Here is a 54,220-nt window from a genome sequence, read left to right as displayed (position 1 = left end):
AATTTTAGTATTATGTATGTACGGTAATGAGAGGATTTGAGAGAAATGAATCTACAAAAGCTGCTTAAGAATTTGCATCTTCTAGTTCCTTATCAAGGTGAAGACCCAGAAATAACTTCAATCGAAAATGATAATCGGAAGGTGCAAAAGGGGAGCTTATTTATTTGTATTAAGGGATATACAGTAGACGGTCATGATTTTGCTGAATCCGCTGTAAAAAACGGGGCAGCAGCAGTATTAGCTGAGCGTCCGTTATCACTTGATGTACCTGTTATTCTTGTTAAGGATACAACGAGAGCAATGGCTGTCCTTGCTGATGTTTTTTATGAGCAGCCAACTAAAAACCTGCACTTAATAGGAATCACTGGTACAAACGGAAAAACGACGACGAGTCATTTAATTGAAAAAATATTTTCCGATGCAGGTCAAAAAACAGGTCTAATTGGGACTATGTATACCAAAATCGCGGAAAAGACGATTGAAACAAAAAACACAACTCCTGAAAGCTTAACACTTCAAAAAACCTTTAATCAAATGGTTGAAGCAGGTGTTGATATAGCGGTAATGGAAGTATCTTCTCATGCATTAGACCTTGGCAGGGTCCATGGCTGTGATTATGATGTGGCTGTGTTTACCAATTTAACCCAGGACCACTTGGATTATCACAAAACAATGGAAGAATATAAACGTGCCAAGAGTTTATTATTTGCCCAACTTGGTAATACATTTGATCATCAAAAACCAAAATTTTCTATTTTAAACGCAGACGATCCTGCATCAGAGATGTATAACAGGTCAACTGCTGCACACGTCATTACATATGGAATCGACAATAATGCTGATATTCAAGCGAAGAATATCCACATGACTTCTTCAGGTACTAAGTTTGATTTACATGTCCAAACCGAAAAGTTTCCAATCCAAATGCAATTAATTGGTAAATTCAGTGTTTATAATGTTTTAGCAAGTATTGCAGCAGCTGTTGTGTCTGGAATTTCTATAGAAGCAGTAATCCAGTCGATCGAAGACGTGAAAGGTGTATCAGGGAGATTTGAACTGGTAAATGCAGGTCAGGATTTCACGGTGATTGTTGATTACGCTCATACACCAGATAGCCTTGAAAATGTATTAAAAACAGTGCAGCATTTTGCGAAGAAAAAGGTTTTTGTCATTGTTGGCTGTGGTGGAGACCGCGATCGCACAAAGCGGCCATTGATGGCTAAGATAGCCTGTGAATGGTCAACAAATCCCATCTTAACTTCGGATAATCCTAGAAGTGAAGACCCATTAGCGATCTTGAAGGATATGGAAGCAGGTGTCCAAGGTGAAGCCTTCCGAGTGATTCCTGACCGGAAAGAAGCGATTCAAACTGCAATTCGAGAGGCATCTGAAGGTGATGTGATATTAATCGCCGGTAAAGGCCATGAAACCTATCAAATTATTGGGAATGTTGTTCACGACTTTGATGACCGGCTTGTGGCTCGGGAAGCGATTGAGGGGAGATAGCTATGTATTTAGCTTTAAAAGACTTGGCAGGTCTATTTGAAAATAGACGTGGGATCCAGGATAACCTATTTTTTGTTACAGTTTGCGACCAAGCTAACGCAGCCCAGCCAAAAGGATTATTTGTATATGAAAGTGGAAAGTCTGGTGATCTTTCTGAAGCAATTGCTAATGGAGCAATCGCTGCCATTTGGGAAGAAGGAATTGAAATTCCGAGCTATACCCCGAATCATTTCCCAATATTCATTACACAAGNNTGAGGCAATTATAACGATAATAAGTCATTATATTGAAAAAATAGATGGAGAAACAGATGAAATTATGGAGATAACTAACTTTAAATTTTCAAATAAAAAACTTCTTAATAAAAATAAAGAAACATATGATATAGCTGTGATGTTAAACAAAATTAATACTAATAATAAACCTGAAAGGAGGGAATAAAATGCTCGAGCAAGTTATTTTTTTCACAATCATTATGGGCTTTCTTATCTCAGTATTGCTTTCTCCTGTGTTTATTCCCTTCTTAAGAAGGTTGAAATTTGGACAAAGCATTCGTGAAGAGGGACCCAAATCACATCAAAAAAAATCAGGCACACCTACAATGGGCGGTGTAATGATCCTGTTTTCGATTGTCATTACGACATTCGTCATGACAGGGAAATTTTCTGAACCGACTGTCAAAACCTATTTGCTGCTACTCGTTACACTTGGTTTTGGATTGCTTGGGTTTTTAGACGATTTTATCAAAGTAGTCTTAAAAAGGAATTTGGGGTTAACATCCAAACAAAAGCTGGCAGGCCAAATCATTATTTCAGCTATCTTTTATCTTATTTATAGACAACAAGGTTTTTCTACAGAAATAAGCATTCCATTTTCGGATACGACCTTCGATTTAGGTTGGTTTTTCATTTTCTTCATCATATTCTGGCTGGTTGGCTTTTCCAATGCTGTTAATCTAACAGATGGACTTGATGGATTGGTGTCAGGCACCGCAGCAATTGCGTTTGGTGCTTTAGCTGTCCTTGCTTGGAATCAATCACAGATGGAGATTGCTATATTTTCTGTAGCCGTTGTAGGCTCTGTGTTAGGATTCTTGGTATTTAATGCCCATCCAGCTAAGGTTTTTATGGGAGATACAGGTTCGCTTGCTCTCGGTGGTGCCATTGCGACAATCGCAATTCTTACAAAGCTTGAAATTTTGCTTATCATCATTGGCGGAGTATTTGTTATAGAAACATTATCAGTTATATTACAGGTTATTTCCTTTAAAACGACTGGTAAACGGATTTTTCGTATGAGTCCTTTACATCATCATTATGAATTAGTAGGCTGGTCGGAATGGCGCGTAGTTGTTACTTTTTGGAGTGTAGGATTAATTCTTGCAATACTAGGAATCTATATTGAGGTGTGGTTATAAATTGAAACAGATTAAATCTTTCAGTCATAAAAAAATTCTTGTCCTCGGTTTGGCGAAAAGCGGGGTAACCGCTGCCGCACTATTACATAAGCTTGGTGCATTTGTAACCGTTAATGATAAAAAGCCATTTTCGGAAAATCCAGAGGCGCAAGGTCTTTTAGAACAAGGGATTAAAGTTATTTGTGGTGATCACCCTATCGAGCTTCTTGATGAAGGATTCGAGTTGATTGTCAAAAATCCGGGTATTCCATATAACAACCCAATGATTGCAGGCGCGATAGAAAAAGGGATTCCTGTTATCACTGAAGTGGAGCTTGCATATCAAATCTCTGAAGCACCATTTATTGGGATCACAGGGACAAATGGAAAAACAACCACAACAACATTAGTTTATGAAATGTTAAATGAGGGTGAGAAGCACCCGTTAATTGCAGGGAATATTGGTACGGTTGCATCAGGAGTTGCCGAGGAAGCAACTGCGGAAAATACGATTGTTATTGAATTATCCTCTTTTCAATTAATGGGGATTGACACTTTTAAACCTAAAATCGCCATTCTTACGAATCTTTATGATGCCCATTTGGATTATCATGGCACAAAAAAGGAGTACATTGCTGCAAAGGCAAACATCACAAAAAAACAAACTGAACTGGACTATCTAATCGTTAATGCCGATCAAGAAGAAACATTAGAAGTCGCTCGTCACTCTAAGGCCAGTATTATTCCTTTTACAACAAAAAAAGAACTAACTGAAGGAGCGTATCTTTCTGACGGCTGGATTATGTTTAATCGCGAAAAAGTGATGGAAATCGAAAAAATAGCTTTACCAGGCAACCACAACCTTGAAAATATATTATCTGCAATGGCTGCAGCAAAGCTTTCCGGAGTAGAAAACAGCGCAATTCAGCGGGTTCTCCGAACATTTACTGGAGTCAGGCACCGTCTGCAATACGTAACAGAAGTAAATGGCAGAAAATTTTATAATGATTCGAAAGCGACGAATATATTGGCGACTATTAATGCCTTAGCTGCTTTTAGTGCTCCGGTTATTTTACTTGCGGGCGGATTGGATCGTGGAAATGAGTTTGATGAACTTCTTCCTTATTTAAGAAATGTTAAAGCAATGATAACCTTTGGGCAGACTGCACCAAAGATGGAACGCATTGGGAAAGAAGCAGGAATAAAACTAATTAAGCGTGTCGATAATGTTGACAAGGCAGTGCCTGAGGCTTATCGATACTCTGAACCAGGTGACGTTGTATTATTATCTCCAGCGTGTGCGAGCTGGGATCAATATAAAACTTTTGAGGTCAGGGGAGACATTTTTATCGAAGCGGTGCATAAGCTTAAGTAAGGGCTTGTCTTAGCGGAAAAGCGGGAAGCGGTCGGCTAGCGAAGTACACTAGTCGCTAAGATTTGAAGCTAGACAGTATTATATGTTCTGCTAAGCCCTAAAACTAGCAGTTGAGGTGTATTGTTGTGCCGACAAAGAGAACAACTCCTGATTTTATTTTAATGATTGTAACCTTCACTCTCCTGGCAATAGGGCTTATCATGGTTTACAGCGCAAGTGCTATTTGGGCTGAATATAAATTTAATGATTCCTTTTTCTTTGCTAAAAGACAGACCCTTTTTGCCGGAGTGGGAATTGCAGCCATGTTTTTCATTATGAACATCAATTATTGGACGTGGCGGACGTGGTCCAAAACATTTCTACTTGTTTGTTTTGTGTTACTTGTCCTAGTGTTAATTCCGGGGATTGGAAATGAAAGAAATGGTTCTCGAAGTTGGATTGGTGTAGGAGCTTTTTCAATACAACCTTCCGAATTTATGAAACTGGCAATGATTGCTTTTTTGGCAAAGTATCTTTCTGAACGTCAAAAATTGATCACTTCGTTTAAGAAAGGTCTTGTTCCTTCCTTAGGTCTTGCCTTTTTAGCCTTCTCGATGATTATGCTTCAGCCTGATTTAGGTACAGGAACGGTCATGATGGGAACCTGTGTTGTCATGATATTTATTGCTGGTGCCCGGGTAAGTCATTTTGCCTTTCTGGGATTGTTGGGAGTAGCTGGATTTATTGGCTTAATTGCCTCGGCTCCGTACCGTATAAAACGGATTACATCTTTTTTAGATCCATGGTCGGACCCATTGGTAAGTGGGTTTCAAATTATACAATCACTCTATGCGATTGGTCCTGGCGGGTTGTTTGGACTAGGGCTTGGCGAGAGCAGGCAGAAGTTTTTTTACTTACCTGAACCACAGACCGATTTTATCTTTGCCATTTTATCTGAAGAACTAGGGTTTATTGGCGGTTCATTTATTTTACTTCTATTTGCACTGTTATTATGGAGAGGTATTCGAATCGCATTAGGGGCACCGGATTTATATGGCAGCTTTTTAGCTGTTGGGATCATCGCCATGGTGGCGATTCAGGTAATGATTAATATTGGTGTTGTTACAGGTCTAATGCCTGTTACAGGCATTACCTTGCCATTTTTAAGCTATGGAGGCTCTAGTTTAACCTTGATGTTAATGGCGATCGGTGTTCTCCTTAATATCAGCAGGTATTCAAGATTATGATCCTTCACCCTGTTTACTAGCAGGGTTCTTTTTATTTTAGACTATGTTAAAGAATATTGTTTAACATAGCATTATTTTAAAATAATCAATTCATATCATTACAATTAGATAACATTCTTTTTTCATTTGCTTTATTTTGATTGTTTTTATAGTAAGATAGGGTATGCAATTAGGTGTTAAATAGTTAATGGGGTGGAAACATGAAAATTGTTGTTAGCGGTGGAGGAACTGGCGGGCATATCTATCCTGCTCTTGCACTCATTCGTGAAATACAAAAACAGAATAAAGATGCTAAATTTTTATACATAGGGACTAGTAATGGTTTAGAAAGCAAAATTGTTCCAAGGGAAAATATTGATTTTAAATCCATTCACATTACTGGTTTTAAAAGAAAGCTCTCCTTTGAAAATATAAAAACAGTTCTTCGTTTCCTAAAAGGAGTAAAAGACAGTAAAAAAATGTTAAAAGATTTCCAGCCGGATATTGTCATCGGGACTGGCGGATATGTTTGTGGACCAGTTGTGTATGCTGCTTCCAAACTTGGGATTCCAACGATCATTCATGAACAAAATAGTGTACCTGGTTTAACAAATAAATTTTTAAGCCGTTATGTTAATAAGATAGCGATCTGTTTTGACGAGGCAAAGGATTATTTTCCAGAACAGAAGACGGTTTTTACAGGAAATCCCCGTGCATCAGAAGTAATTGGCAAGGACGGGATTAAAGGGCGTCTTGCAGCTGGACTTAGTGCAACAATGCCAGTGGTCTTAATATTTGGTGGCAGTCGCGGTGCGAGACCAATCAATGAGGCAGTTGTGAAGGCATTTGCCGATTTGGCTGAAAAGCCCTATCAAGTTCTTTATATTACCGGTGACGTACATTATGATGATGTTAAAAAGGAAGTTGAATTAATTGGAAACCCTAAAAATGTCGTCATTAAACCGTTTATTCATAATATGCCTGAGGTTTTGGCTGGGGTTGATTTAGTGGTTTCAAGGGCAGGAGCAACAACGCTTGCTGAAATAACCTCACTCGGTATTCCAAGTATCCTAGTCCCAAGTCCATATGTTACAAATAATCATCAAGAGAAAAACGCAAGGTCGTTAAGTGATCATGGTGCTGCCGAATTGTTATTAGAGAAGGACTTAAATAATAATAGTCTTGTGAATCATATCGATCGTATTCTTTTAAATAAAGATAAATTAATTGAAATGAGGATAAAGGCTAAAAAAATGGGTGTGCCCTATTCAGCTTCTAGACTTTATTCCTTAATGCAAGAACTTGTAAAAACAAATCGAAAGTAGCCCAAAAAGGTTTTTAGCATAAACTGAAATAAATGCATCAAGGAAAGTTAGGGTGGTAAAAATGGACGGAATCTTAAACGAGTTATTAGCTTTAAATATCGGAAAGGTTAAGGAAAATGAACCTTTAGCCAATCATACAACGATGAAAATAGGCGGACCTGCCGACCTCTTTATTGAACCGTCATCGGTTGATAATTTAAAGACCATCATGAATATTATTGAGAAACATGGATTAAAATGGCGTGCAATTGGCCGTGGATCAAATTTGTTAGTTTCTGATAAAGGAATTGAAGGAGCGGTTATCAAGCTGAGTTCTGGTATAGATCACCTTGAGATTGATGAGACAAGTATAACCGTTGGCGGAGGTCATTCACTTGTTAGCTTATCAACACTTATAAGCAAAAAAGGCCTATCCGGTTTGGAATTTGCCAGTGGTATTCCTGGCTCCGTTGGTGGGGCTGTTTATATGAATGCAGGTGCACATGGTTCGGATATAAGTAAAATTTTAACCAAAGCACATATTCTATTTGATGATGGAAAGATGGAATGGCTTTCAAATCAAGAGATGGAATTCTCGTACAGAACGTCAGTCCTTCAGAAAACTCGTCCAGGAATTGTAGTCGAAGCCGTTTTCGACCTTGAAAAAGGTGATCGTGCTGCGATTGTTGCTCAAATGCAAAAAAATAAAGATTATCGCAAAGAAACCCAGCCATGGAATTTTCCTTGTGCTGGCAGTATTTTTAGAAACCCACTGCCGAATTACGCAGGGAAATTAATTGAAACTGCTGGATTAAAGGGATTTAATATTGGCGGTGCAAAAATTTCCGAAATGCATGGGAATTTTATTGTAAATGCTGGAAATGCTACAGCAGAAGATGTGCTGGCGTTAATTCAACATGTCAAAGATACCATCTTTAGCTTATATGAAGTTAAAATGGAAACTGAGGTAGAAATAATCGGAAAAAAATAAGAAAAGCGAAATCGCCTGTTCAGCGCACGACAGGAATGTAGCCCTCCTGACTTATCGAAAGGAGGAGGGTGAAGTACACTAATCGCTAGGCGCCGCAGCAAGAAAGTTATCAATTTCCAAAGAAATAATCCTTACTTTTCTTGTAAGAAATGTCGTACGAATGACAAATATTGTGTTATAATTACTGATAATATTATAGGTGCAACCTTGACAAAGTTAAAGACGGCATGGTTTTTCGTGCCGTTGTTTCTCTTTTCGAGGGAACACTATCGAATGTTGGACAGGCTTAGTCTACTTATTTTGGAGCAGCTGCTTTTTATGTGGAGGAATCTTATATGGAAAAAGGTAAAATCGTTGCTCTCGAGGACCGTATTCCAAAGCTAAAGGAGCAAAGACGGCGCAAAGCAAACAGACGCCTTGTGCTCCTGTTAATTCTGTTCTTTACAATGATAGTAGTGATCGCCTATTCACAATCACCATTAAGTCATGTAAAGACGATAACAATAAAAGGAAATGGTGTGTACTCCGAAGCAGAATTGGTTAGTCAGAGCGGCCTTTCGAATAATACGAATATTTGGAAAATAAAAAAGGATGAAACTGCATCAAGATTAAAGCGTTTATCTGAAATAAACAAGGTTGAAATCAAGGTGCAATGGCCGAATACAGTTATCATCAAAGTTAAAGAACATAAAAGAATTGCTTATCTTAAACAAGCGAATAAATTTTTACCTATTATGGAAAATGGGAAAATATTAAAAAAGCGAGCTGCAAAGAAAATTCCTATAAATTCTCCAATTTTATTTGATTTTAAAGAAGGGGCAGCCCTCGATCAAATGGTGAAGGAGTTAGAAAAACTACCAAGTGAGATATCAAATTCTATCTCTGAAATCCATTATTCTCCGAAAAAAACTGATCATTATCATATTTCCTTATTTATGAATGATGGATTTGAAGTTAGTGCCACATTAAGAAGTTTTTCGGAAAAAATGGTGCATTATCCTTCGATTATCTCTCAAATAGATCCCAACAAAAAGGGGATTATTGACTTAGAAGTAGGTTCGTATTTTAAGTCCTTTGAAACCGAAGTGGAGGAAAAAGACGTTGAGTAAGATTAGGGTGAAGGGTAAGCATGTCATATTGTCCCTGGTCTTCCTTGTTTTAGGATTTATGATTGCCTTTTCTTATCATTTAACACAAATGGATATGAATAAAGAGAAACCTAAAGTTTCTGGTAAACAGTGGGAAGAGACTCTCGCTCTCAGAAACCAATTAATTGCAGAAGAAAAGAGCAATCGCGCATTGCAAAAGGAATTAAATCAAAAACAAGAGCTGGTTCTTAAAAATGAAAAAGACCTATCCAAGGAAGCACAGGTTTATGAGAATCTTGCAGAGGATGCTGAAAAATATCGGATGTTCTTGGGGAAAGTGAAGGTTAAAGGTAAAGGGGTTAAGATTACGTTAACCGACGGTGCCTATGATCCAAAGGAAGATAATATTAATAATTATCTTGTTCATGAACACCATGTCTTCAAAGTGGTAAATGAACTCTATATATCAGGGGCAGCAGCAGTTGCCATCAATGGGCAGAGACTGACAAGTCATTCTTATATTATTTGCAATGGACCCGTTATAACGGTTGATGGAATTGAGCATCCAGCTCCTTTTATTATTTCTGCAATCGGAGATCCCGCTGTCCTCTCTTCAGCCATAAACCTAATTGGAGGGGTGAAAGATCAGTTAGTCAATGATAATATTGTTTTTTCATTGGAAAAAGATGATGAAATTGTCCTTAATCCAATCTTAGGAAGTTAGTCATTTGAGATGTCCACGGAATGATAATTTAAAAGGTTAGGTGAAAAAAAGTGGACAACAAAAAAATAAATACAAGTTTTACATTGATTGCAGTCTTAGTCGGTTTCATGATTGCAATACAGTTTCAAACAGTAAAAAAACCTGCTGAGCGTGATACTCGGGATATATGGCAGCTTCGTGAAGCATTACTAAAAGAAAAAGAACTTCAATCCAACTTATTGAGTGAAATACGCTCCAATGAAGAAAAACTGGCTGCCTATGATTCGACGCGAAAGCAAAGCAAAGAACAAGCTTTAATAGATACATTAAAAGAATTAAAGCTTGAGGCGGGACTGTCTGAAATAACCGTTCCTGGGATTAAAATGAAGATTGAGCCTGTAATCGAAGAAATAAAGCCAGGGACACCAGTTAATCAGGTTGTTCCACCAGACCTTCTAATTAGATTACTAAACGAATTAAATATGTATGAAGCAAAATATGTAGCAATTGATGGTAAAAGAATTATTAATACCACTGTGATCCGTGACATCAATCAGGAAACAAAAATCGATGGTCATACCGTTAAAAGCCTGCCAATAGAGGTTATCGTCGGCGTAGATGATTATTCTACAGCTGAAAAATTATATAATCGGATGAAAGTATCCAAGTCTACTGAAGAATTTTTTATTGAAAATCTAAGACTTACTATTTCTAAACCAAATCCGAACGTAACGGTACCAGCCTATGATGATTCCATACGAATTCGCTACATGGAACCGACAAAAGAAGGAGGCGATTCTTAATGTGGCTTCCAATCATAGGATTAATAATTGGGATCATTCTGGGCTTATTAACAGAAATACGCATTCCTGAAGAATATTCCAATTATTTGTCGATTGCTGTCTTAGCGGCATTCGACACTCTTTTCGGTGGGATCAGGGCATACCTGCAAAATATATATGATGAAAAAGTGTTTGTATCAGGATTCTTCTTTAATATTATACTTGCTGCAAGTTTAGCTTTTCTCGGTGTTAATCTTGGTGTAGACTTGTATTTAGCGGCAGTTTTCGCGTTTGGTGTCAGATTGTTCCAGAATATTGCCGTAATTAGGCGGATTTTATTGACAAAATGGTCAACCAACAAAGAAAAAGTAGAAAAAAATTGAAATTTTTTAAAGGGAATCATTTAGTTGTGACGAATAATTTAAATGATATTACTATTGAACATGTAGTGGACAAAAAAAATATAGTTGTTGTTCAACTTAAGGAAATCTAAAGGAGGTGCCAAAGAATGAACAGCAATGAAATATATGTTAGTCTTGACATCGGTACATCCAGTGTAAAAGTTATCATTGGTGAAATGGTCAATGACTCGGGTAAAGACTCGTTAAATATAATTGGTGTTGGAAATGTAAAATCTGAAGGATTACGCAAAGGTTCAATTGTTGACATGGACGACACCGTTCATTCGATTAGAAGGGCGATAGAGCAAGCAGAAAGAATGATTGGGATGGAAATTAGGGATGTGGTGGTTGGCATCTCAGCTAACAATGTCATGCTTCAACACTGTCATGGTATTGTAGCAGTATCAAGCCAAAATAGAGAGATCACGAATGAAGACGTCAATCGTGTCATTGAAGCCTCACATGTTGGTTCAATCCCGCCAGAAAGAGAAAACATTGGTGTAATTCGAAAACAATTTATCCTCGATGGTAAAGATGAAATTAATGATCCCCGCGGTATGATTGGTGTTCGCTTGGAAATGGACGGCACCCTAATTACTGGCTCCAAATCGATTATTATAAATACCCTTCGATGTGTTGAACGGGCCGGTCTTGAGATTGTTGATATTGTCCTTCAGCCGTTGGCAGCAGGAGATTACGCACTTTCTAAGGATGAGAAAAACCTCGGCGTAGCACTTATTGACCTAGGTGGAGGTTCAACGACTATCGCCGTTTTCGAAGAAGGATTTATCACTCAGACAAGCGTTATTCCTGTTGGCGGAGATTATATCACAAAAGATATATCTGTTGGGTTACGGACCTCAACAGAAGATGCTGAAAAAATAAAAGTAAAACATGGACATGCATTCTACGATGAAGCATCAGAAGATGAAGTGTTCAGTGTACCGATAATCGGCAGTGATCAGCATCAACAATTTAACCAACTTGAAATCTCTGACATTATTGAAGCAAGAATGGAAGAGATTTTTGAACTAGTATTACATGAAATGAAACGCTTAGGATATAGTGACCTTCCAGGAGGTTATGTATTAACTGGCGGAATTGCAAATATGCAAGGTGTGATAGAACTTGCTCAAGTGATTTTACAAAATAGAGTCCGCGTAGCTGTACCTGATTATATTGGTGTTAGAGAACCTCAATATACCACTGCGGTTGGTTTAATTAAATATGCTTACAAGAATGCTAGATTACCAGGTGGAACAATTGGTTCATCAACCATTGCTGAACCCGTCGAAAAAAGAGCGCCAAAACAACAACAACAACAACCTAAAACAAAAGTAGAAAAACATCCGGAAGAAAAGATGTCATCAAAAGTAAAAAAATTCCTTGGTTACTTTTTCGAATAGGCAAATCGAAAAGGAAGCGACGAATTAGGAGGATTGTCATGTTAGAATTTGATACAAATTTAGATTCTCTTGCAACAATAAAAGTAATCGGTGTTGGCGGCGGTGGTAATAACGCGGTAAACCGAATGATTGAACATGGCGTTCAAGGAGTAGAATTTATCGCAGTTAACACTGATGCTCAAGCCCTAAATCTGTCCAAAGCAGAAGTTAAGATGCAGATAGGTGCAAAATTGACTCGTGGACTAGGAGCAGGAGCTAATCCAGATGTTGGGAAGAAAGCTGCTGAAGAGAGTAAAGAGCAGCTTGAGTCAGCATTAAGCGGTGCCGATATGGTATTTGTTACTGCAGGTATGGGTGGTGGTACAGGTACAGGTGCAGCACCAGTTATTGCACAAATTGCTCGAGACTTAGGTGCATTAACTGTTGGTGTAGTTACTCGTCCGTTCACATTTGAAGGTAAAAAACGGTCAGGACAAGCATCAGGTGGAATTAGTGCGATGAAAGACGCCGTAGATACACTTATCGTGATTCCTAATGATCGTCTCCTTGAAATCGTTGATAAAAGCACACCAATGCTAGAAGCATTCCGAGAAGCAGACAATGTTCTTCGTCAGGGTGTACAAGGTATCTCCGATTTAATTGCTGTACCTGGGCTTATTAACTTGGACTTTGCTGATGTTAAAACAATTATGTCAAACAAGGGTTCAGCATTAATGGGTATTGGTGTATCTGCAGGTGAAAACCGTGCTGCAGAAGCCGCTAAGAAAGCCATTAGTTCTCCATTATTAGAAACATCTATTGATGGAGCCCAAGGTGTATTAATGAACATTACCGGCGGTACCAACCTGAGCCTTTATGAAGTTCAAGAAGCTGCAGATATCGTGGCAACCGCTTCTGATCAAGAAGTAAATATGATTTTTGGTTCTGTTATCAATGAATCGCTTAAAGATGAAATTATCGTAACTGTCATTGCAACAGGATTTAAAGAAGAAACTATCCAGCCAAAAGCTACCCGTCCTACTTTTGGACAGGCTAAGCCACAAATGGGTACTGTAAAGAGAGAGCAGCCAAAACGTGAAGAGGTTCAGCAAGAACCTGTGCGACATACTCAAGTTTCTCAAGAGGAAGCATTAGATATTCCAACCTTCTTACGCAACCGTAATCGTAGAAGATAAAAATAAATGATTTCTTTAAAGACACGCCCTTTTATAGGTCGTGTCTTTTTTATTATTGGCTATGTAAAGCCTATTGTTGATTTTGGCACCCTGTTGACTGGAACGGAAGGCGCGAAGACTCCTGCGGGAGGCTCCCCGGACCGCCCGCGGAAAGCGAAGCGCCTGGAGTGGAAGTCAACAAGGAATTTTTTAACAAACCCTTATTAATTGCAACAATAACCATCTGACAAAATCCGTTGTGAATAGTGGAAATTTCTGTTTTTTTGATTACAGAAAGTGACACACTTCAGCCATGAAAGTACGTTATACTTTTTCGTAAACAGAAAGGAAAAGCTGACCAATAAAAGAGAGGAAGCTGGTGACTATTTATTTAGATGTGATTTGGGCACTAAATTTGTTATTTGATAGCCTGCTTCTATACTTAACAGCTATTTTTCTAAAAAGAGAGATAAAAATCGGGAGACTAGCAGCTGGAGGATTTATTGGTTCATTGATAATTTTATTATCTTTTACGCCATTAAATGTCTATACAAGCCATCCCATTTCAAAATTTATGTTCTCAATCCTGATGGTATTAACCGCTTTTGGATATAAGCGGTTGACTTTTTTCCTTAAAGCGTTAATGACGCTTTATGTGTCAACCTTTTTAATTGGCGGGGCATTAATGGGAACTCACTACTTTATCCAATATGATTCAGAGTTAACAACCAAGGTCCTTCTCTCCAGTGCAAAAGGGTTTGGCGATCCAATTAGTTGGTTATTCGTTCTAATTGGCTTTCCAGTTGCCTGGCACTTCTCAAGAAAAAACGTTGAAAGCATGGAGATGACAAAAATTCAATTTGATCAAATTGTGAAAGTAAGTGTGAGCATTGATAATGAAACCTTTACTTTTAAAGGATTGGTAGATAGTGGGAATCAACTGTATGACCCATTGTCAAAACTTCCTGTCATGTTCGTATCAATTAAAAACCAACTGGATACAGTCCCAGAATCAATAAAGAAGCTAGCGGGGGACCCAGAGTTACTTATCCAAGGCAGTGGGAATCTTCCTGTGGAATGGCAAAATAGGCTCAGAATTGTACCTACGCGCGTAATTGGACAAGAGCATCAATTGATTATAGCCGTAAAACCGGAAAACATCTTAATTGAACATAAAGAGACTCAATATCTATGCGAAAAGGGACTTGTTTCCTTTACAACGAATCAGCTGTCCAGCGATGATGCATTTCAATGCATTGTTCATCCAAAGATGCTCACAGGCCCTAAGCAGCAAATTGAAACCATTAAGGTGAGTTAGTATTACTATACTCGCAAAAAACATATTTTAGAAGGAGGAACACGCATGAAAAAATGGAGGCTACGCCTATCCTACTACTGGTATAAACTATTAATGAAATTGGGCTTAAAAACGGATGAAGTTTATTATATTGGTGGTAGTGAGGCATTACCGCCTCCTTTAAGCAAAGATGAAGAAGAGATGTTGCTGAAAAAATTACCTGGCGGTGATAAAGCGGCAAGGTCCATTTTAATTGAACGCAATCTTCGTCTTGTAGTGTACATTGCGAGAAAATTTGAGAATACAGGAATTAATATTGAAGATTTAATAAGTATTGGAACCATCGGATTAATTAAAGCCGTCAACACATTTAATCCCGAGAAAAAGATAAAACTTGCTACATACGCCTCAAGATGTATCGAGAATGAGATTCTTATGTACTTAAGACGCAATAATAAAATCAGGTCAGAAGTTTCGTTTGACGAGCCTTTAAACATTGATTGGGATGGGAATGAATTATTATTATCTGATGTTCTAGGAACGGATGATGATATTATCACAAAGGACTTAGAAGCTAACGTGGACCGAAAGCTTTTAACCAAAGCACTCCATCAACTGACTGACCGTGAAAAACAAATAATGGAACTTCGGTTTGGCCTAACAAATGGTGAAGAAAAAACCCAAAAAGACGTAGCAGACATGTTGGGAATATCCCAATCGTATATTTCCCGATTAGAAAAAAGAATTATTAAACGGCTAAGGAAAGAATTTAATAAAATGGTGTAAAGATGAAAAAATTTTTTCAGTAAAAAAAACCTAAGAATTTCATGATTTAATTGCATTTTTCGACAAATATGCACTTGTCCACCATCATGGATAAGTGCATATTTTTCCTTCTCAAGGAGATACTGTTTTTTGTACAGCAACTCCTGTGAGGAGGGAAAAGGATTGACTCGAAATAAAGTTGAAATTTGCGGTGTGGACACAGCAAAACTTCCTGTCTTAAAAAACGAAGAAATGAGAATACTCTTCAAGCAAATGCAAGAGGGCGATATTTATGCCAGAGAAAAGCTCGTCAACGGTAATTTACGACTCGTATTAAGTGTCATTCAACGATTTAACAATAGGGGCGAGTTTGTTGATGACTTGTTTCAGGTTGGCTGTATTGGGCTGATGAAATCTATCGATAACTTTGATTTGGGCCAAAACGTGAAGTTTTCTACTTATGCGGTTCCGATGATTATTGGTGAAATTCGTAGATATTTGCGGGATAACAATCCAATTCGAGTTTCTAGGTCCCTTAGGGATATCGCTTATAAAGCCCTTCAGGTGAGAGAGCGATTGATGAGTGAGACCTCAAGAGAACCAACAGCAGAAGAAATTGCCAAGGTCTTAGAAGTTCCACATGAAGAAATTGTGTTCGCGCTTGATGCCATTCAGGACCCAGTGTCCCTTTTCGAGCCAATTTATAATGATGGCGGGGATCCAATTTATGTGATGGACCAATTAAGCGATGAAAAAAATAAAGATATCCATTGGATTGAAGAAATTGCTTTAAAAGAAGGAATGCGAAGATTAAACGATCGTGAGAAGTTAATACTACGGAAGCGTTTCTTCCAAGGTAAAACACAAATGGAGGTCGCAGATGAAATCGGGATATCTCAAGCACAAGTGTCCCGTTTAGAAAAAGCGGCCATTAGACAAATGAATAAAAATATTCAAAGTTAGGCTGTCCTTAGGGCAGCTTTATTTTTATTCCAGAGTGAATTTTGTAAAAATCACACTAACGTTAAACAGAGCCTACTAAAAAGAAAAACCCAATCATATATTTTCTATAGTAATGAAACCGGGAGTGAGAGAGATGGTAAAAATTTCTGAGTTCCAGATAAAAGATGTTGTCAATGTGGCGGATGGAAAAAGGCTTGGTAATATTGGTGATATCGAGATAAATTTAACAACGGGTAAAATTGAAGCAGTAGTAATAAGCGGAAGTGGCAGGGTGCTTGGTTTTTTTGGAAAAGATGACGATGTGGTTATTCCGTGGAAAAATATATTAAAAATCGGGCAGGATGTTATATTGGTTCGCTACAAAGGCAGTACCGAAAATTTATCGGAAGAAGCAGAGGTGTGAACATGTTATTTGCGGTGACCAAATTTTCTTTTCATGGTAAACTATAGAAAAAACAAACGAGGTATGAGAATGGAACCCTTTGTTTTAAAAAATCAGTCATTATTATCGATAGAAAACTGGGAGACCAAATTTCCGGGTTTGGTTGCAGGAATGACCACTAAACATGGCGGGGTAAGTAAAGGGGATTATGAAACCCTTAACCTTGGTTTTCACGTAGGTGATGATAAAAACGATGTTTGCACCAACCGTGAAACAATTTCGGAGCTGCTCACATTTCCGATAAATAATTGGGTCGGTCCAGAACAAACGCATGGCATTCATCTTAAAAAAATTTCTAAACTAGACCGTGGTAAAGGCTCTAATTCCTATGAAAATGCGATTAAAGATACAGATGGTTTTTATACGAATGAGGAGGGCATCTTGTTAACACTTTGCTTTGCCGACTGTGTCCCTCTTTTTTTTATTGCACCTGAATCAAAAATGATCGGAATTGCCCATGCAGGGTGGAAAGGAACCGTTGGTCAAATTGCTAGGGAAATGATTACTGCCTGGAAGAAAGAAGGAATAAACCCCGAACAGATTTTAGTTACAATAGGCCCATCTATCTGTGAAAAATGTTATATTGTTGATAAACGTGTAATAAACTTGGTTGAAAATACACTAGATGATGTCGAAATTTTACCCTATAATTTAATTAACGATGGCCAGTATTCATTAGATTTACGTGAAGTAAATAGGCAAATACTTATGAAGAATGGTGTACCGAAATCAAATATCAAGATGACTAGATTTTGTTCTAGTTGTGATAAAAAGTTTTTTTCCCACCGTCGTGACAAGGGGAAAACAGGACGAATGTTAACTTTTATGGGCTGGAAGGAGACTACGGAACGTTTATGAGGGTTGCAGCAAAGTATGAGTTAATTAAACAACAAATTAATGAAGCCTGCCTTCGAGTAAACCGAAACCCTGAAGAAGTACGGGTGATTGCGGTTACGAAATATGTCAGTCCCGAAAGGGCGAATGAAGCAATACAAACAGGAATAATAAATTTAGGTGAGAATCGGGATGAGGGACTCCTTCGAAAGTGGGAAGAACTTAAGGACAAGCCTATATGGCATTATATCGGTTCACTTCAAACGCGAAAGGTAAAAAATATTATTAATATCGTTGAATATATTCATTCCTTGGACAGGATGTCTCTTGCTGAAGAAATAAATAAACGTGCTGAACATAAGGTAAAATGTTTGGTACAAGTTAATGTTTCTGGGGAAGAATCAAAGCACGGCTTAAGTTATGAGGAAGTGGTCCCTTTTATTGAATCACTTCGGAAATTTGAGAATATCAGTGTGGAAGGTTTAATGACCATGGCTCCACTTACAAATAATGAATCGCAAATACGTGAATGTTTTCGTAAATTAAGAGAACTTCGTAAACAAGTCCAAGCCTTAGATTTGGATTATGCTCCTTGCACCGAGCTTTCGATGGGGATGTCAAATGATTATGGAATTGCTATTGAAGAAGGGGCTACAATGGTAAGAATAGGCACAGCGCTTGTTGGTGAAGATGGTTAGGAGAGAAAATAATGACGATTAAATCGAAATTAAAAACATTTTTCTTTTTAGATGATGAACATGATGATAGCAACGAAGATTTTACAGAAACAACAGAACGACTACCTGTAAAACAAAAACAACAACAACAACAACAAGTTGTAAAAAACCAAAACGTGGTTAGCTTGCAAAGTGTGCAAAAAGCTACTGTTTCTACAAAGTCATCAAAGGTAATTTTAGTTGAACCACGCTCTTATTCTGAATCAACTGATATTGCTGATCAGTTAAAAAATCGCCGTGCAGTTGTAGTGAACTTGCAGCGAATTGATAGTGACCAGGGAAGACAAATTGTCGATTTTCTAAGTGGAGCTGTTTATGCTATTGGTGGAGACATTCAAAAGATTGGATTCAGTATATTTTTATGTACACCTGATAATGTTGAGGTGTCCGGAAATATATCGGAGCTTATTCCTGACTTTGAAAATCAAACGACAAGGTGGTAATGTAAATGTCATTTGTTTTTAGTTTACTACAACAGTTAATTCAAATTTATTCGTGGGCATTAATTATTTATATTTTAATGTCATGGTTCCCGAATGCCAGAGAGTCATCCATCGGTCAGTTTCTCGCGAAAATTTGTGAACCATATTTAGAACCATTTAGAAAAATCATTCCACCAATCGGTATGATGGACATTTCTCCAATTGTTGCATTTCTTGTTTTAAACTTTGCTAGCAGTGGGCTAGGCAGTGTATATCGTTGGCTTGCTTAAGAATTTGAACTAGGTTGTGTTTTTTAAAAATGAACATTTATCAGCACTTTCGTCCAGAAGAACGAGAATATATTGATCAGGTGTTAAATTGGAAGAATTATGTTGAGACACAATATACTCCTAAATTAACCGATTTTCTTGATCCAAGGGAACAGCATATTCTAAAAATGATAATTGGTGAACATGGTGAAGTAAAATATAAACTTTTTGGCGGCAGCCCTGATGTTGAACGAAAAAGAGCCATTATTTTTCCAGACTATCTGCCATCCATTGATGATAATGAATTTCAAATTAGTCTTTTTGACATCCATTATCCTGCGAAGTTCGTTACCATCGAACATCGACAGGTTTTAGGAACATTGATGTCTTTAGGGGTGAAACGTGGGAAATTTGGAGATATCCTAGTTAAAAATGGGGGATGCCAATTTTTTGCTGCCAAAGAAATTAGTGACTATATATTAAGTAATGTAGAAACCATTGGCAGGGCAGGGGTAAAATTATCGGAAACGGATATAGACAATGCGCTGCCTACCAGTGAAATATTAGTTGAAAATGATTTAACGGTATCTTCTCTCCGGCTTGATACCGTTATATCCGGAATTTATCATTTGTCTCGTCAGAAATCACAGCTTTTTATTCAACAAGGACTCGTGAAAGTAAATTGGACATTAATCGAAAACCCATCATTTGAATGCGGTGTCGGTGATATGATTTCTGTAAGAGGCAGTGGACGAGCCAAAATTCTCGCCATTGAAGGGAAAACGAAAAAAGAAAAATGGCGAATAATTGTCGGAAAACAAAAATAACTAAACAAGCAAAGAAGGAATTTCGAAGAATGATGTCGAATATTTGCTTATACATATAGAATTTGAGATTGTATGGAGGTGGCATTTATGCCGTTAACACCGTTGGATATTCATAATAAAGAATTTAATAAGGGTTTTAGAGGGTATGATGAAGATGAAGTTAACGAGTTTCTCGATCAAGTAATTAAGGATTATGAATTAGTCCTAAGAGAGAAAAAAGAATTAGAAGAGCGCATGAATGATATGAATGAGCGCCTTGGCCACTTTGTTACGATTGAAGAAACCTTGAATAAATCAATCATCATTGCGCAAGAAGCGGGTGAAGATGTTAAACGGAATGCCCAAAAGGAAGCAAAGTTGATTATAAAGGAAGCAGAGAAAAATGCTGATCGGATCGTTAATGAATCACTTTCAAAAGCAAGGAAGATTGCTCTTGAAATCGAGGATTTAAAAAAGCAGTCAAAAGTTTTCCGCACTCGGTTTAAAATGTTGATCGAAGCCCAGCTTGATATGCTGAATACTGATGATTGGGATCACTTATTAGAGTATGAGGTTGACGCAACAGAACTAAAAGTTCATCAAGAAGAAGATTCATTAGCTTGACGAAAAGCGTTTTTTTAGCATATAATTTCTTAACAGTTATAAAGAATGGTCAATGACGATGATAGGGACAGTACAATTTTTTGAGGACTTTTTTAGCGAGCCGGGGGCGGTGGAAGCCTGGTAAGGTTGAAAAATTGGAAAATCACCCTTGAGTTCCGCAGTCGAAACCCTCTAGTAAGGATAGTAGACTTAGGCGTGTTATTCACGTTACGAATGTTAAAGAGGATAGAACGATAATATCGAACTATTTATCAGGGTGGTACCGCGGGAATAAAACCTTCTCGTCCCTATTTTGGGATGAGAGGGTTTTTTTATTTGTCTATTGGCTATTCTGTTATATGAAGAGGATTACAGGAGGAAGAAAAAATGGAGTATAAAAATACGTTATTAATGCCACAAACTGAATTTCCAATGCGTGGTAATCTTCCACAAAGAGAGCCTGAGATTCAGGCAAAATGGGAAGAGTTGAATATTTACAAAAAAGTTCAGGAACGGACCAAAGGACGTCCGATGTTTGTATTACATGATGGTCCTCCCTATGCTAATGGTGATATCCATATGGGGCATGCCCTTAATAAAATTTTAAAAGATATGATTGTCCGTTTTAAATCAATGAGCGGCTATCATGCCCCATACGTACCAGGCTGGGATACACATGGTCTTCCGATTGAACAAGCGTTAACGAATAAAGGAGTGAAGCGCAAAGAAATGACGGTAGCAGAATTCCGTCAACTTTGTACAAAATACGCACTCGAACAAATTGATAATCAACGTGAACAATTTAAACGTCTTGGTGTACGCGGTGACTGGGAAAATCCATATATTACACTAAATCCGGCTTATGAGGCTCAACAAATTAAAGTCTTTGGTGAAATGGCTAAGAAAGGTTATATTTATAAGGGTCTTAAGCCTGTTTATTGGTCACCATCAAGTGAATCAGCACTTGCAGAAGCAGAGATTGAATACCAGGACAAAAAGTCTGCATCTATTTATGTTGGCTTTAAAGTGAAGGATGGTAAAGGCGTCCTGGATGCAGATACACAAATTATTATCTGGACAACAACACCATGGACCATTCCAGCCAACTTAGGTATTTCTGTTCATCCTGATCTAGCCTATGTAGTAGTTTCGGTCAATAATAACAAATATCTCGTAGCTGAAGCGCTCCTTGAATCTGTTTCGAAGGAAATTGGCTGGGAAGAAGTAACGGTGGATAAAAAGGTAAAAGGAAATGAATTAGAGAATATTTTAGCCGTACATCCGCTATATGGCCGTGATTCATTGGTGATGTTAGGGGAACATGTAACTACTGATGCCGGAACAGGCTGTGTTCATACAGCACCTGGTCACGGGGAAGATGACTTTTATGTGGGTCAAAAATATGGTTTAGATGTCCTATGCCCTGTCGATGATAAAGGCGTAATGACAAGTGAAGCACCTGGTTTTGAAGGAATATTTTACGATACGGCAAATAAACCAATCACACAAGCATTAGAAGAAGCCGGTGCATTGCTCAAACTTTCGTTTATTACACACTCATATCCACACGACTGGAGAACAAAGAAACCGGTAATCTTCCGAGCGACAGCACAGTGGTTTGCATCCATTAAAGATTTCCGTAACGAATTACTAGATGCAGTGAAGGAAACAAAATGGATTCCAGCTTGGGGTGAAACGCGGTTATTTAATATGGTACGTGACCGAGGAGACTGGTGTATTTCTCGTCAACGTGTATGGGGTGTACCAATTCCTGTTTTCTACGCTGAAAATGGTCAAGAAATCATTACAGATGAAACGATTAATCATGTTTCAGACTTATTCCGTGAATGTGGTTCAAACGTTTGGTTTGAACGCGAAGCAAAGGAATTACTTCCTGAAGGATTTACTCATCCAGGAAGTCCGAACGGTATTTTTACAAAGGAAACAGACATCATGGATGTATGGTTTGATTCAGGTTCTTCCCATCAAGCTGTTCTCCTTGAAAGAGATGATTTAGTCCGACCTGCCGACCTTTATCTCGAAGGCTCAGACCAGTATCGCGGCTGGTTTAACTCGTCTTTATCCACTGCTGTGGCCGTTACAGGTGAGGCACCATACAAAGGAGTATTAAGTCACGGCTTTGCTCTTGACGGAGAAGGCAGAAAAATGAGTAAATCAATCGGAAATGTAGTGGTTCCTGCAAAAGTAATGAATCAATTAGGTGCCGATATTTTACGTCTCTGGGTAGCCTCTGTTGATTATCAAGCAGATGTACGTGTATCAGATGCTATTTTGAAGCAGGTTGCTGAAGTTTACAGGAAAATTCGCAACACCTTCCGTTTCTTGTTAGGGAATTTAGCTGACTTTACTCCAGCAGATAAAGTGGCTTATGAAGATCTTCGAGAAGTCGATCAATTCATGCTTGTAAAGTTAAATAAATTGGTAAAAAATGTTCGTAATGCCTATGAGAATTATGAATTTGCTGGCATTTATCATGCTATTAATAATTTCTGTACGCTTGATTTAAGTTCATTCTATTTGGATTTTGCAAAAGATGTTCTTTATATTGAGGCAGCGGATAATCATGAGCGCCGTGCAATCCAGACTGTGCTGTATGAATCGCTTCTTGCGTTAACTAAGTTGGTTTCGCCAATCCTTTCACACACTGCAGATGAAGTGTGGAACTTCATCCCATCAGTAACAGAAGAAAGTGTTCAGTTAACAGACTTCCCTGAGTATCAAGAACTAGAGGGTGCCAAAGCCTTAGAGGAAAAGTGGACTGAATTCATGAATCTTCGAGATGATGTATTAAAAGCACTTGAGGAAGCTCGTAATCAAAAAGTGATTGGAAAGTCATTAACAGCTAAAGTAACGCTTTATGTTAATGAAAAGTCAAGAACGTTATTAGATTCGATTGAAGAAAATATGAAACAACTCTTCATTATCTCAGGCTTTGAAGTGGCAGGAACCTACGAGGAAGCACCTGAAAATGCAGTTAAGTTAGAAACTGCAGCCATCGTAGTAACGAAAGCTGAGGGAGAAACATGTGAGCGTTGCTGGATTGTAACATCGGAAGTAGGTCAAGATCCAGAACACCCAACGCTTTGCCCACGTTGTGCGGAGGTAGTGAAAGCTAACTATACTCATAATTAATAATAGAAGCCCTATGCATTGGCATAGGGCTTTTAATTTTTTCCTTCTCCGTTAATTGTTGTAGTTGTTGTCAAATGTTTTTCCGTGTCAGTTTATGGTCGGCGGAAATAATAAGACAAATGAAACACGGAGGTAACAACTATGAATGCAACGCAGGAACAGCTGTTTTTGGAACTCCGTCATACGAAAGATGAAATTGAATTTTCCTTAAAGAACAAACAGAAGCCAACTTGGTTTACTGCAGTTTTAGAAGAAGAACTATTAGATATTAATACAGCTATTCAAAAGCTAAAGAATGGAAATTTTGGACTATGTGAGATTTCAGGTGAATTACTACCTAACGAATTATTAAACATGATTCCTACCTTAAAGACTGTTAAGGATTCACAATATTTAATGAATTATTACAAAAAACCGATTTACTAATCTTTTTCGGCATGTTCCATTTTCGTTTAGCGATAAAGTATGCTAAAATGCTTAAGAAGTATGATAAGCGAAAGCGTCTAGATCTTAATTAGTCTAGGTTGATGTGGAGGTATTTCTTAGTGTTTTATTACTTAATCGCTCTTTTTGTTATTTTATTAGATCAAATTACGAAATGGCTAATTGTAAGCAACATGTATTTGGGAGAAAGTATTCCGGTCATTGATAATATTTTCTATATTACTTCACATCGCAATCGTGGAGCTGCATGGGGAATCTTACAAGGACAAATGTGGCTCTTTTATGTAATTACGATTATTGTTATCGCCGCAATTATGTATTATCTGTACAAAGCTGTTAAAGGTAAAAGGATGCTTGGGATATCCTTAGCATTTATGCTTGGAGGCGCCATCGGAAACTTTATTGACCGTGTTATTCGCAAGGAAGTGGTTGATTTCATTCATACGTATGTTTTTGGCTATAATTTCCCTGTCTTTAATATCGCCGATTCAGCTTTAGTGATCGGTGTCATCCTGTTAATGATTCAAATGCTGCTAGAAGAGAGAGAGACAAAGGAGAAATCATATGGAGAAAATGGAACACACCATTCTTGAGGAGCAAAAAGGGGATCGGATCGATAAAGTGATCTCCAGCCTTGATGAAGAATGGTCAAGAACACAGGTACAGCAATGGATTAAAGAAGGCAATATAACCGTGAACGGACAACAGATTAAAACGAATTATAAATGCAATTTGAACGATCAAATCGAAATTACAATTCCAGATCCTGAAGAATTGGATGTGGTCCCAGAAGACCTCAATTTAGACATTTACTATGAAGACAGTGATGTTTTGGTTGTAAATAAACCAAGGGGGATGGTCGTTCATCCAGCACCCGGCCATATGTCGGGGACACTTGTCAATGGATTAATGTTCCACTGTAAAGATTTGTCAGGAATCAATGGTGTGTTAAGACCTGGGATTGTTCATCGGATTGATAAGGATACGTCCGGACTTTTAATGGTGGCCAAAAATGATTTGGCTCATGAGAGTCTGGTTAATCAGTTAGTTGCTAAAACAGTTACTCGCAAATATAAAGCAATTGTCCATGGTGTCATACCTCATGACTTTGGAACAGTTGATGCTCCACTAGGCCGGGATACAAAAGACCGGCAAAGCATGACAGTCGTTGACCATGGAAAACACGCTGTTACTCATTTTCATGTTATTGAACGTTTTAAGGATTTTACCTTTGTTGAATGTCAATTAGAAACAGGCAGAACACATCAAATTCGTGTTCATATGAAATATATTGGCTACCCGCTTGCAGGAGATCCAAAATATGGACCGAAAAAAACACTGGATATTGACGGACAAGCATTACATGCAGGTGTTCTTGGATTTAACCATCCAAGAACAAACGAATACTTGGAATTTGAAGCACCACTTCCAATAGATATCGAGGTCTTACTAACCCAGCTTCGAAATAATCGTTGACATGGCCGGCTTTTTACAGTAAGATAATTTTAGCTTAATAAGCCTTTAAAACAGTCCCGTGAGGCTGAGAAGGAAACGGTTATGATAATGGGCAAACTATGCTCTTATCTGTTTATTGACTAGTTAACCTCTCGCCAAACATTGGGTGAGAGGTTTTTTATTTATACAAAAGAAGAAGGTGTAATATGAACCAAAAAGCTGTTGTCCTTGATGAGCAAGCAATTGGAAGGGCATTGACAAGAATCGCCCACCAAATTATTGAGAAAAACAAAGGGATCGATGACTGTGTCCTTGTTGGTATCCGGACGAGAGGCATTTTTCTTGCAGAGAGACTTGCCGCCAAAATTGAAGAGATTGAAGGGAAATCAATAGCAGTAGGTGAGTTGGATATTACCCTCTATCGTGACGATTTAACCAAGAAAACCGATAATCAAGAACCACTTGTAAAAGGTTCGGATATCCCTGTGGGAATAAATAATAAAAAAGTGATCTTAGTTGATGATGTGTTATATACAGGTAGAACGGTAAGAGCTGGACTCGATGCCTTAATGGATGTAGGACGACCTGCAGTCATTCAACTTGCGGTCTTAGTTGACAGAGGTCATCGCGAACTTCCAATCCGAGCAGACTATGTAGGAAAAAATATTCCAACTTCTAGTGACGAAAGAATAGTAGTGGAGTTAACTGAAGTCGATAAGGAAGATCAAGTCAGTATCTTTGAAAAATAAATAGTAACCCTTTTAAAAGTAGTCCTGCGAGGCTGACAAAGGGGAACATGCCACTATGAAACCTTATTTTGGTATGTCCACACCCTCTTTGTACCTTTCGGGCAAAGAGGGTTTTTTTATGAAAATAATTAGATACTAAAGAAAAGTAGTAAATAAAATTGGGGGAAAAATCACAATGAACACTAAACCGATCCTAGACATAAAAGAGATTCCCAAACCCTTTCAATGGATTACCTTAAGCTTACAGCATTTATTCGCCATGTTTGGAGCCACGATTCTTGTTCCTTACCTTGTTGGGATGAGCCCTGCGATTGCACTTATTTCAAGTGGACTTGGAACATTGGCATTTTTATTCATAACTAAATTCAAAGTTCCTGCCTACTTAGGATCATCCTTTGCCTTTATCGGACCTGTCATTGCCGCTAAAGCAGCCGGAGGACCGGGTGGAGCCATGGTCGGAACCTTTCTTGCGGGCCTAGTTTACGGACTTGTTGCATTAATTATCAGTAAAGCGGGGCACCGCTGGATCATGAACCTGCTTCCGCCAATTGTGGTAGGACCAGTGATTATTGTCATCGGATTAGCGCTATCAGGAACTGCGGTGAATATGGCGATGAATAATCCGGCAACTGGAAAATACAGCATGCTCCATTTCTCCGTTGCACTTGTAACCTTAGCGGCAACCATTATCTTTTCGATATATGCGAAAAAAATGTTAAGCATGATACCTATCTTAGCTGGAATTATAGTCGGATATATCTACGCACTAGCGGTTGGGGTTGTCGATTTTAAACCAGTTCTTGAAGCTAAGATCTTTGAAATGCCTGAATTCATCATTCCGTTTGTAAGCTATAAAGTAAAATTCACTTGGGATTTAGTGTTGTTAATGGTACCGGTTGCGATTGTAACTTTATCAGAACATATCGGACACCAACTGGTCCTTAGTAAGGTAGTTGGCCGTGATTATATTAAAGAGCCTGGTTTGCATCGTTCGATACTAGGAGATGGAACTGCAACGATAATTTCCGCCTTGATTGGCGGACCGCCTAAAACAACGTATGGTGAAAACATCGGGGTCATTGCGATTACTCGCGTTTATAGTGTGTATGTCATTGCAGGTGCAGCAATCTTCGCCATTATCTTCGGTTTTGTGGGGAAAATAACTGCCTTAATTAGCACCATTCCAACACCAGTTATGGGCGGAGTTTCGATTCTGCTTTTCGGGATCATCGCTTCCTCTGGATTACGAATGCTGGTTGATAGCAAAATTGATTTTGGAAATAAGCGTAGCCTCGTCATCTCTTCGGTTATTTTAGTAATCGGAATCGGTGGAGCTGTAATAAAAGTATCAGAATCACTGCAAATCCAAGGAATGGCACTAGCAGCAATTTGCGGTGTATTGTTAAACCTCATCCTTCCGGGCAGAGAAGCTGTAAATGAGAATATGCTTGAGGAAATGGAACCTTCTGAAAAGCAGAAAATTGCATAACCAAGTCTTAACTCTTTAAGTAAATCCAGAGAGGTTTATAAGGGTGTGTAACTTAGTGCTAAGAGGCACTACTATGGATTAATTTTCAAAATCCTACACCCTGAACTATTGGTCAGGGTGTTTTTTATCAAAATGAGAGGCGGGAAAGAGACTGATGTTAAATCACTTACTAACCACAAATGAATTAAAGGTAGAGGAGATTAATCAAATCTTAACAGATGCCAAAAGCTTTAAAAACGGAATGAAGTGGCGTCCGGAAGGGCAAATGTTTACTGCCAATCTATTTTTCGAACCAAGCACGAGAACAAAAAGCAGCTTTGAAGTTGCCCAAAGAAGGTTAGGCTTAGAAGTAATTCCGTTTGAAGTATTAACTTCAAGTGTTCAAAAAGGGGAAACTCTTTACGATACGGTGAAAACTTTAGAATCAATTGGTGTAAATACGATTGTTATTCGTCATGAGCAGGATCGATATTTTGATGAGCTAGTTGGGAAGGTTAACATTCCAATCATCAATGGCGGGGATGGATGTGGACATCATCCAACACAATCGCTGCTAGACCTAATGACCATCCAACAAGAATTTGGCCAATTTGCAGGATTAAAAATAGCTATTATCGGCGACATCCGACATAGCAGGGTGGCGCGTTCCAATGCCGATGTTCTGACAAGGCTCGGAGCGGAAGTGGTTTTTTCTGGACCAGAAGAATGGTTTGATACTAGGAGTGTTGAAATATCCAGATATAGGCCCATTGATCGGGCTGTACAAGAAGCAGATGTTGTGATGCTGCTTCGTGTTCAACATGAACGTCATCAAAATAAAAGCAGTTTTACAGCAAACGAGTACCATAAACAATTTGGCCTAACATTAGAAAGAGAAAAAATGATGAAGACAGGCAGTATCATCATGCATCCTGCTCCCATTAATCGAAATGTAGAAATAGCTGATAGCCTTGTAGAATGCAAGCGATCAAGAATATTTAAGCAAATGGAAAACGGTGTATATGTAAGAATGGCGGCAATTAAAAGATCAATCGAAAGTATTGAAGGAGGAAAAAATTATGAAACTTCTTATTCAGAACGCATGCTACATAGCATTTAATGGAGAAACGAAACAAGCTGATATTTTAGTGGAAAATGGAATTATTTCTAAAATTGAACAGAACATTGAAGCCGTTGTCGATCGGAAAGTGGATGCAGCTGGAAAGTTAGTTTCACCAGGGTTTATTGATCTGCATGTTCACCTTCGCGAGCCAGGCGGCGAAAAAAAGGAAACCATCGCTACAGGAACACTTGCCGCAGCTAGAGGCGGATTTACAACAATAGCAGCGATGCCTAATACAAGGCCGGTGCCAGACACCAAGGAACAAATGGAATGGCTGCAAAACAGAATCAACGAAACAGCAAAGGTAAGGGTTTTGCCATATGCATCGATTACGACTAGACAGCTTGGCCGGGAACTAACAGACTTTGAGGCTTTAAAAGATGCTGGTGCCTTTGCTTTTACTGATGATGGTGTCGGTGTTCAGTCAGCTGAGCGGATGCTTGCAGCGATGCGGAAAGCAGCAGCGAATAATATGGCAATCGTTGCACACTGTGAAGAAAACACTTTAATTAATAAAGGCTGTGTCCATGAAGGTTCTTTCTCAATGAAACATGGCTTGAATGGTATCCCATCCATCTGTGAATCAGTTCAAATTGCAAGAGATGTCCTTTTAGCCGAAGCTACTGGCTGTCATTATCATGTCTGCCATATTAGTACTAAAGAATCGGTCCGGATGGTAAGGGATGCAAAACATGCAGGCATTAATGTTACCGCAGAAGTATCACCGCATCATTTATTGTTGTCTGAAGATGATATTCCAGGGCTTGATACAAATTTCAAGATGAATCCACCGCTACGTGGTGCGGATGACAGAATGGCTCTAATCGAAGGCCTTCTGGATGGAACAATTGATTTTATTGCTACCGATCATGCACCACATACAGCAGAAGAAAAAAGTGAAGGAATGGTTCTTGCACCTTTCGGAATTGTTGGACTAGAAACTGCATTCCCGCTTCTTTATACACATTTTGTATTAAAAAATATCATCACACTTGATCAATTAATTCAATTTTTAACAATAAAACCAGCGGGAGCGTTTGGGCTTCCATATGGAAGAATAGATGTAGGTGCACCAGCAGATTTAGTAATCTTGAACCTCGATGATGAAAGTGAGATTAAACCAGAAGAGTTCTTATCAAAAGGAAAAAATACTCCATTTGGCGGCTGGAAATGTAAAGGATGGCCTGAGATGACCATCGCTGGAGGGCAAATAGCTTGGGAAAAGGGATGTGTACTAGCATGAAAAAACAGCTTATCTTAGAAGACGGTACAATATTTATCGGCAGGGGGTTTGGCAGTGATTCGGAAACGATGGGTGAAGTGGTATTTAACACTGGTATGACAGGCTACCAAGAAATCCTTTCCGACCCATCTTATTGCGGTCAAATTGTAACACTAACCTATCCGCTTATTGGTAACTATGGGATTAATCGTGATGATTTCGAATCGATCAATCCTGCTGTCAAGGGCTTCATTGTTAAAGAAGCAGTTGATTTCCCATCCAATTGGAGAAGTGAATATACCTTAGGTGAATATTTTGAAATGAAAAAAATACCAGGGATTGCTGGGATCGATACACGAAAATTGACAAGAATCATCCGTCAATATGGAACCTTAAAAGGAGCTATTTGCGGGATGGAAAAAAATCCGGACGAGGTATTGAACCAATTAAGAAGAACATCGCTTCCTATCGATCAGGTTCGCCAAGTATCAACTAAAAATGCCTATCCGAGTCCTGGGCGCGGGAAAAGAGTCGTTCTTGTTGATTTCGGAATGAAGCATGGAATATTAAGAGAATTAAATCAGCGCGGCTGTGATGTGATCGTAGTACCTTATCACACTACTGCTGAAGAAATTCTTCAATTAAGTCCAGACGGAATTATGCTTTCAAATGGACCAGGGGATCCAAAGGATGTACCCGAAGCAATCGATATGTTAAAAGGAGTGTTAGGCAGAGTTCCTTTGTTTGGAATTTGTCTTGGCCATCAGTTATTTGCTCTAGCATGCGGGGCAAACACCAAAAAGATGAAGTTTGGCCATCGCGGTTCAAATCACCCTGTCAAAGACTTAACTACAGGGAAAATTGCGATTACCGCACAAAACCATGGATTTACAGTTGAAGAAGAATCAATCAAAGAAACAAGATTACAAATTACTCATATTGCCATAAATGATGGAACAGTTGAGGGATTAAAACACATGGATTATCCGGCGTTTACTGTTCAGTACCATCCGGAAGCTTCTCCAGGACCTGAAGATGCAAACGGCTTATTTGATCAGTTTCTTGCCTTAATGGAAGAGAATAAACAGGAGGTTACAGCAAATGCCTAAACGTACAGATATCAACTCCATATTAGTAATCGGTTCAGGACCAATCGTTATAGGGCAGGCCGCAGAATTCGACTATGCAGGGACACAGGCTTGTATTGCTCTAAAAGAAGAGGGCTATCGTGTTATTCTCGTCAACTCCAATCCTGCTACAATCATGACAGATACCGAGATCGCTGATCGTGTATATATTGAACCTTTGACTGTAGAATTCGTCAGCAGAATTATTCGCAAAGAACGTCCGGATGCCCTGTTAGCGACTCTTGGTGGGCAAACAGGTCTTAACCTTGCAGTAGAATTATCAGAGTCAGGAGTTTTGGAAGAATGCGAGGTTGAAATTCTTGGTACGAAGCTTTCAGCCATTAAACAAGCAGAGGACCGAGATCTATTCCGCAGCTTAATGAATGAGTTAAATGAACCGGTACCAGATAGTGAAATAATCCATGAATTAGCTGAAGCTAAGGCTTTTGTGGAACAGATTGGTTTCCCTGTGATTGTCCGTCCTGCTTATACCTTAGGAGGAACAGGAGGAGGCATCTGTCATAATTCCGAAGAACTTGAGGAAATCGTCGCAAGCGGACTAAAGCACAGTCCAGTAAATCAATGCTTGCTCGAAAAAAGTATCGCTGGCTTCAAGGAAATTGAATATGAAGTCATGCGCGATGGAAACGACAATGCCATTGTCGTCTGTAACATGGAAAACATAGATCCGGTGGGCGTACATACCGGAGATTCCATTGTAGTCGCCCCAAGCCAGACATTAAGTGATCGCGAATACCAACTATTAAGAAATGTTTCACTTAAAATCATCCGTGCGTTAGGGATCGAGGGGGGCTGTAATGTTCAGCTAGCCTTAGATCCATATAGCTACAATTACTATATTATCGAAGTAAACCCACGTGTTAGCCGTTCTTCGGCATTAGCGTCAAAAGCCACTGGATATCCAATTGCCAAGCTGGCTGCAAAAATTGCTGTCGGCTTAACTTTGGATGAAATGTTGAACCCTGTTACGGGGAAAACGTACGCAAGCTTTGAACCAGCTCTCGATTATATCGTAACAAAAATCCCAAGATGGCCATTTGATAAATTTGAATCAGGTAATCGTTCACTAGGAACACAAATGAAGGCAACGGGCGAAATCATGGCGATTGGCCGTACGTTTGAAGAATCCTTATTGAAAGCCATTCGATCCCTTGAGGCTGGCGTCCATCATTTTGAATTAAAGGGTGCAGAGAATATCGATGATGAATTACTCGAAAAGCGGATTCGCAAAGCGGGAGATGAACGTCTCTTCTACATCGCAGAAGGATTAAAACGTGGATTAACAATTGAAACATTGCATAACTGGAGTCAAATCGATTTATTTTACTTAAGGAAAATGGAAGGAATCATTGGCCTTGAAGCAAAGATTGCTGCTGATCCTTTTAATCAAGAAATTCTAATGGAAGCAAAGCAAAACGGATTTACCGATAAAAAGATAGCTGAGCTTTGGAATGCAACAGAAAAAGAAATCGTTAACCTGCGTAAGAACTTAGGAATTACCCCTGTTTACAAAATGGTTGATACTTGTGCAGCTGAATTTGAATCGGAAACCCCTTATTATTATGGCACATATGAAGAGGAAAACGAGTCGATCGTCACTGACAGAAAAAGTGTGATTGTCCTTGGGTCGGGACCAATTCGTATTGGCCAAGGAATTGAGTTTGACTATGCTACTGTCCATTCTGTTAAAGCCATTAAGGAAGCTGGATATGAAGCGATTATCATAAATAATAATCCAGAAACGGTATCTACCGACTTCAGTATTTCCGATAAGCTTTACTTTGAACCGCTGACAATTGAGGATGTCATGAGCATCATTGATTTAGAAAACCCACTAGGAGTAGTGGTTCAATTTGGCGGGCAGACTGCGATTAATCTAGCCGCGGATCTTGAAGAAAATGGGGTCAAAATCCTTGGAACAAGCCTTGAAGATTTAGACCGTGCCGAAAATAGAGATAAATTTGAACAAGCTCTCCAACAGCTAAATATACCGCAGCCATTAGGAAAAACTGCCTTGTCGGTGCAAGAAGCGGTGACGATCGCAAATGAAATCGGTTATCCAGTCCTAGTCCGCCCATCGTATGTTCTAGGCGGAAGAGCAATGGAAATTGTCTACCAAGATGAAGAACTGCTTCACTACATGGAAAATGCAGTGAAAATTAATCCGGATCATCCAGTTCTGATTGACCGTTATTTAACAGGAAAAGAAATCGAAGTAGATGCTATCTGTGATGGAGAAAATGTAATTATTCCTGGCATTATGGAACATATCGAACGAGCAGGGGTCCATTCTGGTGACTCGATTGCTGTGTATCCGCCGCAAACTCTTACCGAAACTGTAAAACAAACGCTTGTTGAGTATACAGAGAAATTGGCAAAAGGCTTGAATATCATCGGATTGTTAAACATTCAATATGTTTTGGCCGGAGATCAAGTATATGTGCTCGAGGTTAATCCGCGTTCAAGTCGGACGGTGCCATTTTTAAGTAAAATAACAAATGTTCCAATGGCGAAAATAGCTACCAAAGCAATTTTAGGAGTATCGATTCTTGATCAAGGTTATATTCCTGGGCTTGTCACGGAAAAAGAAGGAGTTTTCGTTAAGGTTCCAGTTTTCTCTTTTGCAAAACTCAAAAGTGTCGATATTACGCTCGGGCCTGAAATGAAATCAACGGGTGAGGTAATGGGTAAGGATATTACACTTGAAAAAGCTCTATATAAAGGATTAGTTGCTTCTGGTATGACCATCCAAAAGTTTGGCACCGTATTGTTTACGGTAGCTGATAAAGATAAACAAGAAGCTTTAAAGCTTGCAAAGCGGTTTTCCGCTAACGGATATCGCTTAATGGCAACAAGTGGTACAGCAGCCGTCCTAGAAGCAGCTGGACTAAGGGTCAAAGTGGTCGGAAAAATTGGTTCCGAAGGAAAGACTCTTTTAGATGTGATCCATCATGGAGAGGCGCAATTTATAATCAATACACTGACCAAAGGAAAACAGCCGCAACGAGATGGATTTAGAATTCGCCGTGAAGCGGTTGAAAATGGAGTCCCATGTTTAACCTCATTAGACACTGCTGATGCTATCCTTAAAGTGATTGAATCGATGAATTTCTCGGCAGAAGCAATGGATGCACCAAAAAAGGAGGTTGTCTTTGCATGATTGAAAAAGAGTTATGCAAAATAAGCAGCCAAAAAGAAATTGCCGAGGATATATATGAGCTTACTGTATATGCTGATTTTGTCAGTGAAATAAAAGCCCCTGGTCAGTTTGTTAATATTAGGGTTGCGAAATCAGGTGACGCTTTATTACGAAGACCAATCAGTATTTCTTCCTTCGATACAAAGCAAAAGCAATTTACGATGATTTATCGAAAGGAAGGAAAAGGGACTACAATGCTTGCCGAAATGGGCCATGGGATGGAAATTGACATCCTTGGTCCATTAGGAAACGGCTTTCCGGTAAATGAAGTTAACAGCGGGGAGACAGCCTTGCTGGTTGGCGGTGGAATCGGTGTGCCACCCTTGTATGAACTTTCGAACCAATTAGTAGCAAAAGGGGTAAAGGTGATTCATGTTCTTGGCTTCCAAACTGAATCTGCGGTCTTTTATGAAAAGGAATTTCTTGAAAATGGTGAAACCTACGTGACTACTGTGGACGGTTCATATGGAAAAAAAGGCTTTGTCACTGATGTCATGAAGGAATTGGAGTTTGATTGTATCTATACTTGCGGACCGACACCAATGTTAAGGGCAATTGAACATGCCTATTCCAATAAAAAAGTGTTCTTATCTTTAGAAGAAAGAATGGGCTGCGGCATCGGGGCTTGTTTTGCCTGCGTCTGCAGACGTGCTGATGATCCAGCAGGAGTTTCTTATAAAAAAGTATGTAGTGATGGACCAGTTTTTCGAGCCGGGGAGGTATTGATATGAGCCGTTTAGACATCGAATTACCGGGTTTAAGACTGAAAAATCCAATCATACCTGCTTCGGGATGTTTTGGATTTGGACGTGAGTACAGTCAATTCTATGATTTGAGTGTTCTTGGCGCTATTATGATTAAAGCAACAACAGTAGAACCTCGGTTTGGAAATCCAACACCACGGGTTGCTGAAACATCATCCGGGATGTTAAATGCCATAGGGCTGCAAAACCCTGGATTAGAAAAAGTTGTCGGCGAGGAGCTGCCTTGGCTGTCTCAGTACGATGTACCGATAATTGCCAATGTAGCAGGTTCTATTGAAGAGGATTATGTGGCCGTTGCGAAAGAAATTTCAAAAGCACCAAATGTGCATGCTTTAGAGCTTAATATATCTTGCCCAAATGTAAAGACGGGAGGTATTGCATTTGGTACGATACCTGAAGTGGCCAAGCAATTAACCAGGAAGGTAAAGGAAGTTTCTGAAGTTCCCGTGTATGTAAAGCTTTCCCCAAATGTCACTAATATCGTAGACATGGCTAAAGCAGTGGAAGCCGGCGGTGCCGATGGACTAACGATGATTAATACACTTGTTGGTATGAGGCTTGATTTAAAAACAGGCAAACCAATCTTAGCAAATCGGACAGGCGGGTTATCTGGCCCTGCAATTAAGCCTGTAGCAATCCGAATGATTCATGAAGTAAGCCAGGCGGTATCGATTCCAATCATCGGTATGGGTGGGATTGAGTCCGCATCAGATGTTATTGAGTTTTTCTATGCAGGTGCTAGTGCTGTAGCCGTGGGAACTGCCAATTTTGTGGATCCATTCGTGTGTCCAACCATTATTGAGGAATTACCAGGTATGCTTGAAAAATTAGGATTCGATCATATCAGTGAATGTACCGGAAGGAGCTGGAAGGAGCATGGACAACTCGCTTATCATCGCGCTTGATTTTGCTAATGGCGGCGAAGTCAATCAGTTTTTAACACCATTTGAGGGTAAAGAACTTTTTGTGAAAGTTGGAATGGAATTATTTTACCAGGAAGGCCCTTCCATCATTCATCAATTAAAGGATAAAGGTCATCGTATTTTCCTAGATTTAAAGCTTCACGATATTCCGAATACGGTAAAAAGTGCAATGAAGGGGCTTGCCAGATTGGAATGTGATTTGGTCAATGTCCATGCTGCTGGTGGAAAAGAGATGATGCAGGCTGCCCTTGAAGGGCTCGAGGCTGGTACAGCTGCAGGACGGAAACGCCCTGACTGTATTGCTGTTTCTCAGCTTACAAGTACATCTGAAGAGCAAATGAATAAAGAACAGCTTATTCCTGTATCATTGAAAGACTCTGTTCTTCACTATGCTTCCCTAACGAAAGAAGCAGGCTTAGATGGTGTTGTATGCTCGGCATGGGAAACAGCTTTTATTCGTGAACAGCTTGGAAACACATTTTTAACTGTATGCCCGGGAATTCGTATGGCAGAGGATAATGTCGGGGATCAAAAACGTGTAGCTACCCCTGAATTTGCCAGGAATACAGGGGTAAGTGCAATCGTTGTCGGACGTTCGATTACACGTTCAGCTGACCCATTAAAAAGCTATGAACAATGGATGGAAGCATGGAAGGGGATAAATCAATGAAACACATAATTGCGGAAAGATTATTAGAAATTAATGCGGTTGCCTTGAAGCCGCAAAATCCATTTACCTGGACATCAGGCCTGCGTTCGCCAATCTATTGCGATAACCGGCTAACACTCTCTTATCCGGTGGTAAGAAGAGAAATTGCTGCTGGATTGCAAAAGCTCATTCTTGAGAATTTTTCAGAAGCTGAAGTCATTGCTGGTACGGCGACAGCGGGAATCCCACACGCAGCATGGGTGAGTGAACGTATGGATTTACCAATGGGCTATGTGCGTTCCAAAGCAAAGGGACATGGGAAAGGTAATCAGATTGAGGGGAAAGTTGAACAAGGTCAAAAAGTAGTGGTTGTTGAAGATTTAATCTCAACGGGTGGAAGTGTGATTACGGCCGTTCAAGCATTGCGGGAAGCAGGTTGTATCGTGCTTGGAGTAGTTTCCATTTTTACATATGGACTCGAAAAGGGTAGGGCGGCATTTGAACAAGCAGACATTAAAAGTCTGTCACTTACTGATTTTCCTACTTTAGTAGAAGTAGCAATTGAAAAAGGCTATATTATGCAACAGGATCAAGCCAGTTTATTAACATGGGGTCAAGCACCTTCTGAATGGAGTAAACGTTTCGAAGAATAAGCTTAAACAATGAAAAAGCCCCGGGTACCCGGGGCCTTACTTAATTTTTCATTAATTTAAGTACCAATTCTTCATCCGGCGTGACAAATACCGTCTGTTGATTATCATAAATAACAAACCCTGGCTTGGCGCCGCTTGGCTTTTTAACAAACCGGACCCTGGTATAATCAACAGGGACTGAGCTGGAATTACGTGCTTTACTAAAGTAAGAGGCTAAAACGGCCGCTTCTCGAATTGTTTCATTAGACGGTTCTTTGCTGCGAATCACCACATGAGAGCCAGGGATGTCCTTCGTATGGAGCCAAATTTCATCCCTTGCTGCCAATTTATTTGTTAAATAGTCATTTTGTTTATTATTTTTCCCAACGATAATATCTGTACCATCGGTAGATACAAAATGATCTAAAACTGGCTTACTATTCTGTGCCTTCTTGAGTTTCTTCTTTTGGCGTTCGCGAATATAGCCGCCCTCTACCAGTTCTTCACGAATCTCTTGGATATCCTTAGGAGAAGCTGCTTGTATTTGCTGCAATAAATTATCAAAGTAGGNNAGTAGGCTACTTCCACTTTTGCTTTCTCAATTTGCTCTACAACAACCTCGACCGCATTTTTGGCCTTTTGGTATTTAGAAAAATACCTTTGGGCATTTTCAGAAGGTGTCTTCCGTGGATCAAGAGGAATTGTAATCGTCCCACCAGATTCATCATAATAATTAAGAACTTCAATTTCACGCATTCCTTTGCTGGCTGCATATAAATTAGCTGTTAATAGCTCCCCAAAGCGTTGAAATTGTTCAGCACGCTCTGCTTCTTTTAATGTTGCTTTCAGTTTGTCTATTTTCTTTTCATTCTTTTCTTTTTCATTATGAATAAATCGTTCGATATCATTTCCTTGCTGCTTTACCCGATCTCTTTCAGCTTTGCCAAAATAAAAACGGTCAAGCATTTCACTTAGAGTAGAAAAGGTTTTAACTTCTCCTTTTAAATGCTCAAGAGGGAATAAATAATAGGAGTCTTTACCGCCTGCTGTCATTATCGAAGGGAGAATCTCCCCTGTTTCCACCCTTTTTATCATATTAATGAACGTTTCCGGAACAGTGTTTCGATTGGCAAGACCGCTTTGGAACATTACTTCCTTGGCAAAAAGAGGCGATATTCCTGCGAATTGCTCAACTAATTGGCGGTCCATTTTACCTGCATTAAAATCAAGTTTTCTTAGTAGATCATTTTTTTCACACTGAAAAGGATTTTGCTTATGTTGTTCAGGTGGAGAAACATAAGGCTGGCCTGGCAAAATGGCTCTATGGCTGTTGACTGCAAACGAGATATGTTTGATGCTGTCAAGAATGATATTCCGCGATTTATCAACCAGAACAATATTGCTATGTCTCCCCATTATTTCAATAATTAATTGTTTATAGCTGATATCACCAATCTCATTCCTGCCCTTAATTTCTAATACGATCATTCGATCCGTTTCTTTTTGATATAAATCCTCTAAAATGTAACCCTCAATATGTTTCCTAAGCAGCATACAGAACATTGGCGGCTCACTTGGATTATCATAGGCTTCTTCAGTGAATTGGACCCTTGCATAGCTTGGGTGTGCTGATAATAGCAGCTTTTGATTAACACCATTGGCGCGAACGGTGAGAATCACTTCATTTTTATAGGGCTGATGAACCTTATTAATCCTTCCGCCCTTTAGCGAACGGACCAGCTCACCCACCATTGCTTTTGTAAATAAACCATCAAATGACATGGAAAACATCCTTTACTACATTCATATGAATTCATTATAGCTTACTAAAAAAAGACTGTCTTATTATTAACCTATTATCTATTTTATCTTTCACTATATCATAGCATTTTTTGGGACGACCCTGAATAAGCTTTCTTTAGAGCATGTATTTATTGGTATTTAAAGGGGGAAGTGAGATGGTCGGATGAAATTCCATGAAATGAAGATAGAACAAGTAGAAAAGACCTTAGAAACCGACTTTTCTTCTGGATTGACACAGGAAGAAGTAAAAAAACGGATGAAACTGCACGGACTAAATGAATTGGATGAAGGAGAAAAGCAATCAGCTTTACTCTTATTTTTTAGTCAATTTAAGGATTTTATGGTCTTAGTGCTTCTCGCAGCTACACTGATATCGGGATTGCTTGGCGAATACATTGATGCCATCGCGATAATTGCCATCGTCATTATTAACGGATTTCTTGGCTTTTTTCAAGAAAGAAGAGCAGAAAAATCGCTACAGGCTTTAAAAGAATTATCTGCTCCACAAGTTTCCGTTCTTCGAGACGGACAGTGGATCAAAATTCCTTCAAAAGAAATTGTCATTGGTGATATAGTGAAGTTTGGAAGCGGTGACCGTATCGGTGCCGATGTTAGGGTGATTGATTCAAAAAGTTTAGAGATTGAGGAATCGGCCCTTACAGGTGAATCTGTTCCTGTTTCCAAGCATATTGAGTCCCTAACCAATCCTAACCCAGGAATAGGTGATATGGAGAATATTGCCTTTATGGGTACGATGATCACTAGGGGAAGCGGTGTTGGAGTCGTTATTGCAACAGGGATGAAAACAGCTATGGGTCAAATTGCTGATTTACTCCAAAATGCCGAAACACAAGATACGCCATTACAGCGGCGCTTAGAGCAACTCGGAAAAATCTTAATAACGGTAGCATTGTTGTTAACAGTTCTTGTGGTAGCCGTGGGTGTTTTAAGAGGGCACGACATCTATGAGATGTTTTTAGCAGGTGTTTCGCTTGCGGTAGCTGCCATTCCAGAAGGGCTCCCAGCGATTGTAACAGTGGCATTATCTCTCGGTGTTCAAAAAATGATTAAGAAAAATGCGATTGTTAGGAAGCTTCCAGCCGTTGAAACACTTGGCTGTGCATCGGTTATTTGTTCTGATAAAACGGGAACAATGACACAAAACAAAATGACTGTTACCCATTTATGGAGCGGAGGTCAAACCTGGACAGTGGACGGGGTAGGCTATCAACCGCAAGGTAATTTTTATAGAAATGAGCGAACGATTAATCCTCGAGAGGAAAAAGCATTACAGCAAATGCTGATCTTTGGGATGCTATGTAATCATTCAGATTTAGTTGTCAGGGATGATGATTATTTCCTAGATGGAGATCCAACCGAAGGGGCACTGTTAGTTAGTGCCATGAAAGCAGGATTTGTTCGTTCTAAATTATTAAATGAATTTACAATTATTAAAGAATTCGCATTTGATTCTTCTCGAAAAATGATGAGCGTCCATGTGAAAGACAAGCAGGGAAGACATTTTATTGTCACCAAAGGGGCACCTGACGTCATCTTAGGAATTAGTGAATCTGTCCTTTGGGGTGAGAGATCACAATTCCTAAATAAAGAAACACAGTTCAAGGTACAAGATGCAATAAACGGCCTTGCGGCACAGGCCCTGCGCACGATTGCGATTGCTTATAAACCAATACAAGCTAACACTGTTATAATAAGTGAACAGGAAGCAGAGAAGAATTTAACGTTAATTGGTATCCAGGGAATGATTGATCCGCCAAGACCTGAAGTGAAAAAGGCGGTTAAGGAATGTAAGGAAGCAGGTATAAAAACGGTTATGATTACCGGTGACCATGTGATCACCGCAAAAGCAATTGCTTCCCAACTTGGAATCATCAACAATAAAAGTAAGGTTATTGATGGGAATGCCTTATCTCAAATGTCTGTCGAAGAATTGGAAGAGGTTGTTGATGATGTTTCCGTTTTTGCCAGGGTATCACCAGAGCATAAACTAAAAATTGTCAAAGCATTACAAAATCGCGGTCATATTGTTGCGATGACGGGAGATGGAGTAAACGATGCTCCGGCTATTAAAGCTGCCGATATTGGAGTGGCCATGGGAATTACCGGAACCGATGTTGCCAAAGAAGCTTCTGCGCTTGTTTTGTTAGATGATAACTTTGCCACAATAAAAGCTGCAATCGTAGAGGGCAGAAATATATATGAAAATATTCGGAAATTTGTCCGTTACTTACTGGCTTCCAATGTTGGGGAAATTTTGGTGATGTTGTTTGCGATGATTTTAGCGCTCCCACTCCCGCTTATCCCAATCCAAATTCTATGGGTAAATTTAGTTACAGATGGTCTGCCGGCAATGGCACTTGGACTTGATCGTCCAGAAGAAAACGTGATGAAACGTAAGCCGCGCAGCCCAGATGAAGGTGTTTTTTCTCGCGGGTTAGGCTGGAAGGTGGTATCGAGGGGCTTCCTTATAGGGATTGTAACATTGCTATCCTTTATCGTTGTCTATCATAACGACCCAGCAAAGTTACAATATGCACAAACCGTCGCCTTTGCTACACTCGTCATGGCACAGCTCATTCATGTGTTTGATTGCCGCAGTGAAAAATCAGTTCTCTCAAGAAATCCTTTCGGGAATCAATATCTTGTTTGGGCCGTTATCTCTTCACTTGCCTTGATGTTTGTTGTTATTTATTATCAGCCCCTGCAGCCGATTTTCCACACGCTGCCGATTGCAGCTAAGGATTGGTTATTGATTGTTGGGTTATCATCCATTCCAACTTTTTTACTAGCAGGGTCATTTTTGTTAAGAAAAACAAAATAAAGTGTGTTATAATCCAAAAGGTAATAGAATCCACTCTATTACCTTTTCTTTTTTGAAAAATTTAGGGAGCAATCAATTTTTCAGGAGATTGGATGTGCACAAATGGTTATTAGTATGACGGGATTCGGAAGAGCCAAGGCAGAATCAGATTTCTTCTCTGTTAATGTGGAAATAAAAACAGTGAACCATCGTTTTTGTGAAATGAATATCCGCATGCCCAGGCAGCTATTAAAAATAGAAGATCGAATGAAAAAGAAACTAAGTCAGTATATCCGTCGTGGTAGAGTTGAAGTATATGTCAGCCTAGAGGGTGAAGGTGTCGTTACCCGAAAAGTCCATGTTGACTGGAAGCTTCTTGATGAGTATGCCCAAATCATCAAGCAGGTACGTGAAAATTTTGATGTTGAAGGAACGATTACACTTCAGGATTTGCTTAGTCGAAGTGAACTCTTACATATTGAAGAAAGTGAAATCGGCAATGATGAGCTTGAGAAGCTAGTTCTAGATGCAACAGAAGAAGCTGCCAAATTTTTAAAACAAATGCGCTTGGCAGAAGGTGATGAATTAAAAAAGGATTTGCTCGCTATACTTTCACAATTAGAAATGAATGTATTTGAACTTCAAAAGTTCGCCCCGCTCGTGGTTCAATCATATAAAGAGCGCCTAACAAGAAGGATGGAAGAATTTGTTAATGGGCAATTGGACGAAACGAGGATCTTAACGGAAGTAGCCGTTTTTGCTGATAAAGCAGATATTAATGAAGAAATTACACGATTAAAAAGTCACATTCAACAATTCGAGCAAACCCTTCAAAGTGTGGAACCAATTGGAAGGAAGTTGGATTTTATCGTCCAGGAAATGAACAGAGAAGCCAATACCATTGGATCAAAAGCAAATGACTCCAACATTGCTAAACAGGTGGTCGATATCAAAAGTTTGCTCGAGAAGCTGAAGGAACAGGTTCAAAATATCGAGTAAGCCTAGTTTAGAAATGGTTTGAGACGGTCAAAATATATTATTGATGATTGGATGAAGACCATGTCGATTAAATTAATTAATATTGGGTTTGGAAATATCGTTTCTGCCAATCGAATTATTTCAATTGTCAGCCCTGAATCTGCTCCAATAAAAAGAATTATTCAAGATGCCCGAGACCGGGGGGCTTTAATTGACGCCACTTACGGTAGACGGACACGAGCAGTCATTGTTATGGATAGTGACCATGTTATTCTATCAGCTGTTCAACCAGAAACGGTTGCACACCGTTTAGCTGATCGTGATGAAATAATTGATGAAGGGTAGGATTTTTGAAAATGCAGGAAAAAGGACTGTTAATTGTACTTTCGGGGCCATCCGGGGTTGGTAAAGGAACGGTACGGAAAGAAATTTTTTCCCATCCGGATACAACTTTCGAGTATTCCATTTCGATGACAACCCGCTCACCGCGAGAAGGGGAGATTGATGGAGTAGATTACTTTTTTAAGTCAAGAGAAGAGTTTGAACAATTAATTGAAAAGGGAAAGCTGTTGGAGTATGCCGAATTTGTAGGAAATTATTATGGAACTCCTGTGGACTATGTTCGTGAAACATTAGATGCAGGTAAAGATGTCTTCTTAGAAATCGAAGTAAAAGGTGCCCGTCAGGTTCGTGAAAAGTTTCCTGAAGGTTTATTTATATTCCTTATGCCGCCAAGTTTATCCGAATTAAAGAACCGGATCGTAACAAGGGGAACGGAAACCGATGATATTATCCAAAACCGCTTGCTGTCTGCCAGGGAAGAAATAGAAATGATGGAATTATATGATTATGTTGTTGAAAATGACCAAGTGGAGCGTGCTTGTGAACGAGTGAAAGCTATTGTCACTGCAGAGCATTGCCGCAGAGAACGTGTAGAACATCGCTATAAAAAATTGCTGGAGGTTGAATAATATGTTGTATCCTTCTATTGATTCATTGCTTGAAAAAATTGATTCAAAATACTCACTTGTATCCGTTGCTGCCAAGCGTGCACGTGTAATGTCGCAAGTTAAGGATGAAAGATTACCAAAATATGTTTCCCATAAGCATGTAGGGAAAGCACTTGAGGAAATTTATAGTGGTGAATTAACGTACCGGATTTCTACAAAAGCAGAAACTACAGGTGAGCAGTAATAATTATATCGTAAGAAATCATAAGAGAAGGCGTGACAAGAGGGAGAAACCTTACGTGTCAGCCTTTTTTATTTTGGTGAAGCTTTTTTGTAGTTTTTGTCGAATTACAGTAGGTAAAAGATGAAAATTTGCATTCATTCTTGCATAATAAAAAGAAAGACTGATGACAAGAAGCGGGGGAACAGAAGATGATGAAAGATAAAAAAATATTATTATGTGTTACAGGTGGGATAGCCGTCTATAAAGCAGCTGCGTTAACGAGTAAGCTCGTTCAAACTGGAGCACATGTAAAAGTTATTTTAAGTGAATCTGCTCAGAAATTTGTTACCCCATTAACCTTTCAAGCATTATCCCGCCATGAAGTATATGTTGATACCTTTGATGAAATCAATCCGCGTGTTATTGCCCATATCGATTTAGCAGATTGGGCTGATCTAGTACTGGTAGCCCCTGCAACTGCAAATACAATTGGGAAAATAGCGAATGGGATAGCCGATAATATGATAACTACAACACTGCTTGCAGTAACATCACCTGTTTGGATTGCCCCTGCAATGAATGTGCATATGTACGACCATCCTGCCGTGAAAAAAAACATATCACTCCTAGCGGAATATGGCTATCAATTCATTGAACCTAGTGAAGGATATCTTGCCTGTGGATATGTAGGAAAGGGCCGTTTGGAAGAACCAGAAAAAATGGTGGAACTCATCCGGGAATTTTTTAGCAGCCAAGGTCACCAGCCCTTAAAAGGAAAAACTGTTGTGGTAACAGCAGGACCTACCCGCGAAAAAATTGACCCTGTTCGGTTTATTTCGAATCATTCTACTGGAAAAATGGGTTATGCCCTTGCAGAAGAAGCAAAAAAACAAGGTGCTCACGTGGTATTAGTTTCGGGTCCTGTTACATTAACACCTCCTAGTGGGATGGAAGTAATAAAAGTTGAAAGCGCAGAGGATATGTACAACACTGTTCTATCGTATTATGACGGAGCGGATGTAGTCATAAAAACAGCAGCTGTAGCGGATTACCGCCCAAAAATCACCTATGAACATAAGGTGAAAAAGCAAGCAGGTGACTCGAGTATTGAATTGGAAAGAACAAAAGATATCCTTTTAGAACTCGGAAAGAGAAAGAAGAACCAAGTGCTTGTTGGCTTTGCCGCTGAAACGGAGAATGTTGAAGAATATGCAAGGAAAAAATTAACGAAGAAAAATGCTGATATGATCGTTGCTAACAATGTAAAAGCAGAAGGTGCAGGGTTTGGAACAGATACAAATATTGTAACGCTGTTCAAACGATCAGGTGACGTAATAGACTTGCCAATTATGTCAAAGAGCAATGCAGCAAAAAGGATTATCGAAGAAATTACTTCTCTATTGAAGGAAATGGATGAAAATGGAAATAGCTAGTGTCGTTGTGGATGTACCGACAAAGCAAACAGATCGGGCCTTTGATTATTTGATTCCAGAACAGTGGAGTGGAGTCATCCAGCCTGGGATGAGGGTAATCGTCCCATTCGGTCCGAGAAAAATCCAAGGATTTGTCACTTCCTTAAAATCACAATCTGAATTTAATAAATTACGAGAAATAATCGAACCGATGGAGCTTGAACCTGTATTAAATAAAGAATTATTAGACCTTGGTGACTGGCTGACCGAACATACACTTTGTTTTAAAATCTTTGCCTATCAGGTGATGCTTCCTGCGGCATTAAAAGCAAAGTATGAAAAAAAAGTAAAACTTGCTGCAGGTGTGCTGTTGGCTGATTTATCGGAACCCATCCGCGCTCTATTTGAAAACAAATTAATGGTGGACTGGGAAGATGCTTTGAAGAATGGAATGCTTCCCTTGTTACAAAAAGAGGCAGCGAAAGGGAAGCTGGAAGTCATATACATCGTTAAGGAAAAGGTAAAAAAGAAACAGTTAAAGTTTGTCCGGCCGTTTGTTTCCTTTCCTGAATTAAAAGAGATCATTGAGCGTTTCCCTCAGAAAGCAGAAAAACAAAAGCAAGTCTTAAATTATTTTGTCGAACATTTCGATGCAGTTGAATTGAGACAGCTTGTCGCAGAACTAAAAACAACATCTGCTACCATTAAAGCACTTGTAGAAAAAAAGTTACTTACTGAGTATGTAATGGAAGTATATCGTGATCCATTTGAACATAGGACGTTTAAACGAACAAAGCCCTTACCATTAACAAATTCCCAACAAATAGCAATTGAACCCATTCTAAACGCAATTGAAACCGATCGACATGAGGTATTTTTGCTTTATGGGGTAACTGGAAGTGGAAAAACAGAAATTTACCTCCAATCCATACAAGAGGTTATTGAAAGAGGGCAGGAAGCCATTGTCCTCGTTCCGGAAATTTCTCTTACTCCACAAATGGTTAATCGCTTTAAAGGAAGGTTCGGGGATTTAGTAGCAGTTTTGCACAGTGGTTTATCTGCAGGGGAAAAATATGATGAGTGGCGCAAAATTCAACGGAAGGAAGTAAAAGTAGCTGTTGGGGCTAGATCTGCGATTTTTGCACCATTTGAGAATTTAGGAATCATCATTATTGATGAGGAACATGAAACAAGCTATAAACAGGAGGAAATGCCTCGGTATCATGCCAAGGATGTGGCAATTGAAAGGGCAAAAACCTATAACTGCCCTGTTGTACTCGGAAGCGCAACCCCATCACTCGAGTCATTTGCCAGGGCTCAAAAGAACGTGTATCATCTCTTATCTCTGCCTAAACGGATGAATAATCAAACTCTGCCGTCAGTGGAGATCATTGACATGCGTGAAGAGCTTCGCAATGGTAATCGGTCCATGTTCTCTCAAAAGCTTTTTGACATGCTGAAGGACCGCATCGAAAAAAAGCAACAATCTGTTCTATTTTTAAATAAACGAGGGCACTCATCATTTGTGATGTGCCGGGATTGCGGATATGTGATGAATTGTCCTAACTGCGATATTTCGCTTACCTACCACCGTGTTCATGAACAAATGAAATGTCATTATTGTGGGTATGAAAGTCATGTTCCTAAGCATTGCCCTGAGTGTTCAAGTGAATATATTCGTTATTTTGGTACAGGAACCCAAAAGGTAGAAGATGAACTTGGAAAAATTCTGCCGGAAGCTCGGGTAATTCGTATGGATGTTGACACAACGGGAAAAAAGGGTTCACACGAACGATTATTAACAGATTTTCAAAATGGCAAAGCAGATATTCTCCTCGGGACACAAATGATTGCTAAAGGCTTGGATTTCCCCAATATCACCTTGGTTGGTGTTCTTTCGGCTGATACGATGCTTCATTTACCTGATTTCCGTGCCTCTGAAAAGACCTTTCAATTATTAACTCAAGTGAGTGGAAGGGCAGGACGTCACCAATTGCCAGGTGAGGTCATTATTCAGACTTATACACCTGAACACTATAGTGTCGAACTGGCCGGGACACAAGATTATGATCTTTTTTATCAACGAGAAATGATGATGCGAAAAGCACACCATTATCCACCGTTCTATTATCTATCATTGATAACTATCAGTCATGACCAGTTGATGACAGTCGTAACGGCTACAGAGAAAATTGTGAACTATGTACGATCGCAGGTTTCAAACGATGCAGTCGTTTTAGGACCAGCAGCCTCGCCGATTCCTAGGATTAATAATAGATATCGCTATCAATGTCTGATAAAATACAAGCGGGAACCGAACTTGACAAAAATGTTAAAAACTATATTAGATCAATATCAAGCAGATACAAAGAGCGGCTTAATGGTAACAATTGATGTTAATCCATTTATCTTGATGTAAGTAGTTTGATACGTACAGAGTCAAAGGTTAATATTTCGCTTTTTTGGTGAAAATGTAAGCAATAAAAAAATTATTTACGCCTTAATCAAAATGGCATTTAATGGGGGAAATGAGTTGCCTATACTGAAAGTAGTAAATTACCCTGCTGAAATACTTGAGCAGGCTTGCAAGCCAGTAGTGAAGTTTGATAGGAAACTGGCAAAATTGCTTGATAATATGTATGATACGATGATTGAATATGATGGAGTAGGGCTTGCAGCCCCACAGATTGGATTAGACCAACGTATTGCCATTGTTGATATCGATGATGAATTGGGGACAATTGAAATGATCAACCCAGTCATCTTAGAAACATCTGGAGAACAAACTGGACCTGAAGGATGTTTAAGTTTCCCAGGACTGTTTGGGGAAGTATCAAGACCTGATTTTGTTAAAATTGAAGCATTCGATCGTAAAGGCAGAAAGTATACATTAGAAGCTGAAGACTTCCTCGCGAGAGCCATTCAGCATGAAATCGACCATCTTGATGGAATTTTATTTACAACTAAAGTGACTCGATATCTAGAGGAAGATGAGTTAAAAGGAGTAGAAGCTGAATGACCAAGATTGTTTTTATGGGTACTCCGGATTTTTCCGTACCGGTTTTACAACAAATTATTAATGATGGATATGATGTGGTTGGTGTGGTTACACAACCAGATCGACCGGTCGGAAGAAAAAAGATATTGACACCGCCTCCAGTAAAGGTTGAGGCCATAAAACATGATATTCCGGTCTATCAGCCAGAAAAAATTCGCCAAGAAGAAGAGCTTGAGAAGATTCTTTCACTGAAACCGGATTTAATTGTTACAGCTGCATTTGGTCAAATCTTACCAAATAAATTATTAGAAGCCCCAAAATATGGCTGTATTAATGTCCATGCATCCTTGCTCCCAGAACTTCGCGGCGGTGCGCCTATCCATTACGCTATTATTCAAGGAAAACAGACAACAGGTGTTACCATCATGTATATGGTTGAAAAATTAGATGCTGGTGATATTTTAACAAGCATTGAAGTTCCGATCACGGAAGAGGACAATGTTGGAACACTTCACATTAAATTAAGTGATGCAGGGGCTAAGTTATTATCCGAAACCCTGCCGCTGCTATTGGAGGGACAACTGTCTCCAAGGCCGCAAAATCATGTGGAAGCAACCTTTGCTGCCAACATTAAACGGGAACAGGAAAAAATTAATTGGACAAAAACGGGTGAAGAAATCTATAACCATATCCGTGGATTAAACCCTTGGCCAGTTGCGTTTACTACCTTAAATGGTCAGGTTGTAAAGATATGGCGTGCAGAAAAGGTAAAAGTGGTAAAGGGTGAAGTACCTGGAACAGTCCTTAAGGTTGAATCCGATGGCTTCATAGTTAGTTCGGGAAATGAAACAGCAATTAAAATTATTGAACTTCAGCCTTCTGGGAAAACCAAAATGATGAGTGAACAATTCTTAAGAGGTTCAAAAATATCAGAAGGCACGAAGCTAGGAGAATAGCATGACATCAACGATAAATAATGTACGAACAATCGCAATGGATATGTTAGTAGCTATTGAGAAGAATCAATCCTACAGCAATTTACTGCTAAATACGACAATTGAAAAAAACGATTTGCCTGCTAAAGATGTTGGACTTTTAACAGAATTAGTTTATGGAACATTACAAAGAAGAATGGCACTTGACTATTTTTTAGAGCCATTCGTCAAAGAAAATAAAAAGTTAGCAAATTGGGTTCATCATTTATTAAGGCTGACCCTGTATCAAATGTTGTATCTAGATCGAATACCGGACAGAGCTGCCATATACGAAGCAGTCGAGATAGCCAAAAAACGAGGCCATAAAGGAATTGGCAGTTTGGTGAACGGAGTCCTCCGGAGTATCCAACGAGAAGGGCTCCCGTCTTTGGAGGAAATTGCCGACCCCGTTAAAAGACTCGCACTTGAAACGAGTCACCCTGAATGGCTGGTTACCCGGTGGGTTGACCAGTTTGGCTATGATAAAACGAAAGAAATGTGCGAAATTAACCTAACAGCTCCATTACAAACAGCTAGAGTTAATCTCACGAAAGTCTCAAGAGACGAATGTATTTCCATGCTAGAAGAAGATGGTTTTCAAATCGAAAAAAGTCCAATCATTCCTGAGGCAATTCGATCATTAAAGGGAAATCTGGCTTCAACCATTTCCTTTAAATATGGAATGTTTACCATTCAAGACGAAAGTTCAATGCTTGCAGCTTATGCGTTAGGTGCAAAGGAAAACGAATATATCCTTGATGCCTGTGCCGCACCAGGTGGTAAAAGTACACATATCGCTGAAAAAATGGACAATACTGGTGAAGTGATCTCAGTTGATCTTCACCAGCACAAAGTAAGGTTAATTAATGATAATGCAAAACGATTAGGGCTAGAAAATATAAAAACAAGTGTTTCTGATTCAAGACATATACAGGAAAAGTTTAAGAGTGAATCATTTGATCGAATTCTTCTTGACGCGCCTTGTTCTGGTCTCGGTGTAATGAGAAGAAAGCCAGATATGAAATATACCAAGACAGAGACGGATATTAAGCGGCTAAGTACGATTCAGCAAGACTTATTAGCGTCCGTAACCCCATTATTGAAAAAGGGCGGTATTCTTGTCTATAGTACATGTACGGTTGATAAAGAGGAAAATGAATATACCGTTAAAACATTCCTAGAGAACCACCCTGAATTTGAGGGTGATATAACATTTAAAAACCGAATGCCGGAAGCAGTCCAGCCATTGATTACAGGCTTTGATTTGCAGATATTCCCACAGGATTTTGGGTCCGATGGATTCTATATTGCAGTTTTAAGAAAGAAGGTGTAACAGTTGGAACAATTAAATACAACTGAGACAAACACAACTACGGAAATTAAGAAAAAATCAATTTATTCATTGCAGTTACACGAATTAAAGGATTGGCTTTCAGAAAATGGTGAAAAGCCATTTCGTGCGGAACAAATCTTTGAATGGCTTTATAAAAAAAGAATTACAACCTTTGAGGATATGAGTAATGTTTCGAAGGGGCTTAGAGATAAGATCGCAAGTCATTTTGAACTTACAACATTAAATACAGCGATTCAACAAACCTCATCTGATGGAACGATTAAGTTTCTTTTTGAACTTCATGATGGATACTCCATTGAGACCGTGTTAATGCGTCATGATTATGGGAATTCCGTTTGTGTCACAACGCAAGTGGGCTGTCGGATTGGTTGTACCTTCTGTGCTTCTACATTAGGCGGCTTAAAAAGACATTTAGAAGCAGGCGAAATTGTTGCACAAGTTGTGAAAGTACAACAAACTCTTGATCAAACTGATGAGCGTGTAAGTTCAGTAGTTATTATGGGCATTGGTGAGCCCTTCGATAATTATGACAATATGATGTCATTTTTAAAAATAATTAATCATGAAAAAGCACTTAATATTGGCGCGCGTCATATTACCGTTTCAACAAGTGGAATTGTGCCGAAGATTTATAAGTTTGCCGATGAAGATACGCAAATTAATTTTGCTATTTCTCTCCACGCTCCAAATACAGAATTACGTTCCCGGTTAATGCCAATTAACAAGGCCTATAAACTTGATGACTTAATGACTGCAGTAAGGTATTATATCGATAAGACAGGGCGTCGAATAAGCTTTGAATATGGTCTTTTTGGAGGAGTTAACGATTCAGTTGAGCATGCCGAAGAGTTAGCTGAATTATTAAAAGGATTGAAGTGCCATGTGAATCTAATTCCTGTCAACTATGTTCCTGAAAGGGATTATGTACGGACGCCAAGAGACAAAATTTTTGATTTCGAAAAAACATTGAAAAATCGTGGTATCAATGTAACCATTCGCCGAGAGCAAGGGTCGGATATAGCTGCAGCATGTGGGCAACTTCGTGCAAAGGAGCGGAAAGAGGAGACGAGGTGACAAAAGTGAAAGCTGTTTTTAAAACGGACCAAGGTAGAGTCCGTCAGAATAATGAAGATAGTGGTGGTACTTTTGTAAATCGGGACGGACACCACCTTGCCATCGTAGCTGACGGCATGGGTGGTCACCTTGCCGGTGATGTAGCCAGTAAAATGAGTGTGTCACATCTCCAAGAAATGTGGGAAAAGTCTGAAGGAATTCAAACCCCAGATCAAGCGGAAGCATGGCTGAAAAGGCATGTTCTCCAGGTTAATCAATTACTTTTTGAACATTCTAAAACACATGTGGAATGTGAGGGGATGGGCACAACCATAGAAGCTGTAATTGCTTCCGAGAATTTTACAAGTATTGCCCATGTCGGAGATAGTCGTTGTTATATTCTAAATGATACTGGGTTCAAGCAGCTTACAGAGGACCATACGCTCGTCAATGAATTAGTCCGAACAGGACAAATTACAAAAGAGGATGCGGAGCACCATCCAAGGAAAAATTGGATTTTAAGAGCACTTGGAACAGAACAGGATGTTAAAATCGATATTAAAACGATCATGTTTGAAGAAGGAGATTACCTTCTATTATGCTCTGATGGATTGTCCAATAAAGTGAATGAAAAGGAAATGGTACAAATTCTTCAAAATGAAGATTCAATTGAAGAAAAGGCTTCTACCTTAATTAAGATCGCAAATGATAATGGTGGAGAAGATAATATTACCCTGATCATATTAGAATATGCTAATGATAATGAATTGGGTGATAATCAGTGATTATTGGGAAGAGAATAAGCGGCCGCTATAAGGTTCTTGAAATGATTGGCGGAGGCGGTATGGCAAATGTGTATTTAGCACATGATATGATTTTAGACAGAGAAGTTGCTGTAAAAATGCTCCGCCTTGATTTTGTTAATGATGAGGAATTTATTCGCCGTTTTCATAGAGAAGCACAGTCAGCTACCAGTCTTACCCATCCCAATATTGTAAGTATTTACGATGTAGGAGAAGAGGATTCTCTTTACTATATTGTTATGGAATATGTGAATGGGCAGACATTAAAGCAATACATACATCAACATTCATCACTGCGTGTCGAAAAAGCTTTAGATATTATGATGCAATTAACTTCTGCCATATCTCATGCCCATCAAAATCATATTATTCATCGTGATATTAAGCCGCATAACATACTAATTGATCGGAATGGCAATGTGAAAATTACTGATTTTGGCATTGCAATGGCACTAAGTGCTACAAGCATTACCCAAACAAATTCTGTTTTAGGTTCCGTCCACTATTTATCACCCGAACAAGCAAGAGGCGGCATGGCAAATAGAAAATCTGATATATATTCTCTAGGGATTGTTATGTTCGAAATTTTAACCGGGAGGCTTCCATTCTCTGGGGAATCGGCAGTTTCGATTGCGTTAAAGCATCTCCAATCAGAAACGCCTTCTTTAAGAAGATGGAATCCAAACATACCGCAAAGTGTAGAGAATATTGTCTTGAAGGCTACTGCAAAAGACCCCTTCCATCGTTATAACAGTGTGGATGAAATGGAGGAGGACCTAAGAACTGCACTTAATCCTGAGAGAATGAATGAACCTAAGTTTAACATTCCAATTGATGATGAAGCAACTAAGGCAATACCGATAATTACGAATGACCGTCCGCATAAAAATCTTGATGAAACATTAGTTCATAGTGCCGATAAAATTTTACCAAACAAAAAAGATACACCGAAGAAAGAGAAAGAAAAAGATAATAAGAAAAAGCGGAAAAAATGGCCGGCTGTCTTAATTACCACTTTTCTTATTCTTGCTGTTCTTGGACTCTTAGCTCCTACCCTTTTACCTGTATTATTTTCTGCTAAAGATATCAAAATCCCTGATGTAAGCGGGATGGAATTAGTTGATGCGATTTCTAAGCTAAAGCTTAACGGTTTAGAGGTAGAGAAACAAATCAAAATTCCAGATGATTTGATTGATAAAGGAGAAGTCATTAAGACAGACCCTGAAATTGGCACAACGGTCAAGGAAAACACAAAAGTTACCCTATATGTGAGTACGGGCAAAGATAAAAAGGAACTCTCAGATTATAAGGGAAGACTATACAATGATATTTTCCCGTTATTGGAAAATAAGAATTTTAAGGATATAAGGAAAACAGAGAGATATGATGAAAGTGAACCAGGAACGATCCTTAATCAATCCCCTCCTGGTGGTGAAAAAGTCGTCCCCGAAGATACTGTATTAGAGTTTGAAG

General features: G+C 39.1%; 50 protein-coding genes, 1 pseudogene and 1 other annotated feature. Of the genes and pseudogenes, 50 read left to right on the top strand and 1 reads right to left on the bottom strand.

Features of this window, described 5'->3' with window-relative positions:
• Positions 1-45 precede the first annotated feature (45 nt).
• The 37 genes from V7137_RS12680 (at position 46) to pyrE (ending at position 37,399) form a co-directional block, all read left to right on the top strand.
• Entirely contained in the window at positions 46-1,506 is a 1,461-nt protein-coding gene (locus V7137_RS12680; RefSeq protein WP_335698417.1) for a UDP-N-acetylmuramoyl-L-alanyl-D-glutamate--2,6-diaminopimelate ligase, read from the top strand.
• Between the two features lie 442 nt (positions 1,507-1,948).
• Positions 1,949-2,923, top strand: a complete 975-nt coding sequence (gene mraY, locus V7137_RS12675; RefSeq protein ID WP_335698416.1) for a phospho-N-acetylmuramoyl-pentapeptide-transferase — start codon at positions 1,949-1,951, stop codon at positions 2,921-2,923.
• 1 nt (position 2,924) lies between these two features.
• Entirely contained in the window at positions 2,925-4,277 is a 1,353-nt protein-coding gene (murD, locus tag V7137_RS12670) for a UDP-N-acetylmuramoyl-L-alanine--D-glutamate ligase (RefSeq protein ID WP_335698415.1), read from the top strand.
• 161 nt (positions 4,278-4,438) lie between these two features.
• Positions 4,439-5,503 carry a stage V sporulation protein E gene (spoVE, locus tag V7137_RS12665; RefSeq protein ID WP_420490121.1) on the top strand — a complete coding sequence of 355 codons (1,065 nt, stop codon included), beginning with the start codon at positions 4,439-4,441 and terminating at the stop codon, positions 5,501-5,503.
• Positions 5,504-5,703: 200 nt separating this feature from the next.
• On the top strand, positions 5,704-6,807 hold the full coding sequence (gene murG, locus V7137_RS12660; protein ID WP_335698413.1) for an undecaprenyldiphospho-muramoylpentapeptide beta-N-acetylglucosaminyltransferase: 1,104 nt from the start codon (positions 5,704-5,706) through the stop codon (positions 6,805-6,807).
• Positions 6,808-6,868: 61 nt separating this feature from the next.
• Positions 6,869-7,777: a UDP-N-acetylmuramate dehydrogenase gene (gene murB, locus V7137_RS12655; RefSeq protein ID WP_218345701.1), complete on the top strand. Its 909-nt coding sequence runs from the start codon at positions 6,869-6,871 to the stop codon at positions 7,775-7,777.
• Positions 7,778-8,112: 335 nt separating this feature from the next.
• Complete coding sequence (locus V7137_RS12650; RefSeq protein WP_335698412.1) at positions 8,113-8,886, top strand: cell division protein FtsQ/DivIB; 774 nt, start codon at positions 8,113-8,115, stop codon at positions 8,884-8,886.
• Between the two features lie 58 nt (positions 8,887-8,944).
• Entirely contained in the window at positions 8,945-9,589 is a 645-nt protein-coding gene (locus V7137_RS12645; protein WP_335698420.1) for a DUF881 domain-containing protein, read from the top strand.
• A 50-nt stretch (positions 9,590-9,639) separates the two neighbouring features.
• Positions 9,640-10,371 carry a DUF881 domain-containing protein gene (locus V7137_RS12640; RefSeq protein ID WP_335698411.1) on the top strand — a complete coding sequence of 244 codons (732 nt, stop codon included), beginning with the start codon at positions 9,640-9,642 and terminating at the stop codon, positions 10,369-10,371.
• The gene (locus V7137_RS12635) at positions 10,371-10,733 is read left to right on the top strand and encodes a small basic family protein (protein ID WP_218345698.1); all 363 of its coding nucleotides are present in this window, start codon (positions 10,371-10,373) and stop codon (positions 10,731-10,733) included. Before V7137_RS12640 ends, V7137_RS12635 begins: the two co-directional genes overlap by 1 nt.
• A 125-nt stretch (positions 10,734-10,858) precedes the next feature.
• Entirely contained in the window at positions 10,859-12,157 is a 1,299-nt protein-coding gene (gene ftsA / locus V7137_RS12630; protein WP_335698410.1) for a cell division protein FtsA, read from the top strand.
• Positions 12,158-12,195: 38 nt separating this feature from the next.
• Positions 12,196-13,332 (top strand): cell division protein FtsZ, encoded by a 1,137-nt coding sequence (gene ftsZ / locus V7137_RS12625; protein ID WP_335698409.1) that lies wholly within the window; start codon positions 12,196-12,198, stop codon positions 13,330-13,332.
• A 6-nt stretch (positions 13,333-13,338) separates the two neighbouring features.
• On the top strand, positions 13,339-13,539 hold the full coding sequence (locus V7137_RS12620; protein WP_335698408.1) for a hypothetical protein: 201 nt from the start codon (positions 13,339-13,341) through the stop codon (positions 13,537-13,539).
• Between the two features lie 151 nt (positions 13,540-13,690).
• Complete coding sequence (gene spoIIGA, locus V7137_RS12615) at positions 13,691-14,629, top strand: sigma-E processing peptidase SpoIIGA (protein WP_335698407.1); 939 nt, start codon at positions 13,691-13,693, stop codon at positions 14,627-14,629.
• Between the two features lie 45 nt (positions 14,630-14,674).
• Entirely contained in the window at positions 14,675-15,394 is a 720-nt protein-coding gene (sigE, locus tag V7137_RS12610) for an RNA polymerase sporulation sigma factor SigE (protein WP_026566384.1), read from the top strand.
• Positions 15,395-15,556: 162 nt separating this feature from the next.
• Positions 15,557-16,336, top strand: coding sequence for an RNA polymerase sporulation sigma factor SigG (gene sigG / locus V7137_RS12605; protein WP_026566385.1), 780 nt, complete (start codon positions 15,557-15,559; stop codon positions 16,334-16,336).
• A 133-nt stretch (positions 16,337-16,469) separates the two neighbouring features.
• Complete coding sequence (locus V7137_RS12600; RefSeq protein ID WP_218345694.1) at positions 16,470-16,739, top strand: YlmC/YmxH family sporulation protein; 270 nt, start codon at positions 16,470-16,472, stop codon at positions 16,737-16,739.
• A 69-nt stretch (positions 16,740-16,808) separates the two neighbouring features.
• Positions 16,809-17,636 (top strand): peptidoglycan editing factor PgeF, encoded by an 828-nt coding sequence (gene pgeF, locus V7137_RS12595; RefSeq protein ID WP_335698406.1) that lies wholly within the window; start codon positions 16,809-16,811, stop codon positions 17,634-17,636.
• On the top strand, positions 17,633-18,310 hold the full coding sequence (locus V7137_RS12590; protein WP_335698405.1) for a YggS family pyridoxal phosphate-dependent enzyme: 678 nt from the start codon (positions 17,633-17,635) through the stop codon (positions 18,308-18,310). Before pgeF ends, V7137_RS12590 begins: the two co-directional genes overlap by 4 nt.
• 11 nt (positions 18,311-18,321) lie before the next feature.
• The gene (locus V7137_RS12585; protein ID WP_335698404.1) at positions 18,322-18,792 is read left to right on the top strand and encodes a cell division protein SepF; all 471 of its coding nucleotides are present in this window, start codon (positions 18,322-18,324) and stop codon (positions 18,790-18,792) included.
• Positions 18,793-18,797: 5 nt separating this feature from the next.
• Positions 18,798-19,061 (top strand): YggT family protein, encoded by a 264-nt coding sequence (locus V7137_RS12580; protein ID WP_335698403.1) that lies wholly within the window; start codon positions 18,798-18,800, stop codon positions 19,059-19,061.
• Between the two features lie 29 nt (positions 19,062-19,090).
• Positions 19,091-19,867: an RNA-binding protein gene (locus tag V7137_RS12575; protein WP_335698402.1), complete on the top strand. Its 777-nt coding sequence runs from the start codon at positions 19,091-19,093 to the stop codon at positions 19,865-19,867.
• An 87-nt stretch (positions 19,868-19,954) separates the two neighbouring features.
• Complete coding sequence (locus V7137_RS12570) at positions 19,955-20,470, top strand: DivIVA domain-containing protein (RefSeq protein WP_218345688.1); 516 nt, start codon at positions 19,955-19,957, stop codon at positions 20,468-20,470.
• 49 nt (positions 20,471-20,519) lie between these two features.
• Positions 20,520-20,762, top strand: a binding site (T-box leader).
• 74 nt (positions 20,763-20,836) lie between these two features.
• On the top strand, positions 20,837-23,602 hold the full coding sequence (ileS, locus tag V7137_RS12565) for an isoleucine--tRNA ligase (protein ID WP_335698401.1): 2,766 nt from the start codon (positions 20,837-20,839) through the stop codon (positions 23,600-23,602).
• A gap of 141 nt (positions 23,603-23,743) precedes the next feature.
• A complete protein-coding gene (locus tag V7137_RS12560; protein WP_335698400.1) occupies positions 23,744-24,028 on the top strand; it encodes a hypothetical protein in 285 nt (94 codons plus the stop codon).
• A gap of 119 nt (positions 24,029-24,147) precedes the next feature.
• Positions 24,148-24,639, top strand: a complete 492-nt coding sequence (gene lspA, locus V7137_RS12555; RefSeq protein ID WP_335698399.1) for a signal peptidase II — start codon at positions 24,148-24,150, stop codon at positions 24,637-24,639.
• On the top strand, positions 24,611-25,522 hold the full coding sequence (locus V7137_RS12550; protein ID WP_335698398.1) for an RluA family pseudouridine synthase: 912 nt from the start codon (positions 24,611-24,613) through the stop codon (positions 25,520-25,522). Before lspA ends, V7137_RS12550 begins: the two co-directional genes overlap by 29 nt.
• A gap of 185 nt (positions 25,523-25,707) precedes the next feature.
• Entirely contained in the window at positions 25,708-26,250 is a 543-nt protein-coding gene (gene pyrR, locus V7137_RS12545) for a bifunctional pyr operon transcriptional regulator/uracil phosphoribosyltransferase PyrR (RefSeq protein ID WP_335698397.1), read from the top strand.
• A 175-nt stretch (positions 26,251-26,425) separates the two neighbouring features.
• On the top strand, positions 26,426-27,739 hold the full coding sequence (locus tag V7137_RS12540) for a solute carrier family 23 protein (protein ID WP_335698396.1): 1,314 nt from the start codon (positions 26,426-26,428) through the stop codon (positions 27,737-27,739).
• Positions 27,740-27,893: 154 nt separating this feature from the next.
• Positions 27,894-28,838 (top strand): aspartate carbamoyltransferase catalytic subunit, encoded by a 945-nt coding sequence (locus V7137_RS12535; protein WP_335698395.1) that lies wholly within the window; start codon positions 27,894-27,896, stop codon positions 28,836-28,838.
• Positions 28,798-30,084, top strand: coding sequence for a dihydroorotase (locus tag V7137_RS12530; RefSeq protein ID WP_335698394.1), 1,287 nt, complete (start codon positions 28,798-28,800; stop codon positions 30,082-30,084). The genes V7137_RS12535 and V7137_RS12530 overlap by 41 nt, the downstream gene beginning before the upstream one ends.
• Positions 30,081-31,172, top strand: coding sequence for a carbamoyl phosphate synthase small subunit (locus V7137_RS12525; protein WP_335698393.1), 1,092 nt, complete (start codon positions 30,081-30,083; stop codon positions 31,170-31,172). Before V7137_RS12530 ends, V7137_RS12525 begins: the two co-directional genes overlap by 4 nt.
• Positions 31,165-34,371, top strand: coding sequence for a carbamoyl-phosphate synthase large subunit (carB, locus tag V7137_RS12520; protein WP_335698392.1), 3,207 nt, complete (start codon positions 31,165-31,167; stop codon positions 34,369-34,371). The genes V7137_RS12525 and carB overlap by 8 nt, the downstream gene beginning before the upstream one ends.
• Positions 34,368-35,141, top strand: a complete 774-nt coding sequence (locus V7137_RS12515) for a dihydroorotate dehydrogenase electron transfer subunit (RefSeq protein WP_335698391.1) — start codon at positions 34,368-34,370, stop codon at positions 35,139-35,141. The genes carB and V7137_RS12515 overlap by 4 nt, the downstream gene beginning before the upstream one ends.
• Positions 35,138-36,079: a dihydroorotate dehydrogenase gene (locus tag V7137_RS12510; protein WP_335698390.1), complete on the top strand. Its 942-nt coding sequence runs from the start codon at positions 35,138-35,140 to the stop codon at positions 36,077-36,079. Before V7137_RS12515 ends, V7137_RS12510 begins: the two co-directional genes overlap by 4 nt.
• On the top strand, positions 36,051-36,767 hold the full coding sequence (pyrF, locus tag V7137_RS12505) for an orotidine-5'-phosphate decarboxylase (protein ID WP_335698389.1): 717 nt from the start codon (positions 36,051-36,053) through the stop codon (positions 36,765-36,767). The genes V7137_RS12510 and pyrF overlap by 29 nt, the downstream gene beginning before the upstream one ends.
• A complete protein-coding gene (pyrE, locus tag V7137_RS12500) occupies positions 36,764-37,399 on the top strand; it encodes an orotate phosphoribosyltransferase (RefSeq protein WP_335698388.1) in 636 nt (211 codons plus the stop codon). Before pyrF ends, pyrE begins: the two co-directional genes overlap by 4 nt.
• Positions 37,400-37,439: 40 nt before the next feature.
• Here pyrE and V7137_RS12495 read toward each other — a convergent pair.
• A pseudogene (locus V7137_RS12495) lies at positions 37,440-39,160 on the bottom strand (Rqc2 family fibronectin-binding protein).
• 184 nt (positions 39,161-39,344) lie between these two features.
• Between V7137_RS12495 and V7137_RS12490 the strand changes: the two are divergent.
• The 13 genes from V7137_RS12490 to pknB form a co-directional block, all read left to right on the top strand.
• Positions 39,345-42,023, top strand: a complete 2,679-nt coding sequence (locus V7137_RS12490) for a calcium-translocating P-type ATPase, SERCA-type (protein ID WP_335698387.1) — start codon at positions 39,345-39,347, stop codon at positions 42,021-42,023.
• 102 nt (positions 42,024-42,125) lie between these two features.
• Positions 42,126-43,001 (top strand): YicC/YloC family endoribonuclease, encoded by an 876-nt coding sequence (locus V7137_RS12485; protein ID WP_335698386.1) that lies wholly within the window; start codon positions 42,126-42,128, stop codon positions 42,999-43,001.
• 60 nt (positions 43,002-43,061) lie between these two features.
• Entirely contained in the window at positions 43,062-43,325 is a 264-nt protein-coding gene (gene remA, locus V7137_RS12480) for an extracellular matrix/biofilm regulator RemA (RefSeq protein ID WP_026566410.1), read from the top strand.
• 11 nt (positions 43,326-43,336) lie between these two features.
• Positions 43,337-43,951: a guanylate kinase gene (gene gmk, locus V7137_RS12475; RefSeq protein WP_335698385.1), complete on the top strand. Its 615-nt coding sequence runs from the start codon at positions 43,337-43,339 to the stop codon at positions 43,949-43,951.
• Position 43,952: 1 nt separating this feature from the next.
• Positions 43,953-44,174, top strand: coding sequence for a DNA-directed RNA polymerase subunit omega (rpoZ, locus tag V7137_RS12470; RefSeq protein WP_218345670.1), 222 nt, complete (start codon positions 43,953-43,955; stop codon positions 44,172-44,174).
• 188 nt (positions 44,175-44,362) lie between these two features.
• Positions 44,363-45,586, top strand: a complete 1,224-nt coding sequence (gene coaBC, locus V7137_RS12465; RefSeq protein ID WP_335698384.1) for a bifunctional phosphopantothenoylcysteine decarboxylase/phosphopantothenate--cysteine ligase CoaBC — start codon at positions 44,363-44,365, stop codon at positions 45,584-45,586.
• Positions 45,573-47,984, top strand: coding sequence for a primosomal protein N' (gene priA, locus V7137_RS12460; RefSeq protein WP_335698419.1), 2,412 nt, complete (start codon positions 45,573-45,575; stop codon positions 47,982-47,984). Before coaBC ends, priA begins: the two co-directional genes overlap by 14 nt.
• Positions 47,985-48,098: 114 nt before the next feature.
• Positions 48,099-48,584 carry a peptide deformylase gene (gene def / locus V7137_RS12455; protein WP_335698383.1) on the top strand — a complete coding sequence of 162 codons (486 nt, stop codon included), beginning with the start codon at positions 48,099-48,101 and terminating at the stop codon, positions 48,582-48,584.
• Positions 48,581-49,519 (top strand): methionyl-tRNA formyltransferase, encoded by a 939-nt coding sequence (gene fmt, locus V7137_RS12450; protein WP_335698382.1) that lies wholly within the window; start codon positions 48,581-48,583, stop codon positions 49,517-49,519. Before def ends, fmt begins: the two co-directional genes overlap by 4 nt.
• 1 nt (position 49,520) lies before the next feature.
• Entirely contained in the window at positions 49,521-50,870 is a 1,350-nt protein-coding gene (rsmB, locus tag V7137_RS12445; protein ID WP_335698381.1) for a 16S rRNA (cytosine(967)-C(5))-methyltransferase RsmB, read from the top strand.
• A gap of 3 nt (positions 50,871-50,873) precedes the next feature.
• Complete coding sequence (gene rlmN, locus V7137_RS12440) at positions 50,874-51,965, top strand: 23S rRNA (adenine(2503)-C(2))-methyltransferase RlmN (RefSeq protein WP_335698380.1); 1,092 nt, start codon at positions 50,874-50,876, stop codon at positions 51,963-51,965.
• A 5-nt stretch (positions 51,966-51,970) separates the two neighbouring features.
• Entirely contained in the window at positions 51,971-52,729 is a 759-nt protein-coding gene (locus V7137_RS12435; protein ID WP_335698418.1) for a Stp1/IreP family PP2C-type Ser/Thr phosphatase, read from the top strand.
• Positions 52,726-54,220: Stk1 family PASTA domain-containing Ser/Thr kinase (gene pknB / locus V7137_RS12430; RefSeq protein ID WP_335698379.1), on the top strand; the 1,495-nt coding region annotated here is incomplete at its 3' end. The genes V7137_RS12435 and pknB, both read left to right, overlap by 4 nt.

This window comes from Neobacillus drentensis (assembly GCF_036962765.1).
In the GTDB taxonomy this organism is placed as follows: domain Bacteria; phylum Bacillota; class Bacilli; order Bacillales; family Cytobacillaceae; genus Neobacillus; species Neobacillus drentensis_C.
Note: the sequence above shows the minus strand (reverse complement) of the source record. Positions and strands in the feature narration are given on the sequence as shown.

What these genes read in the sequence shown, in the direction of transcription:
- V7137_RS12600 (WP_218345694.1), top strand. Translation starts at nt 16,470, where the DNA reads ATGGTAAAAATTTCTGAGTTCCAGATAAAAGATGTTGTCAATGTGGCG.
- V7137_RS12525 (WP_335698393.1), top strand. Translation starts at nt 30,081, where the DNA reads ATGAAAAAACAGCTTATCTTAGAAGACGGTACAATATTTATCGGCAGG.
- V7137_RS12515 (WP_335698391.1), top strand. Translation starts at nt 34,368, where the DNA reads ATGATTGAAAAAGAGTTATGCAAAATAAGCAGCCAAAAAGAAATTGCC.
- sigE (WP_026566384.1), top strand. Translation starts at nt 14,675, where the DNA reads ATGAAAAAATGGAGGCTACGCCTATCCTACTACTGGTATAAACTATTA.
- V7137_RS12620 (WP_335698408.1), top strand. Translation starts at nt 13,339, where the DNA reads ATGATTTCTTTAAAGACACGCCCTTTTATAGGTCGTGTCTTTTTTATT.
- pyrF (WP_335698389.1), top strand. Translation starts at nt 36,051, where the DNA reads ATGGACAACTCGCTTATCATCGCGCTTGATTTTGCTAATGGCGGCGAA.
- V7137_RS12490 (WP_335698387.1), top strand. Translation starts at nt 39,345, where the DNA reads ATGAAATTCCATGAAATGAAGATAGAACAAGTAGAAAAGACCTTAGAA.
- ileS (WP_335698401.1), top strand. Translation starts at nt 20,837, where the DNA reads ATGGAGTATAAAAATACGTTATTAATGCCACAAACTGAATTTCCAATG.
- carB (WP_335698392.1), top strand. Translation starts at nt 31,165, where the DNA reads ATGCCTAAACGTACAGATATCAACTCCATATTAGTAATCGGTTCAGGA.
- coaBC (WP_335698384.1), top strand. Translation starts at nt 44,363, where the DNA reads ATGATGAAAGATAAAAAAATATTATTATGTGTTACAGGTGGGATAGCC.
- V7137_RS12575 (WP_335698402.1), top strand. Translation starts at nt 19,091, where the DNA reads ATGAACATTTATCAGCACTTTCGTCCAGAAGAACGAGAATATATTGAT.
- V7137_RS12680 (WP_335698417.1), top strand. Translation starts at nt 46, where the DNA reads ATGAATCTACAAAAGCTGCTTAAGAATTTGCATCTTCTAGTTCCTTAT.
- ftsA (WP_335698410.1), top strand. Translation starts at nt 10,859, where the DNA reads ATGAACAGCAATGAAATATATGTTAGTCTTGACATCGGTACATCCAGT.
- V7137_RS12485 (WP_335698386.1), top strand. Translation starts at nt 42,126, where the DNA reads ATGGTTATTAGTATGACGGGATTCGGAAGAGCCAAGGCAGAATCAGAT.
- V7137_RS12560 (WP_335698400.1), top strand. Translation starts at nt 23,744, where the DNA reads ATGAATGCAACGCAGGAACAGCTGTTTTTGGAACTCCGTCATACGAAA.
- spoVE (WP_420490121.1), top strand. Translation starts at nt 4,439, where the DNA reads ATGATTGTAACCTTCACTCTCCTGGCAATAGGGCTTATCATGGTTTAC.
- rsmB (WP_335698381.1), top strand. Translation starts at nt 49,521, where the DNA reads ATGACATCAACGATAAATAATGTACGAACAATCGCAATGGATATGTTA.
- priA (WP_335698419.1), top strand. Translation starts at nt 45,573, where the DNA reads ATGGAAATAGCTAGTGTCGTTGTGGATGTACCGACAAAGCAAACAGAT.
- V7137_RS12550 (WP_335698398.1), top strand. Translation starts at nt 24,611, where the DNA reads ATGGAGAAAATGGAACACACCATTCTTGAGGAGCAAAAAGGGGATCGG.
- V7137_RS12570 (WP_218345688.1), top strand. Translation starts at nt 19,955, where the DNA reads ATGCCGTTAACACCGTTGGATATTCATAATAAAGAATTTAATAAGGGT.
- V7137_RS12650 (WP_335698412.1), top strand. Translation starts at nt 8,113, where the DNA reads ATGGAAAAAGGTAAAATCGTTGCTCTCGAGGACCGTATTCCAAAGCTA.
- V7137_RS12510 (WP_335698390.1), top strand. Translation starts at nt 35,138, where the DNA reads ATGAGCCGTTTAGACATCGAATTACCGGGTTTAAGACTGAAAAATCCA.
- V7137_RS12530 (WP_335698394.1), top strand. Translation starts at nt 28,798, where the DNA reads ATGAAACTTCTTATTCAGAACGCATGCTACATAGCATTTAATGGAGAA.
- V7137_RS12635 (WP_218345698.1), top strand. Translation starts at nt 10,371, where the DNA reads ATGTGGCTTCCAATCATAGGATTAATAATTGGGATCATTCTGGGCTTA.
- V7137_RS12580 (WP_335698403.1), top strand. Translation starts at nt 18,798, where the DNA reads ATGTCATTTGTTTTTAGTTTACTACAACAGTTAATTCAAATTTATTCG.
- V7137_RS12585 (WP_335698404.1), top strand. Translation starts at nt 18,322, where the DNA reads ATGACGATTAAATCGAAATTAAAAACATTTTTCTTTTTAGATGATGAA.
- rpoZ (WP_218345670.1), top strand. Translation starts at nt 43,953, where the DNA reads ATGTTGTATCCTTCTATTGATTCATTGCTTGAAAAAATTGATTCAAAA.
- fmt (WP_335698382.1), top strand. Translation starts at nt 48,581, where the DNA reads ATGACCAAGATTGTTTTTATGGGTACTCCGGATTTTTCCGTACCGGTT.
- V7137_RS12645 (WP_335698420.1), top strand. Translation starts at nt 8,945, where the DNA reads ATGATTGCCTTTTCTTATCATTTAACACAAATGGATATGAATAAAGAG.
- V7137_RS12535 (WP_335698395.1), top strand. Translation starts at nt 27,894, where the DNA reads ATGTTAAATCACTTACTAACCACAAATGAATTAAAGGTAGAGGAGATT.
- pyrE (WP_335698388.1), top strand. Translation starts at nt 36,764, where the DNA reads ATGAAACACATAATTGCGGAAAGATTATTAGAAATTAATGCGGTTGCC.
- mraY (WP_335698416.1), top strand. Translation starts at nt 1,949, where the DNA reads ATGCTCGAGCAAGTTATTTTTTTCACAATCATTATGGGCTTTCTTATC.
- remA (WP_026566410.1), top strand. Translation starts at nt 43,062, where the DNA reads ATGTCGATTAAATTAATTAATATTGGGTTTGGAAATATCGTTTCTGCC.
- pgeF (WP_335698406.1), top strand. Translation starts at nt 16,809, where the DNA reads ATGGAACCCTTTGTTTTAAAAAATCAGTCATTATTATCGATAGAAAAC.
- murB (WP_218345701.1), top strand. Translation starts at nt 6,869, where the DNA reads ATGGACGGAATCTTAAACGAGTTATTAGCTTTAAATATCGGAAAGGTT.
- V7137_RS12540 (WP_335698396.1), top strand. Translation starts at nt 26,426, where the DNA reads ATGAACACTAAACCGATCCTAGACATAAAAGAGATTCCCAAACCCTTT.
- murG (WP_335698413.1), top strand. Translation starts at nt 5,704, where the DNA reads ATGAAAATTGTTGTTAGCGGTGGAGGAACTGGCGGGCATATCTATCCT.
- V7137_RS12590 (WP_335698405.1), top strand. Translation starts at nt 17,633, where the DNA reads ATGAGGGTTGCAGCAAAGTATGAGTTAATTAAACAACAAATTAATGAA.
- pyrR (WP_335698397.1), top strand. Translation starts at nt 25,708, where the DNA reads ATGAACCAAAAAGCTGTTGTCCTTGATGAGCAAGCAATTGGAAGGGCA.
- gmk (WP_335698385.1), top strand. Translation starts at nt 43,337, where the DNA reads ATGCAGGAAAAAGGACTGTTAATTGTACTTTCGGGGCCATCCGGGGTT.
- ftsZ (WP_335698409.1), top strand. Translation starts at nt 12,196, where the DNA reads ATGTTAGAATTTGATACAAATTTAGATTCTCTTGCAACAATAAAAGTA.